Origin of the sequence: Castellaniella defragrans 65Phen, from assembly GCF_000612685.1 — a bacterium.
Taxonomy (GTDB): Bacteria; Pseudomonadota; Gammaproteobacteria; order Burkholderiales; family Burkholderiaceae_B; genus Castellaniella; species Castellaniella defragrans.
Genome location: NZ_HG916765.1, coordinates 3,565,766 through 3,622,256 on the forward strand (window position 1 = coordinate 3,565,766; position 56,491 = coordinate 3,622,256).

Sequence of the window (56,491 nt, forward strand, 5' to 3'; positions counted from 1 at the left end):
GCGCCCCAGCGCGGCCAGCGTGTAGCGCGGCCCCGCCGGCTCCCGGACGCGGCACGCGGGCAGGCCGTCGGGCAGCGGATTGGGGATCACCGCCAGGCGGCGCACGCCCGGCGCGACCCGCAGCAGGTGGACCGCGCCGCGGCGGGTCTGCACGGCGACGCGGCGCGCCCAGGGATAGGTCCAGCGCCGCAGCCGGCGCAGGACGGGTTCCAGGTTGACGCTGTGGGCCGGATCGGTGCGTTCGCCGACGACGATGGGCAGGCCCAGGCCGCGCAGGGCGAGCAGCGCCGTCACGTTGACGTTGGTCAGGAAGGACAGCACCCGGTCGGGCCGGCATTCCCGCGCCAGGCGCCGCAGGGCGGCGAGCTTGGCGACGGGCCGCAGCCAGGCCGGGCCGCGCACCCGGTCGGCCAGCCACAGCAGGCGCACGGCCGGGTCCAGGACCTGGTCGCAGCGCCCGCGTCCGGAATAGCAGCACACCAGGGTGACTTCGTCGCCGCGCCGCGCCCAGGCGTTGGCCAGGGTGGCGGCCACGCGCTCGGCGCCGCCGCCGTGCATGGAGCTGACGAGAAACAGGATGCGCCGGGGGCGCCCCGGCCCGGCGGCGCGCGCATCGGCCCCGGAACGGGACACGCATTCATGCGCATCGGGACGGGACACTAGTTCACCCTCCGGCCCTGGAACACCTGTTCCCACAAGGCCATGATGCGCGCGGTGCCGAAGCGGTCGCGCGCGTCGACGGCGCGGCCGGCCAGCCGCGCCCGCAGGCCGGCATCGGCCATCAGCGTCGCCAGGCCGGCCGCCAGGGCGTCCGGATCGTCGATCGGCCGGACCAGCAGGCCGTCCAGGCCCTCGCGGATGATTTCCCGCGGACCGGTGTCGCAATCGGTGGCCACGCACGGCAGGCCGCAGGCCATGGCCTCGATCAGGGTGTTGGACAGGCCCTCGGCCTGGGAACTGAGCACGTACAGGTCCGAGGCGCCGTACCAGGCCGCCATGTTGCCCACGCGCCCCGGCAGGCTGACGCGCCCGGCCAGGCCGAGTCCGTCGCGCAGGGCTTCGAGTTCCCCGCGCTGCTCGCCCTCGCCCAGGATGGTCAGGTCCCAGTCGGGAAACGGCCCCGCCAGCTGGGCGAAGGCCCGCAGCAGGCCGTCGAAGCCCTTGACAGGATGCAGCCGGCCCACGGCCAGCAGCCGGCGCCGGCCGGGCGCGGGCGGCGGCTCCAGCACGGGCTCGCCGTCGGCCAGCGGCCAGCGCACGGCATTGGGGATGACCTGGGCGCGCACCCCGGGCAGGTGCGCGTCGAGCCACTGCGCCGTCCCGCGGGTCAGGGCGATGACCGCGTCGGCGCGCGGGTAGGTCCAGCGGCGCAGCCGTTCCCAGAACGCCGGCAGCGGCAGGCTGGGCGGATGGGCGTGCTCGGTGGCGATCACGCGGCTGCGCCCGCGCGCGGCCAGCACGGCCAGCACCGAGCCCCGGGTCATCATGCCCAGCACCACGGCCGGACGGTGGCGGCGCACCAGCCGGCGCAGCGCCGCGACCCGCAGCAGGTTGCCCCACAGGGCGCCCAGCGGGCCCGCGCTCTCGCCGGCCAGCCCCAGGGCGTGGCGCCGCACGCCGTCGGGCAGCGGATAGGCGTCCTGGCGGTCGTCCGTCTGGGTCACGATCATCACCCGGCAGCCGCGCGCCCGCCAGGCGGCGGCCAGGTCCACGGCCACGCGCTCGGCGCCGCCGCCGCGCAGCGAATGGATGACGATCATCAGATCGATCCGGTCGGCGGCCGGCCCGGCTGCGGGCGGCGCGCCGCCGGATTCGCGCAGGGGGCGCTCCGGCGCGTTCATGGCGCCTCCCCCGATGGCCGCACGCGCCAGGCCAGGCCCAGGTAGCAGACGTAGGACAGGGCGTACATCAGGGCGGTCGCCAGCATGATGCCCGCCGCGCCCATGGAAGGCGCGAGCACGGTGTTCATCCAGGCCTTGAGGCCGAAATTCAGGACGGCGATCGCGGCCATCCAGCCGTAGCGGTTCTGGCTGGCCAGCAGTTGCACCAGGATCAGCACGCCGAAATAGAACGGCAGCTGGAGCATGCCCCAGCGCAGCACGTGCGCCACGGCGATCGTGTCCTGCGCCGTGAAGGCGCCGCGCTCGAACAGCAGCGACACCAGCCACGGCGCCAGCCACCAGCCGGCCAGCACCACGCAGGCGCCGAGCGCCAGCAGGACGAACGACCATTTCAGCGCCATGGCGCGGGCGTGCGCCGCGTCGCCGCGCGCCTGGATGTCGGCCAGCACCGGCAGGGCCGCGCGGCCGACCGAGGCCGCCCCCAGCCCGATCATCAGCGACAGCAGCCGCGCCGCGTAGCCCAGGGTGGCGTTGGCGTTGGCACCCAGCCCGGCGGCCGTGTACTGGTCGATGGGGCCGACGAAGCTCATGGCCAGCTGGCCGACCAGCATGATGCCCGCGGCGGCGGCCAGGCTGGACCATTGCGGCGCGTGCCGGCTCAGGCGCGGCCGCATCGGGACGCGGTCCGCGCGCCGCGCCAGGGCGTCCTGCCAGACGGCCTGGATGGCGTAGCCCAGCAGCGTGCCCCAGAGCAGCGGCAGGATGCCCGCGCCCGCGGGCGCGGCCAGCACGCAGACCAGGATCGCCAGGGCCGGCACGCTGTCGAGCAGGGTGTTGATGTGGCGCTCGTGCGCCCGCAGGCGCGCCGCGCCCAGCCCGGTCCAGATCGTGAAGAAGGCGGCCGGCGCGAAGCCCAGGATCAGCAGCAGGCTCATGTCGCGCACCGCGGGCGACAGGCCCTGCCCCGCCACGTCCAGGACCATCGGCCAGGCGAGCCCCAGCAGGACGGCCGCCGCGGCGCCCAGCGCCCAGGCCCAGGCCTGCAGCTCGCCCAGGAAGCGGCCGTGCAGGGCCGGTTCCCCCTGGCGGCTGCGCACCAGGGCCGGGATCAGCACCACGGAACAGGCCCCGACCAGCGTCACCGGCAGCCAGTTGGCGATCGTCAGGGTGAACTGGTAGGCGTCCACCGCGTCGCTGACGCCGTAGCGGTAGGCCACCGCCATTTCCTTGACCGCGCCCACCGCCTTGCCCATCAGCAGGAAGAAGGCGACGCGGGCCGCGCCCAGGGCGATGCGGCGGTGGTCGGCGTGCAGGCCCGCCAGCCGGCGCTTGAGCGGCGCGATCACGTCAGCCTCGCAAACGAGGATCCGGTCCGCACGTCCCCGGTCAACGCAGGAACCGGACGTACCAGGGCATGGCGACCTCCAGGCCCCGCAGGATGTCGAACTGGGGGTCGTAGCCCAGCAGGCCGCGCGCCTTGGCGATGTCGGCCTGGGAATGGCGCACGTCGCCCGCGCGGAAATCGCCGTGGCGCGGCGCGCGCGCGTAGGCCACGCCGTTGCGCCCCAGGATGTCGCGCAGCAGCTCGAAGAGCTGGTTGAGCGAGGTGCGGGCGTTGAAGGCGACGTTGTAGACCTGGTTGACGCCTTCCGGGCCGGCCAGGGACGCCAGCACGTTGGCCTGGACGACGTTGTCGATGTAGCAGAAATCGCGGCTGGTCTCGCCGTCGCCGTTGATCACGACTTCCTGGTCGCGGATCATGGCCGACACCCATTTCGGGATCACGGCCGCATAGGCGCCGTCCGGGTCCTGGCGCTGGCCGAAGACGTTGAAATAGCGCAGGCCGACGGCCTTGAAGCCGTAGGCGCGCGCGAAGACGTCGGCGTACAGCTCGTTGACGTACTTGGTGACGGCGTAGGGCGACAGCGGCTTGCCGATCTGGTCCTCGACCTTGGGCAGGCCGGGATGGTCGCCGTAGGTGGAGCTGGAGGCCGCGTAGACGAAGGATTCGACCTGGGCGTCGCGCGCCGCCACCAGCATGTTGAGCTGGCCGCCGACGTTGACCGCGTTGGTGGTGAGCGGGTCGTGCAGCGAGCGCGGCACCGAGCCCAGCGCCGCCTGGTGCAGCACGTGGCGCACGCCCTTGACCGCCTGCCGGCAGGTGTCCAGGTCGCGGATGTCGCCCTCGATGAAGCGGAAGCGCGCCCAGCGCGCGGGGCCGACGCGGGACTCGACCTCGTCCAGGTTGCGCTGGTAGCCGGTGGAGAAGTCGTCCAGGCCGACGACGGCCTGGTCCAGGCCCAGCAGCGCTTCCAGCAGGTTGGAGCCGATGAAGCCGGCGCAGCCCGTCACCAGCCAGGTGCGGGGCTGCGCCCGCAGTTCGGCGAGGACGGATTCGTAGCGGGATGTCATGCCGGAACCTCAGAGGCGCAGATCGGACTCGCCGGCGGCGAGCACGTATTTCAGGTCGTACAGCACGTGCTCGGGCTTGCCCAGCGCGCGCAGCGCGGCGGCCCCCATGGCGGCGAACTGGTGGTGCGCCACGGCCAGGATGATGCCGTCGTAGGCGCCCGCGGCCGGCTGGGCCACCGGCGTGATGCCGTATTCGTGCCGCGCCTCGGCCGGATCGACCCAGGGATCGTAGACGTCCACCTCGATGCTGTATTCGCCCAGCTCGCGCACGATGTCCACCACGCGGGTGTTGCGCAGGTCGGGGCAGTTTTCCTTGAAGGCCAGGCCCATCACCAGCACGCGCGAGCCCTGCACCTGGATGCGGCGCTTGGTCATGGCCTTGACCAGCTGCGACACCACGTAGCTGCCCATGGAATCGTTCAGGCGGCGGCCGGCCAGGATGATTTCCGGGTGATAGCCGATGGACTGCGCCTTGTGGGTCAGGTAGTAGGGATCGACGCCGATGCAGTGGCCGCCCACCAGGCCCGGACGGAAGGGCAGGAAATTCCATTTGGTGCCGGCGGCTTCGAGCACGTCCAGCGTGTCGATGCCCAGGCGGTTGAAGATCAGCGCCAGTTCGTTGATCAGGGCGATGTTCACGTCGCGCTGGGTATTTTCGATGACCTTGGCGGCCTCGGCGACCTTGATCGAGGGCGCCTTGTGCGTGCCCGCCGTGATGATCTGGCGGTACAGCGCGTCGACCAGGTCGGCGACTTCGGGCGTGGAGCCCGAGGTGACCTTGCGGATGGTGGAGACGCGGTGCTGCTTGTCGCCCGGGTTGATGCGCTCGGGACTGTAGCCGGCGTAGAAATCGACGTTGAAGCGAAGGCCGGAGATGCGCTCCAGCACCGGCACGCAGACTTCTTCCGTGGCGCCGGGGTAGACCGTGGATTCGTAGATGACGATGTCGCCGCGCTTGAGCACGCGGCCGATGGTTTCGCTGGCGCGCTCCAGGGGCGTCAGGTCCGGCTGCTTGTACTCGTCGATGGGCGTAGGGACGGTGACGATGAACACGTTGGCGGAGGCCAGCTCGGCGGGGTCCGACGAATAGCGCAGGTGCCTGGCCTGGGCGAGTTCGGGGCCGTCGACTTCCAGGGTGTGGTCGCGTCCGGCGCGCAGTTCCTCGATGCGCCGCGTGTTGATGTCGAAGCCCAGCACGTCGCGGTGCTTGCCGAATTCGACCGCCAGCGGCAGGCCCACGTATCCCAGACCGACGACGGCCAGACGGACGTCCTGAATGTTCATTTGGTTCTCCCCGGCATCATGCCGATTGGACAGGATGGAATTTTAATCGCGCCGCGCTCAGTCGCGCCGCACGCCCCGGCCCAGGGACGGCAGCAGCAGCCAGCGCGGCCGCCGCCAGGTGACCAGGCGGATGTACAGCCAGATGTAGACCGCGGCGAAGACCCCCATGCTCAGGCACAGGAGCCAGGCGTTGTCCCACCACAGCGTGGCGGGCACCAGCCCGATCAGGGCCAGCACCCACAGGTAGGGCGAGGTCATGGCGTTGCACAGCGCCGGCAGCGCGTGGCGGCGGTCCCGGCTGAAGGTGACGCGCACCAGGCGGCGGAACACGAGCTGGTGCAGGTGCAGCGCGTCGGGCTGGTCGACCGGCACGCCGCGCTTGAACTTGCGGCGCCAGATGGAAAACAGGGTCTCGAAGACCGGATAGAACAGCACGGCCAGGGCGTAGAAGGGCGACACCCCGGGATTGCGCACCACCAGCTGCACGGCCAGCTCGGCCAGCATGAAGCCGACGAAATACGCCCCGCCGTCGCCCAGGAACACCCGGCCGAAGGGGAAGTTCCAGACCAGGAAGCCCAGGGTCGCGGACGCCAGCGAGGTGGCGATGAGAAAGATGGGGATGTCCTGGACCTGCCAGGCGACCAGGGCGAGCGACACCGCCATCAGGGTGGCGATCATGCCCGCCAGGCCGTTCATGCCGTCGATGATGTTCAGGGCGTGCGTGCAGCCGCCCACCGCCACCATGGTGAACAGCAGCGAGATGATCGGCCAGGCCGACAGCAGCGCGTCGGCCCACGACAGGCCCACGCGCGAGACGCCGCCCAGCAGCCACCAGGCGATGGCGGCCGACACGAAGGCCGCCAGCAGGCGCTTGCCGGAGCCGATGTCCTTGGTGATGTCTTCGAGCAGGCCGGCGACGAACACCGGCAGCGCCGAGACGAACAGCGCCGGCCACAGCCAGGTGAGGGTCATGTTGCTGGGGCCCAGCACCAGCAGGCCCGCCAGGCTGCCCGCCACCACCGCCAGCCCGCCCACCCGGGGCGCCGCGTGGGCATGCATGGCCTGGGGCTTGTGCATGTCCGTATCGCCCGTCAGGCGGCCGTGCCAGCGCTCCGACACGACGATCAGGCCTCCTACCATGAAGGCCACGATCCCGATGAGGGGCCAGCTGAGCGTGGCGGACAGATTGGCGGCGTTCAAGTCGATCCCGTTGGGCAAAACGAGATTATCGGCCAATTTTGTAACTTGTGGCGCGGCGCTGCGGATACAGATGCAACAAAAGGGCCCGGCGGCCCGCCGGCCCCGCGCCAGCCCGCGCGGGCGCGGGCTGGCGCGGGCGGTCAGGGGGTCAGAGGCCGCCCATGCACAGGTACTTGACGACCAGATAGTCGTCCAGCCCGTAGTGCGAGCCCTCGCGGCCCAGGCCGGACTGCTTGACCCCGCCGAAGGGCACGGCCTCGTTGGAGATCAGCCCGGTGTTGATGCCCACCATGCCGTATTCCAGCGCTTCGGCCACGCGCCACACCCGGCCGATGTCGCGGCTGTAGAAATAGGCGGCCAGGCCGTATTCGGTGTCGTTGGCCATGCGGATGACGTCGGCGTCGTCGCCGAAGCGGAACAGCGGCGCCAGCGGGCCGAAGGTTTCCTCGCGGGCGAGCTTCATCGTGGGCAGGGCATCGGCCAGCACCGTGGGCTCGAAGAACGTATGCCCCAGGGCATGGGGCCGCCCTCCGGCCAGGATGCGCCCGCCGTGGGCGACGGCATCCGCGATGTGCTCCTGGACCTTGGCCACGGCGGCCTCGTCGATCAGGGGGCCCTGGGTGACGCCGTCCTCCAGGCCGTTGCCGACCCGCAGCTTGCCGACGGCTTCCACCAGCTTGCGACTGAAGGCGTCGTAGACCGAGTCCTGCACGTAGAAGCGGTTGGTGCACACGCAGGTCTGCCCGGCATTGCGGTACTTGCTGGCGATGGCCCCTTCCACGGCGGCGTCCAGGTCGGCATCGTCGAACACGATGAAGGGCGCGTTGCCGCCCAGTTCCAGGGACAGCTTCTTGATCGAGGAGGCGCACTGGCGCATCAGCAGGCGGCCGACCTCGGTGGAACCGGTGAAGGAGACCTTGCGCACGAGCGGGCTGGAGGTCATCTCGCCGCCGATGGCGGCGGCATCCCCGGTCAGGACGGAGAACACGCCCGCCGGCACCCCGGCCTCTTCCGCCAGCACCGCCAGGGCCAACGCCGAGAAGGGCGTCTGTTCGGCCGGCTTGACGACCAGCGGGCAGCCCGCCGCCAAGGCCGCGCCCGCCTTGCGGGTGATCATGGACGAGGGGAAATTCCAGGGCGTGATGGCGGCGCAGACCCCGATGGGTTCCTTGGTGACGACCACCCGGCGGTCCCGGGCGAAGGTGGGGATCACGTCGCCGTAGGCGCGCTTGCCTTCTTCGGCGAACCATTCCAGGAACGCGGCGCCGTAGGCGATTTCGCCCCGGGACTCGCTCAGCGGCTTGCCCTGCTCGGCCGTCATGATCACGGCCAGGTCCTGGGCGTGCTCGGTCATCAGATCGAACCAGCGCCGCAGGATGGCCGCGCGCTCCTTGGCGGTCATCGCGCGCCAGGCGCCCCAGGCGGCCTGGGCGCCCTCGATGGCGCGGCGCGTCTCGGCCGCGCCCATGCGGGGCACGGTGCCCAGGACTTCGCCCGTGGCCGGATTGCGGACGTCGATAGTGCCGGCGGAATCCGCGTCGCACCATTGACCGTTGACATAGGCCTGCTGGCGAAGCAGGCCCGGCTTTTTCAATGTCAGCATGCTTGTGCTCCGATTGATCGTTCAATATAATGAACGGTGTTTGTTGGAATGAACAAATTCGATCATACCGGCCCACGTCGCCCGGCGTCAATCCGCCCCGGCGGGCCGTGTCCGGCACATCCCGGCGGGGGCCACCGCCCCTCCCGCGCCGATGGCCCGATCTCCCGAGCCCCCGATTTCCCGATTTCCCGATCCCATGAGCGCCGACCCAGCATCCCCCGAACGCATCCTCGCGCCGGCCGTCGCCCGCGCCTCCGCCGTGCTGGATCTGCTGGCCCGCAGCGGCCGTCCCGCCACCCTGGCCGAACTGGCCCGGGCGCTGCAGCTGCCCAAGAGCAGCCTGCACGGCCTGTGCGCCACGCTGGAACAGCTGAACCTGATCACGCGGCTGGACGGCGGCCAGATGACGCTGGGGCCGCACGTGATGATGTGGGCCAATGCCTTCATGGCGCGGCTGGACATCACGCAGGAATTCTTCGCGTCCTGGGACGACATGCGCGTCCTGCCGGAAGAAACCATCACGCTGTCGGTGCGCGACGGCGCCGAGGTCGTGTACATCGCCTGCCGCAACGGCCAGCACCCCCTGGGGCTGCGGTTCCACGCCGGCATGCGGCTGCCGGCGGTCTACACCGCCACCGGCCTGGCCATGCTCAGCACCCTGCCGGACGCCAGCGTGCGCAAGCTGCTGGACGGCCTGCCCGGGGGCTGGCCCGTCCCCCTCACCGACCACGGCCTGCGCGACACCGCAGCGGTCATCGACGAACTGCGGCGGATCCGCCAGCGGCGGTATTCGACCGACCGCGAATGGGTGCGCGAGGGCATGTACTGCTACGGCGCCCCCGTCTTCGATTCGCACCACCCCGAAGCCGTGGCGGGCGTGGCCGTCAGCATCCGTTCGCTGGAGGCCAACCCGGCGCTCGAAGAACGCGCCGGGCAGGCCATCCGCAAGCTGGCCGACCGCCTGTCCGAGCGCCTGGGAGCCTGGCGCAGGCCGTGACCGGTGAGGCGGGCCTCGCGCGCGATGCCTGCGCGAGGCCTTGGCGGGCGCCCTCCGGCGGCCGCCTGTCGATAACCGCCTCCCATGGATGGCCGCCTCCCATGGCCACCTTCCGTCGATGGCCACCCCTGCCATCGATGGCCGGCCCGTTTCTTTTCTACAATGGGCCTCACGCCGTTCCACACGACACGCCATGATCGACGACCTGATCCAGCTGGCCACGCTGACGAGCCTGGGTCTCGCCCTGATGCTCCCCCTGGCCAATCCGCTGACCTCCATGACGCTGCTGCTGTCCCTGGGCCAGCACATCCCCTATCAGGAACGCAGGCGGCAGGTCACCCAGGCGGCGTTCTACGTGGTCGGCATCATGATGGTGACCTATTACGCCGGCGCCTGGATCATGCATACCTTCGGCATCTCGATTCCCGGGCTGCGCATCGCGGGCGGGCTGATCGTGGCCAGCATCGGCTTCAGCATGGTGCTCCCGTCGACCGGCCCCAGCCCCTCGGCGGCCGACGCCGACGCCGCCGGCGCGCAGGGCGGCCGGCAGGTGCCCAACATCGCCTTCGTGCCGCTGGCCATGCCCGGCACCGCCGGGCCGGGCACCATCGCCATGATCATCAGCGGCGCGACGTCGGTCGATGCGGCGGCGAGGCAGGGGTTCGCGCCGTGGGTGCTGGCCGCCACGCCGGTCCTCGTGTTCGCCCTGCTGGGCCTGCTGTTCTGGGTCTGCCTGCGCTCGGCCGGACGCATCGTGGCCGTGATCGGCCAGGGCGGCGTCGAGGCCATCTCGCGCGTCATGGGCTTCCTGCTGGTCTGCATGGCGGTCCAGTTCGTCATCAACGGCGTCCTGGAGATCATCCAGCAATACGGCGTGGCCTAGGCGCCCCAGGCGCCGGCGGGATCGGACATCCGGGTAAAAAAAAAGCCCAAGATCCGAAGATCCTGGGCTAAATCCACCAAAGGAGGAGGGTGGAGGAGACAACCGGGGCATGTCGGGCTGCGAGGAACCTGGGTTCCGAGCCGCCGTGATTAGGGGTTTTCCCGCTGCAATCACGTTTCGACATCCGATAAGCAAATTATATAGAAAAAACTTGCTGCGATGCAAGATCAATTTGTTGTCAATAGACAATACCCAGTGTTTTGTCGTTTTCTGATCACAAACAAGGGTAAGTCCCTAGCCGGATCCGCCGGTTTCCTGGCTAGATCCGGTAGGCCGTGGTGGTCATGACCTTGGACATCAGCCGCATGGCGCCCCGCACCGGCGCGGGCAGGGGCGCCGCGCCGTGGTCTTCGGCGGTGTTGCGGTGGCCGATCTCGTCGTCGCGCATCTGCGTGACGATCCGCCGCGAACGCCGGTCCCGGTCCGGCAGGGCGCTCAGGTGACCGTCCAGGTGCTCCTCGACCTGGCGCTCGGTCTCGGCCATGAAGCCGAGGTTGTAGGGAATCCCGGCGCGGCTGGCCAGCAGCCCGAGGCCGAAGGCCCCGGCATACCACAGGGGATTGAGCAGGCTGGGGCGGCTGTGGAGTTCGTCCAGCCGCTGCCGGCACCAGGCCAGGTGATCGACTTCCTCTTCGGCCGCCCGCAGCAGCACCCGGCGGATGCCTTCGTCGCGGCACAGCAGCGCCTGGCCGCGGTAGAGGGCCTGGGCGCAGATCTCGCCCACGTGGTTGACCCGCATCAGGCCGGCGGTGTGGCGCGATTCGGCGTCCGACAGCACGGGATCGTCGGCCGCGGACGGCCCCGCGGGATTGGCCCGCTCGTGGGAGACGGAGCCGTCCAGCACCCGCAGCGCGCGGCCGGCTTCGGCCAGGACCGCGTCCAGCCGGCCCATCCGGCGGCGCCAGCCCGGCGCCGCGCCACGGCCGCCGTCCGCGCCGGCGGCGGGCTCCATGCCCCCTGCTCCGTATGTCGCCTGTTCCATGAGAAATCCTTTTTCAACGGTTGAGGAAGCGCCAGACCGGCTTGAGCTCGGCCAGCAGCCAGCACGACGGCAGGACGATGGCCAGGGCGATCAGCCCCCGGCCCGACCAGTCCTGGTCGTCCTGGAGATAGGCGTTGCACAGGCGGATGGGCTGGTCCAGGTAGATCATGCCCACGATCGCGCTCATCCAGCAGAAATTGCCCAGGAAAAAGAGCTTGATGACCACGTTGGCGCGCCGCAGCGAGGCCCGCAGCACCCAGCCGCAGAGCGGCAGGCCCAGGTACTTGAACGCCGCCACGCGCCAGTCCGTCAGGGCGTCGTCCAGCGCCTTGGGGATCATCCAGCCCGCCCCGACCAGGCTGACCAGCAGCAGGCCGGGCATGCCGTATTCATTATAGGACCAGGCCGGACGCGCGCCCGCGCCGCCGGCCGGCGGCGGACGGCCGGCGCGCCACGCCTGCTCGGCGAACAGGCCCGCCAGCGCCAGCAGCGGGATCTGGACCAGCATGTGCAGGCTCATCAGCGCCGTCAGCGGCGCGCGCAACCCCATGGCCAGGCCCAGGCAGGCCAGGGCGGCGATCCCCCAGGCCAGCGGCCCGGGCGGACGCCGGCCGCCCCCGGAAGGCAGGGCGGCGTCCGGCGGGCCGGCCGGGCCGATGGGCGTCGGGGAAGGCGTATTCATGATGCGTCCTCGCTACACGCCGCCCGCGTCGCGGCCCGCGGGCCGCTCCGGTTCGCCGGGCGCAGGCCGGGCCGCGGGGACTGGCCCGCGTCCGGCCTCATCCTCTGCCGCGCTCAGGGCCAGGCCGGGGTCGTCCAGGTCGAAGACGCGCGCCAGGCGGCCGTCGGGCGTCACGACGTGGAAGGCGGCATTGTGCTCGAACTCGCCCAGGGGCGCCGGCACGACCGTGATGCCGAACAGCGCCAGCACGGCATCGCGCTGCGCGGGGCGGGCGAAGGACAGGAATTGCCAGACGGCCGGATCGGCGCCCATGCGCGCCGCGTAGCGCGCCAGGTCCGGCGCCCGGTCGCGCGGATCGAAGCTGATGCTGATCAGCCGGATGCGGTCCTGCAGTCCGCGCGCCTCGATGGCCTGCTGCAGGCGCTCGGTCAGGGAACCCTGCGCCAGGCACAGGGCCAGGCAGCGGGTGTAGAAGAAATTGACGAGGGCGACGCGCCCGTCGCGGCGCAGCTCCCGGTCCAGGTCCAGGACCCGGCCGTCCCCGGCCAGGACCTCGGCGGCCGGAATCGCCCGGGGATGCCGGGCCACGTCCTGGCGGCGCGCGGCCTCGGCCGTCAGGACGGTGAAGCCGCCGGTCAGGCCGTACAGCGCCCCCAGGCCGGCCGCCAGGGCCAGCGCCAGCGCGAGGATCCAGCGCACGCCGGCTCTCCGCCCGGGCTACTTGCCCAGCAGGGGCCGCAGGTCCTCGTCGCCCTTCCAGGGGCCTTGCTGACCCTTGGTTTCCTCGCGCACCTGGGCGACCGTCTTGGCGTCGGCGGCCGAGGCGGCGTTGCCGAAGCTGGAGCGCACGTGGGTCACGAGGGCGGCGATCTCCTCGTCGGAGAACTTGGCGAAGTTCGGCATTTCCCCGTTGTACTGGGCGCCCTCGACCGTCAGCGGGCCGTGGATGCCGTGCAGCAGGATGCGGATCATGATGCCCGGATCGCCCGCGTCCACCCATTCGGACTTGGACAGCGGCGGGAACACGCCCGGCACGCCGGCGCCGCTGGCCTGGTGACAGGCCACGCAGTTGGCCGTGTAGAGCTGGCCGCCGTCGGCCGTCGCCGGCACGGCGAAGTCGGCCGCGACGCGATCGTCGCCCACGGACGCGGGCATCGGATTGAAGCTGGTATACAGGTGAACCACCGCCCACAGCAGCAGCAGGCCGATGACCGTCAGGACGATCTTGGGAACCGGACGGCTGCCCTCGTGCGGCTCGGGCTGCTCGCGGCGCTGCTGGTTGAATCGGGACTCGCTCATTGCTTCGCTCCTTCACCGCCGGCCTGCTTGGGCAGTTCCGGCAACTGCGAGCCGGGGTTGACCGGATAGGTGTGATCCAGGCCGATCAGGTAATCCACCAGATCCAGGGCCTCGGGCGTGGCCACCACGACCTTGCCGACCGGCGCGAAGCTGGGCGGCAGGTTGACGACCTTGTCGCCCGGCTCGGCCTTGTCCTTGAGCTTGAACAGGAAGGGGAAGGACGGCATGTTGCTGCCCGGCGTGTAGGCGCGCGGCTCGTACAGGTGGCCCAGGTTCCAGTCCACGCTGGGCTGGCGCGCGCCGATGTTGAACAGGTCCGGCCCGGTGCGCATGGTGCCCAGCAGGTGCGGACGGTCGTAGTAGTAATCGCCCGCGACCGGCGCGCGGCCCCAGCCGCGCTGGAAGTCCGGCGCCTGGGACTGGCTGCGCGGCTGCTGCGAGTGGCAGTAGACGCAGCCCATCTCGATGTAGACCTGGCGCCCGCGCAACTGCTGCTCCGTATAGGGCTTCAGGCCTTCGGAGGGCGGCACGTCGGACAGCTGCATGTAGGGCAGCACGACCAGGGTGGCGGTGGCCAGCGCGAGGGTCACCATCGCGCCGCTGAGGAGTTTGTATTCGCTTTCCATGATCAGGCACCTGCGAATGCCTGAGGCTCAGGCGAGGATTTGCGGTTGTGCAACAGGGCGGGACCCACGCGGCGCGTGCCGTAGCGCAGGGCCATCTGCACGAAGTGGACGGCGAACACCAGATGGCCCAGGGTCATCATGGCGCCGCCCACCGTGCGGCCTTCGAGGTAGGGCATCGTGACCCGCACGGAGTCCATGAAGGGCTTGGTCGCGTCCAGCATCGCCAGGCCCTGCAGCCAGCCGCCGATGGACAGGCTGACGAAATAGATGCCGATGCCCAGGGCCACCAGCCAGAAGTGCACGATGATGAGCTTGGGATGCGGCCATTCCCAGGACATGACGCGCGGCATCACGAAGTAGATGGCGCCGAACATCACGATGGAGAAGAAGGCGTACAGGCCCAGGTGCGCGTGCGCCACGGTGAAGTGGGTGAAGTGCGCCACCGTGCTGACGCTGCGCAGCGCCTCGAAGGAGCCCTCGAAGGAGCTGAGGGTGTACATCATGGCGCCCAGCACGATGAAGCGCAGCGTGGGCGAGTAGTACATGGTCTTGAAGTGGCCGCGCATCGTCAGGTGCTGGTTCACCGAGAAGGCCAGCACCGGGATGATCATCATCATGGACTGCACGATCGACAGCGTGATCAGCCAGTGCGGCACCGGGCCGCCGACCAGGTGGTGGCCGCCGACCTGGCCGTAGAAGAAGGCCAGCGCCCAGAAGCCGATCAGCGACAGGTTGTAGGACTGGATCGGACGGCCGATGATCTTCGGCAGGAAGTAGTACACCGAGGCCAGGGCGATCGGCGTGTAGTACAGGCCCAGCACGTTGTGGCCGAACCACCAGTTCATGGTGGCCTGCTCCACGCCGAAGTGCACGCCGGGCACCTTGCCCACCAGGTACAGCACCGGGAACCAGAACAGCGCCGCGCCCATGTACCAGATCGACACGTACAGGTGCTCGACCTTGCGGTTGCGCAGGGTGAACACCAGCGGCAGCGCGATCAGGGCGCCGCCCAGCACCAGCAGGATGCTGATCTGCCAGGGGATTTCCAGCCACTCCAGGCCGTCGTTGATGCCCACGGCGATGCTGCCCAGGCCGGCGATCAGGCCGGCGTTCCAGAGCATGCAGCCCAGCAGCGCGAAGCGTCCGCCGTACAGGCGCGTCTTCAGCAGGCGCGGCAGCATCCAGATCGCCACGCCGAAGGCCGCCATCGGACACCAGCCGTAGGCCACCATGTTCAGGTGCAGCGTGCGCGTGCGGCCGAAGGTGAGCCAGGCGTATTGCGTCAGGAATTCGGGATTGTGCAGCTTGATCGAGCTGATCAGGCCGAAGGTCGAGGCCAGCACCAGCCAGACGATGGCACAGCACAGGAAGGTGAAGGTGACGTAGGCGGTCGACTGGTCGGCCTCCAGGCGGTCGACGAGTTCTTTCTTCAGCTTGTCGGCCAGGGACGGATCGACGACGGCCTTGCCGCCGTCGGTGACGACCTTCTGCAGGCCGGCCCGCTGCTCCGGCGTGGCGGAGGGATCCTCGACGTGGCCGATCTCGCCGGTGGAAAAGATCACCCCGGCGGCCTCGGGATTGTTGTCGAACATGTTCCGCCTGAGGGACCAGATGAAGACACCCAGGCCGGTGACGGATAATATGAAGGTCAGGAGTAAAACGGTGACGGTATCCACGGCGCTTCCGATGAAGGACAAAAAGACGCGCAAGGGCCGAAAACCGGCCCCGGCAACCCGCTATTGTAGGCATAGATTTGATCTATGATAAATCTACGCGAGAATATCAAGCCTGAATTACCCTAATCGTGGTACGGACATCACGCCCGGCCGTGGCGCCGGCGCGCCGTCCCGCGGTGCCGGTCCGCCAGGCCATCCACAGGAAAAAGACTCATCATGGAATGCACCATCGACTGGCAGGGCCCCGAGGGCATGCTGTTCATCTCCCGCACCGGCAGCGGCCACGTCCTGGCCATGGACGGCGCCCCTGACGGCGGCGGCCGCAACCTGGCCCCCCGGCCGATGGAAACCGTGCTCTCCGGCGCCGGCGGCTGCGCCGCCTACGACGTGGTGCTGATCCTGAAGCGCGGCCGCCATGCCGTGACGGGCTGCCAGGTCGCCCTGACGGCCGAGCGCGCCGACACCGAGCCCAAGGTCTTCACCAAGATCCACTACGCGTTCCGGGTCACGGGCCACGACCTGCCCGCCGCCGCCGTGGAGCGCGCGGTGGAACTGTCGCACACGAAGTACTGCTCGGCCATCGCCATGCTGGAAAAGACGGCCGAGATCACGCACTCGATCGAGATCGTCGCCGCCTGAGACGGCGCGGGTCTCCTTCGTCAGGACGGCGGATACCCCCCGGCGGGACTGTTCGCAGCCTGTTCCGGCGGGGGGCGTCCGTCGGACGGGATCGCCGCAGGCAAGCCCCTCCTACACCGCCATCGGCGCCGTCAGCGGGGGGTGGTGGCGGTAGTCTTCGAGCGCGAAATCCCCCGGCTCCAGGCGCTCCAGCCATTCGGGCTCGTAGCGGCCGGTGTCGGCGTACGCCGGGATGCGGTCCGACAGGCGCAGCCGCGGCGCCGGCAGCGGGTCGCGGCGCAGCTGCTCGCGCAGCATCTCCACGTGGGTCTCGTAGATGTGCGCGTCGCCGATGAAATACGTGAACCAGCGCGGCTCGTAGCCCGTCAGGCGCGCCACCAGGTGCGTCAGGGCCGCGCCCTCGGCCAGGTTGAACGGCGTGCCCAGGCCCACGTCGTTGCTGCGGATGTACAGGCACAGCGACAGTTCGCGCGTGGCCGGATTGGCCAGGAACTGGTACAGCAGGTGGCAGGGCGGCAGGGCCATTTCATCGAGCTGGGCCCAGTTCCAGCCATGGAACAGGATGCGCCGGCTGCCCGGGTCGCGGATCAGCGCGTCCAGGCAGGCGCGCAGCTGGTCCACGGCCTTGTAGAGCAGCACGTGCGGCCGGCCCTGGTCCTGCACCGGGCCGATCAGGCGGTAGCCCTGCGCCCGCGCGGCCTCGATGCGCGCGGCGGCGTCGGCCGGCAGCAGCTTGTAGGCCGGCCACTGGCGCCACTGCACGCCGTAGACCGGCCCCAGGTCGTCGGGGCCGTCGCGCCAGGGGCTGTCCAGCCAGGCGCGGTTCTCGTTGGCGTTCTGGTCCCAGACGCGGCAGCCCAGCGCGCGGAAGTCCGCCGCGCTGTCGGCCGCGCGCAGGAAACCCACCAGCTCGCCCATGGCCGACTTGAAGGCCAGGCGCTTGGTGGTGACGGCGGGAAAGCCCTGGCGCAGGTCGAAGCGCAGGCAGGCGCCCGGCAGGCTCAGGGTGCGCACGCCGGTGCGGTTCTCCTGCCAGGCGCCCTGCTCGAAGATCGAGCGGACCAGGTCCAGGTAGGCCTTCATGCGGAGCGTTCCAGGATGCGCCGGGCGCGTTCGATCAGCGGCAGGTCCACCATGCGGCCGTCCAGGCGGAAGGCGTATTCGCCGGTCGAGTCGGCATGGTCCACCACCCGGCGCGCCCAATCGATCTCCTCGGGCAGCGGCCGATAGATGCGATGCGCCACGGGCACCTGCGCCGGATGGATGCACAGCATCCCGCCGAAGCCCATGTCGCGCGCGAACACGGCCGACCGCTCCAGGGCGTCCAGGTCGGTGAAGTCGGGGTGCACGCAGTCCAGCGGCGCCCCCAGCCCGTGCATGCGGCTGGCCGCGAGGATCCGGAAACGGATCTGGTCCAGCACGAAGCGGGCCGCGTCGGTGCCCGGCCGGGTGCCGAATTCCACCATCAGGTCCAGGATGCCGAAGGACAGCCGCGCCACGCCGTGGGCCTCGGCGATGCGGTCCAGCGCCTGCAGCCCGGCGGCGGATTCGATCACCGGGATCAGCGGCTTGCCCGCGCCGGACACGCTGTAGACGTGCTCGGGCGCCTCGGCCTTGGGCAGGACGATGCCGGCGACCGAGGGCAGCGAGCGGCACAGGGCCAGGTCGTCCTCGAACCAGGGCGTGGTGCCGTCGTTGATGCGCACCCACAGGCGGTCGCCGGGATGCGCCTGGGCGTGGCGCGCCAGCGCGTCGCGCGCGCCGGCCTTGGCCTCGGGCGCGACGGAGTCCTCCAGGTCGACGATCACGGCGTCCGCGCCGCTGGCGACCGCCTTGGGTATGCGCTCCGGCCGGCTGGCCGGCACGAACAGCGCCGAACGCATCGATGTGTCATGCATGGAAAACCCCCTTCGTGCAACTTCGTCGTTCATCGTTTCATCATATCGGCAAACGGCCCCGGCCGCCCCGGCCCTCAGCGTCCCTTCCAGGCCGGCGGGCGCTTCTCGGCGAAGGCGGTCGCGCCCTCGCGGGCATCCTCGGAGGTGAAGATGTGGGCGATCAGCGGGCGCTGGCGCTCGAACATTTCGTCGGGGCGCCAGTTGCGCGACTGCGCGATGATGGACTTGGCCGTGCGCACCGCCAGCGGACCGTTGGCGGCGATGGCGCGCGCCATGGCCAGGGCTTCGTCCAGCGCCGCGCCGGGCTCGGCCAGGCGGTTGACCAGGCCCAGCTGGTGCAGGCGCTCGGCGCCGAAGGGCTCGCCCGTGAGCACGGCCTCCATGGCGACGTGGTAGGGAATGCGCGAGGGCAGGCGCAGCATGCCGCCCGAGCCCGGCACCAGACCGCGCCGGACCTCGGGCAGGCCGAAGCGCGCGTCGCGCGCCGCCACGACCAGGTCGCAGGCGAGCACCAGCTCGCAGCCGCCGGCCAGCGCATAGCCTTCGACGGCGGCGATCAGCGGCTTGGCGGGCGGCTGTTCGCACAGGCCGGCGAAGCCGCGCTTGCCCACGTAGGGGCGCTGGCCGGTCGCGGCGAAGGCCTTCAGGTCCATGCCGGAGCAGAAGTTTCCCCCGGAGCCGGTCAGCACGCCCAGGCGCAGGTCCGGATCGCTGTCCAGGGTGTCCAGGGCCGCCGCCAGGGCCTGGGCGGTCTCCAGGTTGATCGCGTTGCGCGCCTGGGGCCGGTTGAGCTGCATGATCAGCACGCCGTCCAGGCGCTGCACGTCGAGGCAATCGCTCATGTTTTCTCCGAAAAAAGAGAAGTGGATAAAATGGCCGTTCCGGACGCGGCCCAGGCCGCGTTCATCGGACGACACAACCATCGCGGGCCTGGCCCGCCACGCCATGCTCACATTCCAACAACTGATTTTATCGCTCCAGCAATATTGGGATCGCCAGGGGTGCGCCCTGCTGCAGCCCTACGACATGGAAGTCGGGGCCGGCACCTCGCACACCGCCACGTTCCTGCGCGCCATCGGCCCGGAACCCTGGCGCGCGGCCTACGTGCAGCCCTCGCGCCGCCCCAAGGACGGGCGCTACGGCGAAAACCCCAACCGGCTGCAGCATTATTACCAGTTCCAGGTCGTGCTCAAGCCCGCGCCGCTCGACATCCTGGACCTGTACATCGGCTCCCTGCGCGCGCTGGGCATCGATCCGCAGCAGCACGACATCCGCTTCGTCGAGGACGACTGGGAAAATCCCACGCTGGGCGCCTGGGGCCTGGGCTGGGAAGTCTGGCTCAACGGCATGGAAGTCACCCAGTTCACCTACTTCCAGCAGGTCGGCGGGCTGGACTGCAACCCCACCATGGGCGAAATCACCTACGGCCTGGAGCGCCTGGCCATGTACCTGCAGGGCGTGGAATCGGTCTACGACCTGGTCTGGACCCAGGGCCCGGACGGCACGCCCGTGTACTACCGCGACGTGTTCCACCAGAACGAGGTCGAGCAGTCCACCTACAACTTCGAGATCGCCTCCACCGCCATGCTGTTCGCCCACTTCAACGACTACGAGGCCGAGGCCAGGCGCCTGATCGAAGTCCCGCTCGCCCTGCCCGCCTACGAGGCCACCCTCAAGGCCGCCCACACCTTCAACCTGCTCGACGCGCGCGGCGCCATCAGCGTCACCGAGCGCGCCACCTACATCGGCCGCATCCGCGCCCTGTCCCGCTCGGTGGCGCAGGCCTACTACGACGCGCGCGAACGCCTGGGCTTCCCCATGCTGCGGGAGGTCGCGTGATCATGAGCACGAATCCGAACGCGCGCGCGCTGGTCGTCGAACTGGTCACGGAAGAACTCCCGCCCAAGGCGCTGGACGCCCTGGGCCGGGCCTTCGCCGAAGGCATCCGCAAGACGCTCGACGCGCTCGGCCTGCTGGCCGAGCCCCGCGCCTGCGCCGCCTACGCCACGCCCCGGCGCCTGGCCGTGCGGCTGGACGCCGTCCTGGGCCAGGCGCCCGACCAGGCCTACGCCGAAAAACTCATGCCCGCCGCCATCGGCCTGGACGCCGCCGGCGCGCCCACGCCGGCGCTGCTGAAAAAGCTCCAGGCCAAGGGCCTGGGGCACCTGGGCGCGGACGGCCTCGTCCGCAGGCACGACGGCAAGCAGGACGTGCTCTACGCCGAAGGCACCGCCCCCGGCGCGCGGCTGGCCGACGGCCTGCAGCAGGCCCTGGATCACGCCGTGACCCACCTGCCCATCCCCAAGGTCATGCAATACCAGCTGGCCGACGGCCGCACCAGCGTGAAATTCGTACGCCCGGCCCAGCGCCTGCTGGCCCTGTGGGGCGCGGACGTCGTGCCCGTGCGCACGCTGGGCCTGGAAGCCGGCCGGACCACCCTGGGCCACCGCTTCCTGGAAAACGGCCCGCTGACCATCGAATCGGCCGAGGCCTGGGCCGATCGCCTGGCGGCCGACGGCCGCGTCGTGCCGTCCTTCGCCGAGCGGCGCGCGCTCATCGCCCGCCAGCTGGCCGAGTCCTCCGCCGCGGTGGGCGCGACCATCGGCCAGGGCGCCGAGGTCGAAGCCCTGCTCGACGAAGTCACCGCCCTGGTCGAATACCCGACGGTCTACGTCGGCGCCTTCGAGGAAGCCTTCCTGGCCGTGCCGCCGGAATGCCTGATCCTGACGATGCGGCTGAACCAGAAATACTTCCCCCTGTTCGATCCGGCCACGGGCACGCTGACCCACCGCTTCCTCATCGTCAGCAACATGCGGCCCGCCGATCCGGTCCACATCATCCAGGGCAACCAGCGCGTGGTGCGCCCGCGCCTGGCCGACGCGCAGTTCTTCTACCAGACCGACCTGAAGACCCCGCTGGCCGAGCGCATGGCCGGCCTGGCCGACAGCGTCTACCACAACAAGCTCGGCAGCCAGCTGCAGCGCACCGGGCGCGTGCGGGCCCTGGCCCGCTGGCTGGCGCCGCTGCTGGGCGGGCGGGCGGAATCGGCCGACCGCGCGGCCCTGCTGGCCCACGCCGACCTCGGCACCCAGATGGTGGGCGAATTCCCCGAGCTGCAAGGCATCATGGGGGCCTACTACGCGGCGCACGACGGCGAGTCCGCCGACGTGGTGCGCGCCCTGCGCGACCAGTACCGCATCCGCCTGGACGAGCCCGTCACCGACGACACGCTCACCGCCGCCGTCCTGTTCATGGCCGAACGCGCCGAGACCCTGGTCGGCATCTGGGGCATCGGCCTGGCGCCCACCGGCGAGCGCGACCCCTACGGCCTGCGCCGCGCGGCCCTGGGCCTGATCAGCGCCTACGAGCAGCTCACCGCCGGCGGCCGCCTGCAGGCCAGCCAGGACTCCCCGGCGCGCCTGGCGGCCCTGCTGGAGCGGGCGGCGGCCGGCTTCGCCCCCGGGCAGCTCGCCGAGGGCACGGCCGAAGCCGTGCTGGACTTCGTCTACGAGCGCTACCGCAACCAGCTGGCGGCCGCCTGCGACCGCTCGGCCATCGACGCGGTGCTGGCCCTGCGCCCGCCGCTGCACCAGGTCGCGGCGCGCGTCCAGGCCTGCGAACGGTTCGCCACGCTGCCCGAGGCCGAATCCCTGGCCGCCGCCAACAAGCGCGTCAGCAATCTCCTGAAGAAGGCCGACGACACGCAGCCGGGCTTCGACCCGGCGCTGCTGGCCGAACCGGCCGAGCGCCAGCTGGCCGACACGATCGCCCGCCTGGAGCCCCAGGCCACGGCCCAGCTGCGGGCCGGCGACTTCGCCGCCAGCCTGGCCACCCTGGCCCAGGCGCGCGCCGCCGTGGACGCGTTCTTCACCGACGTCATGGTCATGGCCGAGGACCCGCGCGTGCGGGCCAACCGCCTGGCCCTGCTGCGCTCGCTGCACGGGCTGATGAACCAGGTGGCCGACCTGTCGAGGCTCGCCCGGTGAAGCTCATCATCCTGGACCGCGACGGGGTCATCAACCACGACAGCGACGCGTTCATCAAGTCGCCGGAAGAATGGCTGCCGATCCCCGGCAGCCCGGAAGCCATCGGCCGCTTCAGCCAGGCCGGCTGGCGCGTGGTGGTGGCCACCAACCAGTCCGGCGTCGCCCGCGGCCTGTTCACCATGGAGACCCTGGGCGCGATCCACGCCCGCATGCGCCAGGTGGTGGCCGAAGCGGGCGGACGCATCGACGCCATCTTCTGCTGTACGCACGGCCCGGAAGACGGCTGCGCCTGCCGCAAGCCCCTGCCCGGCATGCTGCACGACATCGCCCAGCGCCTGGACGTGCGCCTGGACGGCGTCCCGCTGGTGGGCGACAGCCTGCGCGACCTGCGCGCCGCGGCCGCCGCGCGCTGCGCCCCCTGGCTGGTCCTGACCGGCAAGGGCCGCAAGACCTGGGAGACCTCCGGCACCAGCGGCGAACTCCCCGCCGGCACCCAGGTCCGCGACGATCTGGCCGCCGTGGCCGACACCCTGCTGAAGGCCGCGCCATGACCTACCTGCGCTCCGCGCTCTACATGGCCTTCCTGGTCGTGACGGTGATCCCCTACGCCCTGTGCTGCGTGCTGTGGGCGCCCCTGCCGCTGTCCTGGCGCTACCGCCTGACCCTGGGCTGGCCGCGCATGGCGCTGTGGGGCGCGCGCTGGATCCTCGGCATGCGCTACCAGGCGCAGGGCTGGGAACACCTGCCCGCCAAGGGTCCGGCCATCATCCTGTCCAAGCACCAGTCCGCCTGGGAGACCCTGTATTTCGCGGTCAAGCTGCCGCGCGACGTGGTCTTCGTCTACAAGAAGGAACTGCACCACGTGCCCTTCTTCGGCTGGAGCCTGGCGCTGCTCAGCATGATTCCCATCGATCGCACCAAGGGCAAGGAATCCTTCGACCAGGTGGTGAAGATCGGCACCCGGCGCCTCCAGGAAGGCCGCTGGCCGGTGCTGTTCCCCGAAGGCACCCGCGTGGCGCCCGGCCAGACCGGCCGCTACAAGCAGGGCGGCGCGCTGCTGGCCTGCCGCACCGGGGTGCCGGTGATCCCGGTCGCCCACAACGCCGGGGAATGCTGGCCGCGCAACGCCTTCCTGAAGACCCCGGGGCTGGTGACCGTGTCCTTCGGCCCGGCCATCGATCCGGCCGGACATTCGCCGGCTTCCCTGAACAACGCCGTGCGCGAATGGATCGAGGCCGAGATGCGGCGTCTCAATCCCGAGCGCTATGCGGGCCGCTGACAGCCGCCAGCTCGACCTGTTCGGCGCCGGCGACGGGCCGGCGGGCGCCCCCGCGGCCGCGCCCGCCGGCCGGACGCCCCATCCCGCCATCCCGCCGTCCGCCATCCCCATCCTCCCCGGCCCGCGCCCGCCCGCCGCATCGGAGCCGCCGCCCGCCCTGCCCCCGGGCGCCCGCTGGCTGACCCTGCAGCTGGACGGCTGGACGCTGGGCTACGCGCTGCGCCGGGCGCGCCGCAAGACCATCGGCCTGCACGTGCGCGACGCCGGCCTGGCGATCCAGGCCCCCGCCTGGGCCACGCGCGCGCAGATCGAGGATGCCATCCGCCACAAGGCGGCCTGGATCCGCGACAAGCTCGAAGACCGCGACCGGCGGCTGGAGCAGCTCGCCCTGCAGGCCGGCCAATGGCGGCCGGGCGGCCGCATCCCCTACCTGGGCGTCGCCATCGAGCTGCGGCTGGACGGCGCCCGGCCGGCCCGCTACGAAGGCGACCCGGACGCCCCGGCCGAGGGCGACCGCCTGTATCTGCCCCTGCCCGACGCGGCCGACGCCGGCCGCATCCAGGAACGCGCCCAGGCCTGGCTGCAGGCGCGTGCGCGGATCGATTTCGACGGGCGCCTGCGGCGCTGCCTGGACCGCGCGGGGCAATCCATCGCCGGCTGGGGGCTTTCGTCCGCCCAGGGCCGCTGGGGCTCGTGCACCAGCCAGAGGCGCATCCGCCTGAACTGGCGCCTGATCCATTTCGCCCCGGCCCTGATCGAGTACGTGGTGGCCCACGAAATCGCCCACCTGAAGGAAATGAACCACGGGCCGGCCTTCTGGCGCGAGGTCGAGCGCCTGTGCCCGGATTTCCGGGCGGCGCGCGACACGCTGCGCCGCCAGCCTCCCGACACCCTGCCGCTGATCTGATCCCGGCACGCGTGGACGATCCCGACACGTGCTGACGATCCTGGCACGCGCGGACGATCCCCGCGATGAAAAATGCGTATGATGGAGTGAATCGCACCACCGGAGAATCTCATCATGCGCCTGCTGCACACCATGCTGCGCGTCGGCAACCTGGACCGTTCCCTGATGTTCTACACGGAGACCCTGGGCATGCGGCTGCTGCGCCGCAAGGACTATCCGGAAGGCCGCTTCACCCTGGCCTTCGTCGGCTACCAGGACGAGGCCGACGGCGCCGTCATCGAGCTCACCCACAACTGGGACACCGACCACTACGAGCTCGGCACCGGCTACGGCCACATCGCCATCGAGGTCGAGGACGCCTACGACACCTGTGCCACCATCAAGTCGCGCGGCGGCCTGGTCGTGCGCGAGGCCGGCCCGATGAAGCACGGCACCACCGTGATCGCCTTCGTCGAGGACCCCGACGGCTACCGGATCGAGCTGATCCAGCGGGCGGGCCGCGAAGACTAAGACTAAGTAAGGGCCCCCCACGCTGCGCAGCATGCGGCTGCGTGCTGCCCCTTGGGGCGGCCCGGCGGCAAAAAGGGACCTTCAGGCGGTGGGCGTCACGCCGGCGGCGGCCAGGGCGTCGGCCATGTCCATGAACTGCGCCACGGTCAGTTCCTGGGGCCGCGCGGTTGGCGCCACCCCCAGGGCGTCCCAGTCCAGCCATTCGGCCCAGGCGCCCAGGCTGCCCCGGATCATCTTGCGGCGCTGCTCGAACACCCGCGCCACCAGCCGCTCGAACACCCGCGCGTCGCGCGGCTGGCGCAGCGCCTCGGGCGCCAGCGGGCGCATGCGCACCACGGCCGACATCACCCGGGGCGGCGGATCGAAGGCCTCGGGCGGCACGTCGAACAGGTGCGTCATCCGGTAGCGCGCCTGGAGCATGACGGACAGGCGTCCGTACTGGCTGTCGCCGGCACGGGCCACCATGCGGTCGATGACTTCGCGCTGCAGCATGAAATGCTGGTCGCGGATCTGGTCCGCCCAGCGCAGCAGGTGAAAGAGCAGCGGACTGGAGATGTTGTAGGGCAGGTTGCCCACCACGCGCAGCCGGGCGGCATCCGCCGCGGCCGGGCCCGGTCCCGGCGCGGGCGCGCGCGCCAGCTCGCCGAAATCCACGGTCAGGGCGTCGGCCTCGACCACCCGCAGGCGGTCCTCGCCCCAGCGGCCGCGCAGCCGCCGAGCCAGGTCGCGGTCCAGTTCGACCACGGTCAGCCGCTCCAGCCGGTCCAGCAGCGGCGCCGTCAATGCCGACAGGCCCGGGCCGATCTCGACCATGGCGTCGCCGGGCTGCGGATCGATGGCGCGCACGATGGCGTCCACCACCGCTTCGTCGGCCAGGAAGTGCTGGCCGAAGCGTTTGCGGGCCGAATGCGCGCCCCCTGGACGGGGCTGCACCCCGCCATCCCCCCGGGGGGCATCAGAAAACCTGGGGCGGCCCGGCGTTTTCCGGTGTGCCATCTCAGCGGCCGCCGGCCGCGGCCTTTTCCAGGCGGTTGTCGATGTAGGCCTGGCTGCGCAGCTGGTCGAGCCAATCCTCGTAGGCCGGCCCGACGCGGCGTTCCATCAGCTCGCGGCGCGCCTGCATGCGGCGGAATTCCTGTTCCATGTTCTTGGTCTGGCGGCCCTCGACCTGGATCAGGTGCCAGCCGAACGGCGACTTGACCGGCTCGCTGACCTGGCCGTCCTGCAGCGCGTTCATGGCCTGCTCGAAAGCGGGCACGGTCTCGCCGGGATTGAGCCAACCCAGGTCGCCGCCCTGCGGCGCGGAGGCGTCCTCGGAATAGCGCCGGGCCAGTTCGGCGAAGGATTCGCCGTGCGCGATGCGGTTGCGCAGGCTTTCGAGGGTGGCGCGGGCCTTGGCGTCGTCCACCACCTTGGAAGTCTTGATCAGGATGTGGCGGGCATGGGTCTGCGTCACCATCATGGGGCCCGAGGGCGCCGGCGAGCGGGACGCGGCGGCCTGCGCCTGGGCGCGGGCCTGGGCCTGGGCTGCTTGGGCCTGGGCCTGGGCGGCGGCAGCGGACCTGGCGGCCTTGGGCGCCGGGCGCTGGGCATAGCCGCGGCGCAGGACCTTCAGGATGTGGAAGCCTCGGCCGCTCTGCACGATCCCGCTCAGGCCGCCGGGCGGCGTGTTCGCAATGGCCCGGGCGAACAGGTCGGGCCAGTCGTGCAGGGGCCGGATGCCCATGTTGCCGCCTTCCAGGGCCTGCGGGCCGTTCGACGAGGCGGCGGCGACGCCGGCGAAGTCGGCGCCGCTGCGCAGCTTGCGCAGGAGGTCCTCGGCCTGCTTGCGCTTTTCCTGGACGATGCTCTCGCTGGCGTAATCGGGCACTTCGATCAGGATCTGCGCCAGTTCGACCAGTTCCGGGCCGGTCGGGACCGGCGCCGGTTCGGGCTCCGCGGGCGCGGGCGCGGGCTCCGCCGCGGGCGGGGCGGCCAGCGGCTTGCCGGCGTTCATGGACAGGAAGGCGTCGATGTCGCTGTCGCTGATGGCAATGCGGTCCTCGACGAAGCGCTGGCGCAGGATGTCGTCCTGGATCTGGGAGCGCAGATCGGTGCGGTAGTCGTCCCAGCTCATGCCGCTGGCGGCGATCTCGCGCCGCAACTGGTCGACCGTGATGCGGTTGCGCTGGGCGATGGTCTGCACCGCCTGATCGACCTGGGCGTCGGACACCCGGATGCCGACGCGCCTGGCCTCGTGATCCTGGAGGGTCGCGTTGATCATCTGCTGCAGCACCTGGCGCCGCAGCACGGGCGCCTCGGGCACCGGGATGCGCTGCTGCTCCATCTGGCGGCGCACCTGGACCGCCTTGGCGTCCACCTGGGCCAGGGTGATGACTTCCTTGTCGACGACGGCGGCGATGCCGTCCACGAACTGCTCGGACGCGGCCGGCGCGGCCGGACGGGGCGCCGGCTTGCCGGCCGCCAGGGCGGGGGCCGATGCCCCGGCGCCCAGCACGATGGCCAGCGACAGGGCGCAGGCGGGATGACGCAAGCCAGACATCATTCGTACCTCTCGAAAACGGTTTTTTCAGGCGTGGGGGGAGTGACGGGCTGATAGCCGATGACCCGATCGGTCAGCAGGGACATGGGATCGGTGCCCAGCGAGCCCAGCCCGGTGAGCTCGAGCTGCAGGAACAGCGCCGTGTTGGTCTTCTGGGCCGACACCGCGTAGCGCTGCATCACCACGCGCGCGGCCCAGCCGCCGTCGCCGCGGTATTCCAGGCCGACGATGGACTGCGTGTTGCGCTTTTCGGCCAGGGAATAATCATAGCGGCCCACCCCGTACCAGCGCACGGACAGCGGCCACTGGGAACTCAGGCTGACCTGCTCGCGGGTGGCCGGGACGGCATCCAGGGGCAGCACGCCGTAGGGGTCGGCATAGCTGTTGACGTCGCGCTCGTAGCGGTAGGACAGGGACACCGTCGCCAGACGCTTGGGCGTCCAGCGCACGCCGCCGCTGAGCCGGTTGCGCTTCTGCGTCTCGTGGTCGAACTGGCCGTCGAAATACACCGAGAACTTGTCGGTCAGCGCCGCCTTGGCCCCGACCAGGTAGTCCGATTCGGTGTCGATGCGGGGCGCCTCGCTGGACAGCGTCACCCGCTGGTTGTCGAAATAGAAGCGCTGGGCGAGCGACAGGGACAGGCGCTCGAAGCCGGTGTCGGCGTCCAGCCAGCGGCTGGTCAGGCCGAAGGTGAGCTGGTTGGCGTTGGCGATGCGGTCCCAGCCGCCGCTGAAGATGTTCTCGTCGAAGGCCTGCTGGTAGTTGAAGGTGGCCAGCGCCGTGTCGAATACCGGCAGGTCGGACTGGTCGCGGTACGGCACGTACAGGTAGTACAGGCGCGGCTCCAGGGTCTGGATGGCCGCGTTGCCGAACAGCGAGGCGTCACGCTCCAGCGTCAGGCCGGTGTCCACCGAGGCGATCGGCAGCACCCGCGACTGGCTGGCGGGGCGGCCGGCGAACCGCTCCATGCCCGGCGTGCCGGAGAACCATTCGGTCTCGTACTGGCTCATGTGCAGGCCGACCTTCGGCGTCAGGTAGGCGCCGGGCAGCACGAAGGGCCGCGAGATCGAGGTGTAGGACGTCAGGCGCGTGCCGTTGGGCATCAGGCGCCGGCCGGCCTGCTCCGGGAAGGCGTCGCCGCGGTAGATCGGCGCGACGAAACGCGAAGCCGTGTTGGTGGAGACCACGTCCAGGCCGTGCCAGCCGTAGCGCTGCGCGGTGAAATTGAGCTGGGGCAGGATGTCGTAGGGCGGCGCCAGGAAGGAACCCGTGCTGTCCTGCAGGGTCTGGTAGCGGTAGAACTGCAGGGAGCCCGACAGGTAGCGGTGGTCCGTCCAGGACAGCAGCGCCTGGCTGGGCATGTAGGTGATGGCCGCGTCCGTCAGCCCGAAGGACGAGAAATCGCGGAAATAATTGTCGTCGGAGACCTTGCGCGCATCCAGGTAGGCGCTGAAGCCATTGCCCAGCGCCTGCGTGTGTTGCACCGAATACATCCAGCGCTTGTCGCCCGTCTCGCGGTCGCGCATGATGTAGGTGCCGAACAGTTCGGAATGGGAACTGGCGCTCAGGTGGCGGAATTCCGTGCCCAGCAGCAGGCCGCGCTTGCTGAGATAGCGGGGGTACAGCGTGGCGTCGTAGTCGGGCGCCAGGTTCAGGTAGTACGGGACGGTGATCTCGATCCCGCCGTTGCTGGACGTGCCGTAGGTGGGCAGCAGGAAGCCGGACTTGCGGTCCTTGCCCAGCGGGAACGTCAGGTAGGGCGAATACAGGATCGGCGCGCCCTTGAAGTACAGCACGCCGTTGCGCGCCGCGCCCTCGTTTTCGTCCAGATACAGATCGACGCGGCTGGAATCGATGGTCCAGGCCGGATCCGGCCCCGTCCAGCCGCTGTAGCGCACGTTCTTCAGGCGCATGTGCTGGCGGCTGAGGATTTCCGCCTCGTCGGCCGTGCCGGCGCCGGCCGTGCCGCCCAGCCAGAAGCGCGGCTGCTCGATCAGGCCCTTTTCGGTATCGACGTTGTAGCGCAGGTGCGGCCCGCGCACGACGTTGCCGTCGCGCATCATCAGGCCGTTGCCGCGGACGTCGGCCTCGCCGGAGGACTGCAGGTATTCGATGCGGTCGCCCTTGATCACGGAATCCAGCCGGCGGACCTGGGCGTTGCCGCGCAGGACCACCCGCCCTTCGGCGTCGCGGCTGATGTCGTCGCCGATCAGGAACGACGGCAGGGCGTCGTCCTTCAGGCCCGGATGCAGCCGCAGGCTGCCGACCATCCGCATACCGTCCGCATCCGGCGAGGGCTGCGCCGCGAGGACCGGCGCCGGCAGGCACAGGCCCAGGAAGATGATGCGACCGATCCAATGCGCCAAGACCCGGTTCCCCGAAATGGTTGAAAGACGACGGCCGATCGGCCCACCCGCGACGACCAGCGACCCAGTATTATAGAGAAGCCGGACCGCATCGTGTCCCGGCCTCCCGGCCGGCCGATCCGCGCCCATCCCTTTTTCCGAATTTTCCCCGAATCCCGCGCATGATCCCTACCCCCACTCAGGACCCCCGCCTGGACGCCCTGCGCCGCTGGCTGGGCCGGCACGCCGACCGCCTGGCGCTGGTCCTGGACAGCCTCGCCCCCGTCTCGGGCGACGCCAGCTTCCGCCGCTATTTCCGCCTGCGGGCCGCGGGCGGCACCCTGATCGCCATGGACGCCCCGCCGCCCCACGAGGACTGCGCGCCCTTCGTGCGCATCGCCGGCCTGCTGGCCGCCGGCGGGCTGCGCGTCCCCGAGGTCCTGGCGCAGGATCTCGAGCAGGGCTTCCTGCTGCTCTCCGACCTGGGAGACCGCACCTTCTACGATGCCCTGCGCGACGGCCTGGACCAGGACGAGGCCGCCCTGCAGCGGCACTACCGCGGCGCCCTGCGCGCCCTGGTCGCGCTGCAGCGCTGCCCGGCCGGCGGCCTGCCGCCCTACGACGAGGCCCGCCTGCTCGAAGAGCTGGCCGTCTTTCCGCAGTGGTACCTGCGCACCCATCTGGGCCACGTGCCCGACGCCGCCGCCCAGGCCGCGCTGGCGGACATCTTCGGCCTGCTGGCGCAGCGGGCGGCGGCGCAGCCGCGCGTCCTCGTGCACCGCGACTACCATTCGCCCAACCTGATGCTCGGCCCGGACGGGCCGGACGCCGCGCCCGGCATCATCGACTTCCAGGACGCCCTGGACGGCCCGATCAGCTACGACATCGCCTCGCTGGCCATGGACGCCCGCACCACCTGGGACGAGGCCCGCCAGCTCGACTGGGCCATCCGCTACTGGGAATACGCCCGGGCGGAGGGCCTGCCCGTGCCGGACGACTTCGCCCGCTTCCACGTCGACTACGAATGGATGGGGCTGCAGCGCAACCTGCGCATCCTGGGGGTCTTCGCCCGCCTGTCGCACCGCGACGGCAAGCACCACTACCTGGACCACATGCCCCGGGTGCGGGCCTACGTGCGCCAGGTCGCGGGGCGCTACGGCGTCTTCCGCCCCCTGCTGCGCCTGCTGGACCAGGCCGAGCGCGTGCCGCAGGCCGACGGGTATTCCTTCTGATGCGCGCCATGATCCTGGCCGCGGGGCGCGGCGAGCGCATGCGTCCGCTGACGGACGCCTGCCCCAAGCCCCTGCTGCCCGTGGGCGGCCGCCCCCTGATCGCCTGGCACCTGGAACGCCTCGCGCGGGCCGGCATCGCCGACATCCTGGTGAACCACGCCTGGCTGGGCGAGCGCATCGAGGCCGCGCTGGGCGACGGCCGGGCGTACGGCGTGCGGCTGCGCTATTCGGCCGAGTCCCCCGCCCTGGAAACGGCGGGCGGCATCGCGCGCGCGCTGCCGTTCTTCCAGGGCCGCCCCTTCCTGGTCCTGAACGGCGACGTCTGGTGCGACTGGGACCCCGCGCGGGCGGCGCGGCTCGCGGCCGCGTGGCCGGCCGACCGCCTGGCCCACCTGGTGCTGGTGGACAATCCCGCCCACCACCCCGAAGGCGATTTCGTGCTGCAGGCCGACGGCCTCGTCGCGCCGCGCCCGGACGCCGGTCCCGGCACCGGCCTCGACCTCCGTCCCGACACGGGCCGGAATCATCCGGACGGCCCCGGCCGCACGCCGGCGGCGGCCGCCCCGCTTCCCCCGACGCCGGCCGCCGCGGCGCCCGTCCTGACCTTCGCCGGCATCGGCCTGTACCGCCCGGCCCTGTTCGCCGGCACCGACCCGGACCGGCCCGCGCCGCTCGCGCCGCTGCTGCGCCAGGCCATGGCGGCGCGCGCCGTGGACGGCGAACGGCACGCGGGGCGATGGGTGGACGTCGGCACACCCGCGCGCCTGGCGGCGCTGGACGCCGCGCTGGGCGGGCACGCCGCCGGCCCCGGCGCCCGCCCGCGGGCGGAAAATCGCAACCGGATGTAGGCGCATTCCCAGCGGAACCGCGAAACCGTTTATCCTAATTGGTTTCGCACCCGCGCCGCCACGCGGCGCGACGCATTACGCAAGCCTCAAGCAATCCAGGAATTTCGTCATGTCGCTCGGCCCCAAACGCCCCACCTTCAAGCCCACCCCCTACGGCTACACCCGGCGCAGCCGCGGGATCCCGCGCTGGCTGCTGCTGCTGATCACCGGCGTGATCCTGGGTGCCGGGGGCGTGCTGTTCCTGCAGCGCAGCTACGGCCCGCAGCGCCTCACGGTCGAGCAATCGGAACAACTGCGCACGGACCTGAACACCGCCAACCTCGAAAGCCAGCGCCTGTCCGCCGAAGCCGAGAAGATCCGCGCGCAGATCAAGCAGGCGCGCCAGGACCAGCAGGAGCAGGCCGCGCGCGCCGAGCAGCTGCGCAAGCAGGCGGCCGACATGGAAGCCGGCGTCGCCAGCCTGATCCAGGCCATCCCCCCCGATCCGCGCGGCACCTCGCCGGGCATCCGCGGCGCCGACATGGTCGCGCGCGACGGCGGGGTGGACTACCGCATCCTGCTGATCCAGGACCTGCCCGAGGGCCAGACCGAGGCTCCCACCCTGCGCGGCCAGATCAGGCTGATCGCGCAGGGGTCCTACCCCAACGGCAACGCCGCCCACGTCGAGCTCGCCACGCAGCCCCTGGACATGGGCCGCTACATCGTCGTCGAAGGCCGCGCCGAACTGCCGAACAAGGCCTTCCGCCCGCGCCAGGTCACCATCCAGGTCATGGCGGAAGGATCCGACAAGATCATCGCCACGCGCACCTTCCACGTCACCGCGGCGCGCTGACCGGCCGCCGCGGGGAAGCGCCCGCCCCGCCGGGCACCGCCGCGGGCCGGAGGCGGGCCCCGCCCGCCGCCCCGCGGTCAGGCCACGTGCTGCAGGAAGTCCTTCAGGCGCTGGCTGGGCGGCTGGCTGAGCAGGGTCGCGGGATCGCCGTCCTCGGCGATCTTGCCCGCGTCCATGAAGATCAGCCGGCTGCCGACCTTGCGGGCGAATTCCATTTCGTGGGTGACCACGATCATGGTCATGCCTTCCTCGGCCACGTCCTGCATCACCTTCAGGACCTCGTGGCGCAATTCCGGGTCCAGCGCCGAGGTCGGCTCGTCGAACAGCATCAGCAGCGGCTTGATGGCCAGCGCGCGGGCGATCGCCACGCGCTGCTGCTGGCCGCCGGACAGCTGCCCCGGGTAGTGGCCGGCGCGCTCGGCCAGCCCGACCTTGGTCAGCAGCTCCAGCGCCTGCGCGCGGGCCTGGTCGCGCGGCGTGCCGCGGGCGTGGAGGGGGCCGAACATGACGTTCTCCAGCGCCGTCAGCTGGGGGAACAGGTTGAACTGCTGGAACACCATGCCGGCCTCGCGGCGCAGTTCGCGCACCTGCGCCGGCGGGCCCAGGACGCTGTGGCCGTTGACGATGATGTCGCCGCCCTGGATGGTTTCCAGCACGTTGATGCAGCGCAGGAACGTGGACTTGCCCGAGCCCGAGGGTCCGACCACGACCACGACCTCGCCCGCGTCGATGCTCAGGTCGATGCCGTCCAGGACGACGTTGTCGCCGAAGCGCTTGGTGACGTTCTTGAATTCGACGATGCTCATACGATGCGCGTCCTGTGTTCGATGTATTTCAGCGCCAGCGCGATGCAGCCCGTCATGATCAGGTAGATCACCGCCACCGCGCCCCAGATCTCCACGGCGCGGAAGTTGCCGGCGATGATCTCCTGGCCCTGGCGGGTCAGTTCGGCCACCCCGATCACGATGAACAGGGACGAGTCCTTGAGGCTGATGATGCACTGGTTGCCCATGGTCGGGATCATGCGCCGCAGCGCCACCGGGCCGATGATGCGGGCGAGGATCTTGTGGAACGGCAGGCCCATGGCCTGGCCGGCCTCGTACAGACCCTTGGGCACCGACTGCAGGCCGGCGCGCACGATCTCGGCGATGTAGGCGCCCGAATTGATCATCAGCGTCACGGTCGCGGCGGTGAAGCCGTCGATGCGCAGGTTCACCAGCAGCGGCAGCGCGAAATAGATGAACATCACCTGCACCACGATCGGCGTGCCCCGGATCACCAGGATGTAGACCTGGGAGAGGAAGGACAGCACCAGCGGGATCCAGGACAGGAAGCGCCAGGCCAGCAGGGCCAGCACCGCCAGCCGCAGGGCCCACCAGGCCGCGTCGGGCACGCCGGCCAGGGGGCCGGCATCCAGCCAGGCCGCCAGCCGCAGCAGGGCCACGGCGGCCGCCAGCACCACGACGCTCCAGGCCAGGGTGCGGCGCGTCACGGGCACCGGCACGTAGGTCACCACCACCCCGGACAGGGCGCCGATGATCGTGCCGCCGACCAGGCCCAGCAGGGTGATCTGGATCGTCATCCACGAACCGGCCATCAGGTCGGGCCAGGCGGCCCAGATGGCCGACCATTCAAAAGTCATGGTCTATCCCCATGAAGATCGGCGTCCGCAGGGCGGACGCATGGAAAGACGGGCCACCGGCGCCGCGCCCGGCGGACCGGCGGCCCGGCGGGAGAGGCTTTTCGGCCGGGGCGGCCCGGCGATGAAAAAGCGGCGGACGGACGCATGCATCCGGCCGCCGCCGTCGGATCGATCGGCCGCGTTCAGTTCACGGCGCTGGCCTTCTGGCCGAACCAGGTTTCGTACAGCTTGTCGTAGGTGCCGTTGGATTTCAGCTCGGACAGGGCCTTGTTGACCACGGGCACCAGCTCGCTGCCCTTGGGGAAGGCGATGCCGTAGAAGTCGCCGCTCTTGAGCGAGCCCACGACCTTGACCTTGCCGTTGCCGGCGGTCTTGGCGTAGTACTGGACGTTGGGCGTGTCGTGCACCACGGCGTCCACGCGGCCCGTGGCCAGCTCCAGGAAGGCGTTGTCGATGTTCGGGAAGAGCTTGAGCTTGGCCGAGGGCACGTTGGCCTTCATGTAGTCCACCGTGGCGGTGCCGATCTTCACGGCCACCGTCTTGCCTTCGAGGTCCTTGGCGGTCTGGATGGGGCTGTCGCTGGAGACCAGGATGGCCAGGCCCGACTCGTAGTAGGGCTCGGAGAAGTCGATGACCTTGGCGCGGTCCTCGCGGATGGTGATCCCGGCCAGGGCCACGTCCACGTTGCGCGTCTGCAGGCCCGGGATGATGCCGTTGAAATCCATCGGCTGCAGGCGGTATTTCAGGCCGGCCTGCTTGGCGATGGCTTCCCAGAGCTGGATGTCGAAGCCGGTGTACTTGCCGTTCTGCTTGAACTCGAAGGGCACGAAGGCGGTGTCGGTGGCGACGATCAGGTCCTTGGCGCTGGCCTGGGTCATCGGCAGCGCCAGGGTCAGGGCCAGTCCGGCCAGGGCGGCCTTGAGGGTCTTGGACAACATCATGGAGTCTCCTTGTGGGATTCGTCTGCTGCGGCCGATTCGCCGCGTCCCCGCCAATGTTAACTGAAATGCCCGCGATTCCTGCGCCCCGGAGGGCCGGAATCGCGGGCACGGGCCGCGATTTTGGGGAAATCCCCTAAATCAGAACGCGGGGACGATGGCGCCCTTGTAGTGTTCCAGGATGTAGTCGCGCACCTTGGCGGTGTGCAGGGCGTCGACCAGCTTGCGGATCGCGGGATCGTCCTTGCGGTCGGCGCGGGTCACCACCAGGTTGGCGTAGGGGGAATCCTTGTCCTCGATGAACAGGGCGTCCTTGACCGGGTTCAGGCCGGCTTCCAGCGCGTAGTTGGTGTTGATCAGGGCCACGTCCACGTCGGGCAGCACGCGCGGCAGCGTGGCGGCTTCCAGTTCGCGGAACTTCAGGTGCTTGGGGTTTTCCGACACGTCGCGGGCGGTCGCCAGGATGTTGCTCGGGTCCTTCAGCTTGATCAGGCCCTGCTTCTGCAGCAGCAGCAGCGCGCGCGCGCCGTTCGAGGGGTCGTTCGGGATGGCGATCTGGGCGCCGTCCTTCAGGTCCTTGATGTCCTTGATCTTCTGCGAGTAGGCGCCGAAGGGCTCGACGTGGACCAGGCCCACCGGCACCAGCTTGGTGTCGTGTTCCTTGTTGAAGGAATCCAGGTAGGGCTGGTGCTGGAAGAAGTTGGCGTCGATCTGCTTGTCGGAGACCTGCAGGTTCGGCTGGACGTAATCGGTGAACACCTTGATGTCCAGGTCCACGCCTTCCTTGGCCAGGTCGGGCTTGACGAATTCCAGCAGTTCGGCGTGCGGTACGGGGGTGGCCGCCACGGACAGCTTGGCCGCCTGCGCCGGGACGGCGAAGGCCAGGGGCAATGCCAGCGCCAGGACCGGCGCGAATTTCTTGAACATGAGAATCTCCTGAAACGAGGATTTACCGTCTGTTGAGTCTGGCCACCCAGCGGTCGCCAAACACCTGAAAAACCTGCACCATGATCACCAGGATCACGACCGTGACCGCCATGACGTCGCCCTGGTAGCGCTGGTAGCCGTAGCGCACCGCCAGGTCGCCCAGGCCGCCGCCGCCGATCACGCCCGACATGGCCGAATAGCCCACCAGGGTGATGGCCGTGACCACGATGGCCGCGAGGATGCCGGTGGTCGCCTCGGGCAGCAGCGCCCACAGCACCGTCTGGCGGGATGTCGCCCCCATGGCGCGGCAGGCTTCGCTCACGCCGGGATCCAGTTCGCGCAGCACGTTTTCCACCAGCCGGGCGAAGAAAGGCGCCGCGCTGGCCACCAGCGGCGGGATCGAGCCCTGCACCCCCAGCGCCGTCCCCACCACCAGGCGGGAAAACGGGATCATCACGATCAGCAGGATCAGGAACGGCACAGAGCGCAGCACGTTCACGACGAAGGCGACCGTCTGGTAGACGGCGCGGTTGTCCATGGCCTGCCCCGGGCTGGACAGAAACAGCAGCACGCCCACCGGCAGCCCGATCAGCACGGTGAACAGCAGGGAAAAGCCGGTCATCAGCAGGGTGTCGATCGTGGCTTCGCCGATCATCCACCAGTCCACGTTCGCCATCATGGCCGCAATACCTCGTAATCGACGCCCGCCGCGTCCAGCGCGGGGACGAGCGCGTCCAGGCCGGCCGCGGTCCCCTGGGCCGCCACGACCAGCTGGCCGTAGGGCGTGTCCTTGATCCGCCCCACGGAGCCCTGCAGGATGCTCAGGTCCAGGCCCAGGTCGCGGCTCAGGCGGCTCAGCAGCGGGCTGGCCGTGCTGTCGCCGCGGAAGCTCAGGCGCAGCAGGCGGCCCGGCACGCCCTGCGCCAGCGCGCGCCAGCCTTCGCCGCCGTCCAGGCCGCTTTCGGACAGCAGCGCGCGCGTGGCGTCGTGGCGCGGATGCAGGAAGACTTCCAGCACCTGGCCGGCCTCGACGATGCGGCCGCCCTCGATCACCGCCACCCGGTCGCAGACCGCGCGGATCACGTCCATGCCGTGCGTGATCAGCACGATGGTCAGCCCCAGGCGCTGGTTGATGTCGCCCAGCAGGCGCAGGATGGACTGGGTGGTCTCCGGGTCCAGCGCCGAGGTCGCCTCGTCGCACAGCAGCAGGCGCGGCTTGCTGGCGAGCGCGCGGGCGATGCCCACGCGCTGCTGCTGGCCGCCGGAGAGCTGCCCCGGGTATTTGTGCGCCTGGTCGGCCAGGCCGACGAGGTTCAGGACCTCGCGGGCGCGCGCCTCGCGGTCGGCGCGCGGCAGGCCCGACAGGCGCAGCGGGAAGCACACGTTGTCCATCACCGTGCGCGAGCGCAGCAGGTTGAAGTGCTGGAACACCATGCCCACCGAGCGCCGGTATTCGCGCAGCTGGGCGTCGGAGAACGCCGTGATGTCGCGCCCGTCCACCCGCACACTGCCCTCGGTGGGGCGCTCCAGCAGGTTGAGCATGCGGATCAGGGTGCTCTTGCCCGCGCCCGAACGCCCGATGATGCCGAAGACCTCGCCCTCGCGGATGTTCAGGTTGACGTCGACGAGCGCGTTCACCGCCCGGCCGGCGGATTCGTACGTCTTGCGGATGTTCTCGAGATCGATCAAGATGCGGAGCCACTGGAAGCCATCCCGCGCCGCCCGCCTTGGGAGCGGCCCGGTGATGAAAAAAAACGCTCCCGGATCAACGGGATGCGAAACAGGAATTTACCATGCCGATTTGGCTGATTATGCCGATAACATATTACTTGGAATCATAAAAACGATCCCCGGACGCGGGTGGGCTAGAATCTCCGGCATCCCCACCGCATTCCGTTCCAGAGGGGCCGCATGCCGCGAGACGAGCCGTCCGAAGTCCTGGCCTTTCTGGCCGAACGCCTGCGCGCCCCCGGCGCGGAGGCCCCCGAGACCGTCCAGACGCACATTTCCATCCTGCTGCTGGGCCGCGACCGGGTCTACAAGCTCAAGCGCGCCATCCGCCTGCCCTACCTGGACTTTTCCACGCCCGGCCTGCGTCTGGACGCCTGCCGCGAAGAAGTGGCGCTCAACCGGCGCACGGCTCCGGCGCTGTACCTGGGCGTGCGGCGCATCACCCGCGAAGCCGGCGGCGCGCTGGCCTTCGACGGCCAGGGCGAGCTGGTGGACGCCGTGGTCGAGATGAAGCGCTTCGCCGAGGACACCCTGTTCACCCGGCTGGCGCAGGCGGGCCGCCTGGACCGCCCGCTGCTGACCGCCCTGGCCCGCACCATCGCCGGCTTCCATGCCCAGGCGCCACGCGCGCCCGGCGGGGACGGCGCGCAGCGCATCCTCGACGTGCTCGAACTCAACGAGCAGTGCCCGGACATGGCGCCCGCGTTCGGCGCCGCGGCCGTGGACGCGCTGCGCGCCGCCCTGCGCAAGGCCTGGGCGCGGCACGCGCCGCTGCTCGACGCACGGGCGCGCGCCGGCAAGGTCCGCCGCTGCCACGGCGACCTGCACCTGCGCAACCTCTGCCTGCTCGACGGCCAGCCCACCCTGTTCGACTGCATCGAGTTCAACGAAGCGATCGCCACGATCGACGTCCTCTACGACCTGGCCTTCCTGCTCATGGACCTGTGGCAGACGGGCCTGCGCGCCGAGGCGAACTGGGTGATGAACCGCTACATGGACGAGAGCGGCGACGCCGGCGGCCTGCCGCTGCTGCCCTTCTTCATGGCGCTGCGCGCGTCGATCCGCGCGCAGGTGCTGTCCACCCAGGCGGCGCTGCCGGGCGCGGCGCGCCAGGACATCCTCCCGCAGGCCCGCGCCTACCTGGACCTGGCCATGGCGCTGCTGCGGCCGGCCCCGGCGCGGCTGCTGGCCATCGGCGGCCTGAGCGGCACGGGCAAGTCCACGGTGGCCGCGGCCATCGCGCACCGCATCGGCGCCGCGCCGGGCGCGCGCATCCTGGCCAGCGACCGCATCCGCAAGCGCCTCGCGGGCGTGCCGGCCGAAACGCCCCTGCCGCCCGACAGCTACACCCGGGAATCGTCCGACCGCGTCTACGCCGCGCTGGCGGCGGAGGCGGCCCGCACGCTCGCCCTGGGCCACGCCTGCATCGCCGACGCCGTGTTCTCCCGCCAGGAGGAGCGCCAGCGCATCGAGCGCTGCGCCGCCGAGGCCGGCGCGCCCTTCCAGGGCATCTGGCTGGAAGCCGACCCCGACACGCTGGTCGCGCGCGTGCGCGCACGCAGGAACGATCCGTCCGACGCCACCGCGGACGTGGTGCGCGCCCAGCTCCGGCGGCACACCCGTCCCCAGGGCTGGCTCGCGGTCCAGGCCGGCCAGGATGCCGCCGCGACACAAGCCGCGGTGCTGGCTGCGCCGGGCATCGCCCCGGACGGCGCAGGCTGACGGGGCGGGCGTCCGGGCCGGCGGAGGCTGATCGGACGAGGGCTGACGGGACGGCGGAGGCTGATCGGACGAGGGCTGACGGGACGGAGAGCCCAGGCCGGCGGGACGGAGAGCCCAGGCGGGCGGGCTGGCCGGACGGGCGGTCCGATCGGGCGGTCCGATCGGGCCGGGAGACGCTCCCGCGGGACGGGCGCGAGGCACGTTCGGGGCACATGCGCGGAAATACGGATTCACGGACCCGCGGCCTGGATCGCACAATGACACCATCGCACCGGGTGTTGTCGCCCGCTGCCCGCCCGGACCGCACCCCGAAAAGCGCGGCGCCTCCCCGAAGGGAGGCGCCGGACGCTGGATTCGCAAGGAGGATTCTGGTGGGTCGTGCGCGGCTCGAACGCGCGACCAACGGATTAAAAGTCCGGTGCTCTACCGACTGAGCTAACGACCCACGAAGCCTTTTATTTTGACATTGCATCAATACAGCGTCAAGCGCCCGGAGTCCACGAGAGACCGTTCCATGCCCCACCCCACCGCCAGACCGCCCCTGCGGCTGCACATCCTGTCCGACCTGCACCTCAGCCTGCAGGGCCTGGAACCGCCCGACGTCCAGGCGGACCTCACCATCCTCGCCGGCGACATCGCCCGCCCCCGGGCGGCGATGGAATGGGCCGGCCGGATTCCCCGCCCCGTGCTGTACGTGCCGGGCAACCACGAATTCTACGGCGGCACCATCCCCGCCGTGCGCGCGGAACTGGCCGAGCAGGCGCAGGCCCGCGGCATCGAACTGCTGGACCAGCGGGCCGTGGTGATCGGCGGCGTGCGCTTCCTGGGCGCCACCCTGTGGGCGGATTTCGAGCTGTTCGGCGCCGAGCTGCGCGACCTGGCCATGGAACGCTCGGCGGAATACCTGCGCGACTTCCAGGTCATCGGCAACGGCGACGGCACGCGCTTCACGCCGCGGGACGCCGCCGCGCTGTTCCGCGAGCAGTACGACTGGCTGGACGCCCAGCTGGACGCGCCCCACCCGGGGCCGACGGTGGTCATCACCCACCACGCGCCCAACATGCGCAGCGTGCATCCGCGCTTCGCCGAATCGCTGGTCAGCGCGAGCTTCGTGTCCGAATGCGCCGGCCTGCTGGGTCGGGCCGATCTCTGGATCCACGGCCACACGCACGACAGCTTCGACTACTCGGTGTATGGCGCCCGCGTCGTCTGCAACCCGCGCGGCTATTACTTCAACGGCACGAACGAGAACCCCGATTTCGATCCCGGCCTGTGCATCGACGTGCCCTGCCGCGCCGAGGCGCTGCAGGCGTAGAGTCCACTTTTCGCCGCCGGGATGAGCCTGGACATGGGGCGGTCCCAATGGACTGCCCCATGCCTGGCGAATCCGGGCGGCCCGCAAGCCGCGAGGCGGGAAAATACGCCAACCGGAAGAGTCGCGGGCTTCTTGCCCACGACCCTACCTCGCGCGGGAAATCCGCACCTCGGCCCCGCGGCGCTTGACCTCCAGACCTTCGGACGGCAGGATGCGCAGGCCTTCCAGGCCCTTGATGTAGCTGGAGCCCTGCATCTGCATGACGCGGATCTTGTTGCGCATCACCACCGGATTGTGCTCCGGCATGCCGAACATCCAGACTTCTTCCAGGATCCGGGCCGAATTGATCTCGCCGGTGTGCTGGGCCGCCGGCCCCAGGCACAGCATGTGGCCCTCGCGGCCGAAGACCGGCAGCGTGTCCAGGCCGGGGCGCACCGTCCAGCGGGTGCCGCCTTCGTAGCGCCAGCCCGTGTTCAGGTCCCACCAGGCGTCGCCGCGGGGCAGATAGACCTCGGTCGCGCCGCCGGGGCGCATCACCGGCGCCACCAGCAGCGCCGGCCCCAGCAGGTACTGCGTGTCCCAGGCATGCGCGTCGGCGTCGGCGGGATAGGCCTGGGCCATGGAACGCTGCACCGGCAGGCCGGTGCGCACGGCGTCGTCGATGATGCCGGCCACGTAGGGCAGCAGCCGGTAGCGCCACTGCAGCCAGTGCGCCACCAGGGCGCGCGTGTCGGCGTCGAAGGCGTCCGGCATCAGCGCCGGCAGCCCCTGGAAGCTGAAATTGGCGGAAAACACGCCCATCGCCAGCCAGCGCAGATAGAGCTCGGGCGTCATGGTGTCGGCCGGGCGCTGGGCGTTGCCCAGACGATGGGTCTGCACCGCCACGCCGCTGTTGCCCACCGCCAGCGCGGCCCGCAGCGTGGCCGCGTAGCCGTCCCAGTCGTTGTCCACGTCCGGCCCCTGCTGCCAGGCGAAGCGCTGCACCCCGGGGAACAGGTCGCGGCTGAGCATCACGCCTTCCTGGGGCGTGCGCGGGCCGGCGACGGCATCGAACAGGGCGCGGCGCGCCAGGTGGGGATAGGCCGTGCGCAGCACCGCGCCGGTTTCGCCGCCGCGGGCCTCGATCCCGTCGGGCAGGTCGAACTGCGCCTGGCAGGCCGGCGCGTCCAGGCCTTCTTCCACGGCTTGCAGATGGCGTTCGGTCCACAGGCGGGCCGCGTCCCGGTGCGTCAGGTCCAGCAGTCCGAACGGCCGCCCGCCGGAGGCCGGCGTGCCGGGGCAGACCCAGGGCTCGCCTTCGTCGTCGCACAGCAGCCAGCCCCGGTCTGCCCATTCGTCGAACAGCGGCGTGCCCTGCAGGACGCCGGGAATGCAGGCGCCCGCCAGGTGGACGTCGAGCGCGGACGCCGCCGCCGCGCAAGCACGCCAGTCGGGAATGCGGTCGGCAGCCCACTCGAATACCGGCTTGTCGACCTGGAAGCCCAGGATGGCCGGATCGGCCAGCAGCAGCGCATCGAGCGCCATGCCCTGGCCGCGCAGGCTGCGGACCTGCTGCAGGCTGGCCTCGACGGACTGGCCCGGCGCCTGGTCCAGCCAGACCCCCATGGGCCAGAGATTGGGCTGGCCGGCGCGCCCCGTGAGCGCCGTGTACTGGTTGAGGATTTCGGACGGCTCGCCGACGAACAGGAACAGGTCCAGGCCGGCGCCCCGCGCCTGGACGGCGTAGGCGCCCTCGGCGCGCAGGTCGTGTTCCACGCGGTCCAGCGTATTGACGTGCATGCCCCAGCCGCGCGGGCTCCAGGCCAGCGGCAGGGCGCGGTCGGCCGGCGCGTCCGACACCAGGCGGACGCCGCGCCGATCCAGGCTGGCGAGGGATTCGCCCAGGCCGTACACGCCCTCGTCGGGCTCAAGCGTCCAGGCAAGCGTCCAGAGGCCCGCATCGCCCCCGCCGGCCGGCCGCACCGGCAGGCGGACGCGGGCCACGCACTGGTCGCCGCGGGACAGCCGCAGGCCGGCATCGGGACCGCCGACCTCCAGACCGGCGTCGCCCTGCGTCAGGCGCCAGCCGCCGGATTCCAGCGGCCGGCATTCCATTTCGCCGACGGGCTCCTGGCGCACCAGCAGCATGTCGGCCTGGCGCTGCGCGCGCGGCGTCGGCTTGGCCGGCTCCAGCCAGGTGCGCGGCCCGCAGCGCAGCCGGAAGACGCCGGGCGCGTGCGCCTCGATCCGGAAGCGCCACTCATCGGCGTGCAGCGCCCATTCGACGCACGAGGGCGTCATGACGACCGGGCCGGTCTCGAAAACTTGGTCCGCCAATTCGATGGTGGGCGACACAGCGTGATCCTCTGGGCACTCTACCCGCATGAGTCTTATATAAAAGACGTTATTCTGACGGATTTGCGCCATAAAATAAAATGCCGGCGCATGCCCGGCGATCCATCCGCGGCCGGCGCGGGACCCGCGCGGGATCAGCGCGGGGCGATGCGCCGGACCAGTTCGCGCTCGGCGGGCACGGGCTCGCCGTCCATCCATGCGCCGATCAGGTCGCCCGCCAGGGCGGACCAGCTCAGGCCGCGCGATCCGTAGGCGCAGGCAAGCCACAGGCCCGGCCGATCCGGCACCGGGCCGATCACGGGCAGATGGTCGCGCGTGGCGGCCCGCCAGCCGGCCCATCCCACGGCCGCGCCGCGTCCCAGCCAGGGGATGTCGCGCGCATCGACCCAGTCCCGCACGCGCGCCAGGATGTCCTGGTGGCCGGCTTCGTCCGCGACCGCCTCGGACGCATCGGGCCGGTAGGTGCTGCCGACCACGCCCCAGCCGTCCCGGGGCGGCAGGCAGTAGCCGCGCCCCGACAGGACGCAGCGCGGCACCGCGGCCTCCCCCGCCGGATACAGGCTCACCTGGCCGGCGAGGGGCGCGAGCCGCGACAGCACGGCCAGGGGTTCGACCGGGACCACGCCGGCCAGCAGCGCCGGCGCATGCAGGGCGTTGGCCAGCACGAGATGGTCCGCGCGCCCCAGTTCCCGCCCCTCGGCGTCCCGCAAAGACCAGCCGCCGCCGGGTGCCGCGGCCAGCGCGCCGACGGCGCAGGCCCGGCGCGTCACACCCGGCAGGCTCAGCAGCGCGGCGATCAGCTCGCCCGGGCATGCGCGCAAGGCCTCGGCGAACCAGAGGCCGCCCCAGGGCACGCCGACCCCGGCCCGCAGCCCCGCCTGCGCCGGATCGAGCCAGCGCACCCAGTCCGCCGGGAAGCCCAGCCGCGCCAGCGCCCGGCGCTGCAGATCCGCCTGCGCCTCCGACTGCGCGCAGACCAGCGCGCCGCAGGCCTGCGGCCGGGCCGGGCCGTCCAGGTCCAGCCAGCGGGCGCGCGCCCGCGCCAGGCCGGCGCGGCTCAGGCGCGAGCGCGTGTCGTCGTCCGGACTGAGGGCGGGCACCAGGGCGGCGGCGCCCCGGCGGCGCAGGGCCGGATCGACGTCCAGGGCGCACAGGGGATCCCAGACCTCGACCTCGTGGCCGCGCGCGGCCAGGGCCTGCGCCACTCCGGCGCCCGCCAGGCCGCCGCCCACCACCGCCACGCGGCGGCGGTCCGGCTCGGGCGGCGCGGCGCCCAGGCCGGGGCGCAGGACGGCCACCGTCATCTCGCGCTTGCCGGCGAGGCCGGGTGCCTTCTCGACCAGGAAGCCGGCGTCGCGCAGGTCGCGCCGCACCTGGCCGGCCGCGCACCAGGTGGCGGCCGTGGCCCCGGCCACCGCCAGGCGCCGCAGCTGGCCGAAGACGGCGGGCGACCACATGTCGGGATTGACCCGCGGCGCGAAGCCATCCAGGAAGAAGGCGTCGACGCGCGCCTGCGCCTGGCGCGCCAGGCGGCGGATGTCGCCGAACATCAGGGTCAGGACGACCCGCCCGCCCTGCAGTTCCAGCCGGTGGACGCCCGGCAGCAGGGCGGGCCAGCGCCCGGCCAGCTCATGGGCCAGCGGCCGGCATTCGTCGGGCAGCCGGCGCCAAGCCCGCAGCAGGTCTTCCGCGGCGAAGGGGTGCGCCTCGAACGCCAGGTAATGCAGCCGGCCGCTGCGCGCGGGATCGTCCAGCCAGGCCCGCCAGGCGGCCAGGAAATTGTGCCCCAGGCCGAAGCCGGTCTCGGCGATCGTGAACGCCGCCCGCCCGCGCCAGCGTCCGGGCAGGCCGTTGCCCGCCAGGAAGACGTGGCGCGCCTGCGGCAGCGCCCCGGCGGCGCCGTGGTAGACGTCGCCGTATTCCAGGCTGCGCGGCACGCCCTGCTCGTCCTCCCGCCATGAGGCAGGCTTCAAAATTTCATGCTTGTCCGACATGCGGGGACACTCGTCCGGTGGTCACGTACAATGGGATGAACACGCCACGCGGGCCGGCTGGCGGCCTGCGGACGCATCACGGGAATCAGCGCTTCATGTCCAGTTCGCACTTCCTGTCGGCAGACTGCCTGGATGCCGCCGTCACGGCGGCGCATGCCGCAGCCGCCATTCTACAAACCCACGCCCTGCACCGCGCGGATCTCGTGGTCGACCACAAGATGCGCAACGACCTGGTGTCCCAGGCCGACCGCGAAGCCGAACGGGCCATCATCGACATCCTGCGCGCCCGCACCCCCGGCATCGGCATCGTCGCCGAGGAATCCGGCGGCGAGCCGGGCGCACAGGCCACCTGGTGCATCGACCCGCTGGACGGCACCACCAACTTCATCAGCGGCATTCCCCATTACGCCGTCTCCATCGGCCTGATCGGCCACGCCGGCTGCCGCCTGGACGGCCGCACCCCGCTGCCCCAGGACACGCCGCTGATCGGCGTGGTCTACGACCCGAACCGGGAAGAACTGTTCTCCGCGCTGCACGGCCTGGGCGCCTGGCTCAACGGCCGCCGCATCCAGTGCTCCCCCACGCCGACGCTGGACCAGTCGGTGCTGGCCACGGGCTTCCCCTTCCGCGACTTCTCCTTTGAATCCCTCTACATGCCGACGCTGCGCGACGCGATGCACGCCACGCGGGGCATCCGCCGCCAGGGCTCGGCGGCCCTGGACCTGGCCTGGACGGCCTGCGGGCGCTACGATGGCTACTGGGAAATGGGCCTGGCGCCCTGGGACGTGGCCGCCGGCACGGCGCTGGTGCGCGCGGCGGGCGGCGTCTGCGAGGACATCCGCCACCAGGAGCCCTGGCCCGAGAGCGGCTACGTCTACGCCGCCAACCCGCACATCGCCGCCGCGCTGGATGGCCTGATCAATCGGCGCGCAAAGGGGGCGCCATGAGCGCGGGGGACCGCGCCGCGCCCAAAGGGGCGCCATGACAAAGGGGGCATCATGAAAGAGATCCTCGACACGCTGGGCGGCTGGCTGCCCGACCTGACCGACATCCGCCGCGCCATCCACGCCTGGCCCGAACTCGCCTTCCAGGAAGTACGCACGGCCGACACGGTGGCGCGCCTGCTGGAATCCTGGGGCATCGAGGTCCATCGCGGCCTGGGCGAGACCGGCGTGGTCGGCCGCATCGCCGGGCGCGGGCCGGGCCGCTCCATTGGCCTGCGGGCCGACATGGACGCCCTGCCCATGCCCGAGGCCAACACCTTTCCGCATGCCAGCCGCAACCCGGGGACGATGCACGCCTGCGGCCACGACGGCCACACCACCATGCTGCTGGCCGCCGCCCGCTACCTGGCCGGGCAGCGCGACTTCGACGGCACGGTGCACGTGATCTTCCAGCCCGCCGAGGAAGGCGGGGGCGGCGCGCGCCGCATGATCGAGGACGGCCTGTTCGATCAATTCCCCATGGACGCGGTGTTCGGCATGCACAACTGGCCCGGCCTGCCCGCCGGCTCGTTCGGCCTGACCGACGGCCCCATCATGGCCTCCAGCAGCACCTTCGAGATCACGCTGCGCGGCCGCGGCGCCCACGGCGCCATGCCCCATCTGGGCGTGGACCCGGTGGTCGCGGCCGCCCAGCTCACCCTGGCCTTCCAGACCATCCTGACCCGCGACCTGGACCCGCTGGAATCGGGCGTCATCAGCGTGACCCAGATCCACGCCGGCTCGGCCGACAACGTCATCCCCGACCAGGCCGTGATGCGCGGCACGGTGCGCACGCTGACGCACGGCGCGCTGGACCTGATCGAAACCCGCATGCGCGAGCTGACCGGGCCGCTCGCCCAGGCGCTGCGCTGCGAGGCGGACTTCCGCTTCCAGCGCGAATACCCGGCCACCGTCAACCACCCCGAACAGGCCGCCCTCTGCGCCCAGGTGCTGGCCGACCTGGTCGGCGCCGACCAGGTCGATCCCCAGGTGCGGCCCTCGATGGGGGCGGAGGACTTCGCCTTCATGCTGCAGGCCCGCCCCGGATGCTACGTCTGGATCGGCAACGGCATGGGCGACCACCGCACGCCGGGCCACGGCCTGGGGCCCTGCACCCTGCACAACGGCAGCTACGATTTCAACGACGCCATCATCCCGCTGGGCGCCGCCTACTGGGTGCTGCTGGCGCACCGGTTCCTGGCCGGCTGAGCGCGCGGCCCCGGCCCGCGGCCGTCAGGAAACCGACCCGGACAAACAGTTAAAATACGCGCTTTGCCGACACGCGCGCCCTCCGATCCGGACGCGGCGCCCGGCATCCATCCCGAGGCCGCCATGACCACTGCCCTGCCCTCCTCCGATCGCCCGGTCACCCTGCGCGTCATGCCCCAGCCGGCCGACGCCAACATCCATGGCGACGTGTTCGGGGGCTGGATCATGTCCCAGGTGGACATCGCCGGCTCGATCCCCGCCACGCGGCGCGCGGGCGGGCGGGTCGCCACCGTGGCCGTCAACGCCTTCACCTTCAAGCAGCCCGTCTTCGTGGGCGACCTGCTCAGCTTCTACGCGGAAATCATCCGCACCGGCCGGACCTCCATCACGGTCTCGGTCGAAGTCTACGCCGAGCGCCAGCGCCTGGAGGCCGAAGTCGTCAAGGTCACCGAAGCCACCCTGACCTACGTCGCCACCGACGAGGAACGCCACAGCCGGCCCCTGCCCCCGATCTGAGGAGCGCGCATCGATGGCCGATCAGCCCGTTGCCGACGAGACCGCCATCCCGGTCGTCATTCCGCGCCGCCTGGACCCGGAAGACGCCCAGCTGGCGCTGCAGGAACTGCAGGCCATCCTGAAGCGCCAGGAGGTCGTGGACGCGCTCGCCCAGCGCCAGCACGAAGACGAGGACGAGGACGGCTCGAACCTGCTCGAAGGCATGCTGCAGCGCCAGCACGAGGACGAGATCCGCCAGATCGTCAATGCGCTGCATCCGGCCGACATCGCCTTCATCCTGGAATCCCTGCCGGTGCAGCAGCGCCAGGCGGTCTGGCAGCTGGTCAGCCAGGAACACGACGCCGACGTGCTCCTGGAAGTCGAGGACTGGGTCCGCGAATCGCTGATCGAGTCCATGGACCACGAGGACCTGATCGCGGCCACGGGCGCCATGGACGCCGACGAGATCGCCGATCTCGCCCCCGACCTGCCGCCCGACGTCATCGCCGAGGTCCAGAAAGGCCTGACCGATGCCGAGCGCGCGCAGCTGATCGCCGCCATGGGCTACCCGGAGGACACCGTCGGCGCCATCATGGACTTCGACATGGTGCGGGTGCGCGAGGACGTGACCCTGGAAGTCGTGCTGCGCTACCTGCGCCGGCTGCACGAACTGCCCGACCACACCGACCAGATCTTCGTGGTGGACCGCGCCGACCAGCTGCGCGGCACCCTCTCGCTGTCGCGCCTGCTGCTGAGCGAACCCGACACCCTGGTCAGCGCGGTGATGGAGCCCGACGTCCTCAGCCTGAACCCGATGGACCCCGACATCGACGCCGCCAATGCCTTCGAGCGCTACGACCTGGTGTCGGCCCCGGTGGTGGACGAGCAGGGCCGCCTGATCGGCCGCGTCACCATCGACGAGGTGGTGGACGTGCTGCAGGAAGACTCCCACGAGCAGGAGCTGTCGCGCGCCGGCCTGCAGGAAGAGGACATCTTCGCGCCCGTCCTGGCCGCCCTGCGCAACCGCGCGCCCTGGCTGCTGGTGAACCTGTGCACGGCCTCGATCGCGTCCTTCGTGGCCTCCCGCTTCGAGGACACGGTCAGCCACATCGTGATCCTGGCCTTCCTGATGTCCATCGTGGCCGGGATCGGCGGCAATTCCGGCAACCAGACCATGACCATGATCATCCGCGCCATGGCCACGGGCCGCGTCACCGGCGCCAACATCACCCAGCTGGTCAAGCGCGAGCTGCAGGTGACCTTCCTGGTCGGCGCCTGCGGCAGCCTGGTGGCGGCGACCTTCGCCTGGATGATCTCGGGTTCCTACGCGGTGGCCGGCGTGATGATGGCGGCCATGGTCGGCAACATGCTGATCGGCGCGGCGCTGGGGGTGCTGATCCCGCTGCTGCGCGACCGCTTCGGCAAGGACCCCGCCGTGGGCTCGTCGGTGCTGCTGACCTTCGCCACGGATTCGCTGGGCTTCTTCCTGTTCCTGGGGCTGGCGACGCTGTTTTTGCTGTAGTTTCCGGTGGGTTCTTGTGCGGCACCTCGACCGCACGGCCCCCTTCCGGCCGCGCAGCTCACCCGGAAGGGGGCCGTGCGGCCCGGCGAAATCAGGGGAGCTGCAGCAATGCCTTGATCCGGGCCTTGATGTCTGCAAGCTCGGCGGCCATCTCATGAACTCTGCAACTGACATCAACCGGCCTTTGTGCAAACCAAATATCCGTTCTCATAGACACGGAATCCTGCCAACCTCAGCGTTCATTATTCCTGAAACACCTCTTTCTGATGATAGGCCATGTAGTGCTGCTGATGAAGGGTCAGAGGTTCAGCGCTTTGCGCTCGAATGATGCAAACCCGTGTTTGTCCGGAAACCGCCTGTCCTGCTTCTTGTCCAGTGCCCTGCTGACAAACCACTCGATCTAGGCCAGGGTATCCCATCACTGCGCCTTCCCCTTCGTCAGGCGACGTCCTGTGGCCGCACCGGGCGCTGTTGGAGTCCGCCGGCCAGAAGCCAGCCAGCGGGGAGGCAAGTGAGCCACTGTTCGAGCGGGACGCTTGTGGTCAGTCCGGGGGACTGACCACCCCGCGAGTTTGGCGAACGCCCCGATGGCTGGCTGGCGGCCGGGCAGTTCCGGCACAGCCGGAACCGGACGACCTGCGTCCGGGGCGGCCACAGGACGACGCCGAAGCCTCACAAAAGAACACCGGCGGCCGACACCCCAGACCGAAACGCGGCCAGAGACCCCGCCCCCCACCGCAGCAATGAAAAAAGCCGGGACACGCCCGGCCTTTTTCATCATCAACAGAAAGACTTACTTCAGCTGCCCGTGGCAGTGCTTGTACTTCTTCCCGCTGCCGCACGGGCAGGGATCGTTGCGCCCCACGCGCGGGACCGCGCCGGCCGGCGTCGCCGCCTTCTGGCCGGTGGCCCCGGCCGGCGTCTCGTCCAGGCCCAGATCCTCGCCGCGCAGCGCCGCGTCGTAGTCGGCGTGGTGGTAGCGCACGTTTTCCAGCGCCGGCGAGGCGGGCTCTTCGACCGCGACCTGCTCGCGCGACTGGATGCGCACCGTCATCAGCACGCGGATCGTCTCGTTGCGGACGCGGTCCAGCATGTCCGAGAACAGCGTGAACGCCTCGCGCTTGTAGGCCTGTTTCGGGTCCACCTGCGCATAGCCGCGCAGATGGATGCCCTGGCGCAGGTGGTCCAGCGACGCCAGGTGGGCGCGCCAGTTCGTGTCCAGCGACTGCAGCAGCACCGAGCGCTCGAACGGCCGCCAGCCGGCCTCGCCGACCAGCGCGACCTTCTCGTCGTACAGCCGCCGGGCCTCGGCCAGCACCCGCTCCAGCAGATCGTCGTCCGTCAGGTTGGGTTCCTTTTCCAGCATCTCCGTGAGCGGCAGCGCGATCGACCAGTCGGACTCCAGGCACGACTGCAGGCCCGGGACGTCCCACTGCTCTTCCATCGTCTCTTCCGGCACGTAGCGGCGGAACACCGCCGTGATCTCCGCGTCGCGCAGGTTGGCGATCGTGTCGGCCACCGATTCCGCTTCCAGGACCTCGTTGCGCTGGGCGTAGAGCACCTTGCGCTGGTCGTTGGCCACGTCGTCGTATTCCAGCAGCTGCTTGCGGATGTCGAAGTTGCGGCCCTCGACCTTGCGCTGCGCCGACTCGATCGAGCGCGACACCATGCGCGCCTCGATCGGCTCGCCTTCGGGCAGGCGCAGGCGCTCCATGATGGCGCGCACGCGGTCCCCGGCGAAGATCCGCATCAGCGAATCGTCCAGCGACAGGTAGAAGCGCGAGGAGCCCGGATCGCCCTGGCGGCCGGCGCGGCCGCGCAGCTGGTTGTCGATGCGCCGCGACTCGTGGCGCTCGGTGCCGATGATGCGCAGGCCGCCGGCCTTCTTCACGGCCTCGTTGGCCGGCGCCCATTCGGCGCGGATGGCCGCGATGCGAGCCTCTTTTTCTTCCGGGGACAGGTCCGGATCGGCGCGCACCAGGTCGATCTGCTTGTCCACGCTGCCGCCCAGCACGATGTCCGTGCCCCGGCCGGCCATGTTGGTGGCGATGGTGATGTGGCCCGGCTTGCCGGCCTCGGCCACGATCTCGGCCTCGCGCGCGTGCTGCTTGGCGTTCAGCACCTCGTGCGGCAGGCCTTCCTTTTTCAGCGCGTTGGACAGCAGCTCGGAATTCTCGATGCTGGTGGTGCCCACCAGCACCGGCTGGCCGCGCTTGTGGCAATCGACGATGTCGGCCAGGATCGCGCGGTACTTTTCCGCGTCGGTCTTGAAGACCTGGTCGTTCTGGTCCTGGCGCGCCATCGGCCGGTTGGTCGGGATGATGACCGTCTCCAGGCCGTAGATTTCCTGGAATTCGTAGGCCTCGGTGTCGGCCGTCCCCGTCATGCCCGCCAGCTTGTCGTACATGCGGAAATAATTCTGGAACGTGATCGAGGCCAGCGTCTGGTTCTCGTTCTGGATGCGCACGCCTTCCTTGGCCTCGACCGCCTGGTGCAGGCCGTCGGACCAGCGCCGGCCCGCCATCAGGCGGCCGGTGAATTCATCGACGATGACGACCTCGCCGTCCTGGACCACGTACTGCTGATCGCGGTGGAACAGGTTGTGTGCGCGCAGGGCCACCAGCAGATGGTGCATCAGCGAGATGTGGCGCGGGTCGTACAGGGACTCGCCCTCGGGCAGAATGCCCTGGCGCGCCATGATCTGCTCGGCCTTGATCTGGCCGGCTTCCGACAGGTGCACCTGCTGGGCCTTTTCGTCGACCCAGAAGTCGCCCTCGGGCTCGGGCTCGTGGGGCTTGGGCTCTTCCGTCATGCGCGTCAGCAGGGGCGGCACCGCGTTCATGCGGATGTAGAGCTCGGTGTTGTCCTCGGCCTGGCCGGAGATGATCAGCGGCGTGCGCGCCTCGTCGATCAGGATCGAATCCACCTCGTCGACGATGGCGTAGGCCAGGCTGCGCTGGCGACGGTCTTCCGGGCGGAATTCCATGTTGTCGCGCAGGTAGTCGAAGCCGTATTCGTTGTTCGTGCCGTAGGTGATGTCGGCGCGGTAGGCGGCGCGCTTTTCCTCGTTGTCCTGCTGCGGCACCACCACGCCAACCGTCATGCCCAGGAAGCCGTAGAGCCGGCCCATCCATTCGGCGTCCCGGCGGGCGAGGTAGTCGTTGACCGTCACCACGTGGACCCCGCGGCCGTTCAGGGCGTTCAGGTAGACCGCCAGCGTCGCCATCAGGGTCTTGCCTTCGCCGGTGCGCATTTCGGCGATCTTGCCGTTGTGCAGGGCGATGGCGCCCAGCATCTGGACGTCGAAGTGGCGCATGCCGAACACGCGCCGGCTGGCCTCGCGCACCACGGCGAAGGCTTCGGGCAACAGGGAATTGAGGGACTTGCCTTCCGCGATCCGCTGGCGGAATTCGCCGGTCTTGGCCTTCAGCGCGTCGTCGGACAGGGCCTGCATGGAAGGTTCGAGCGCATTGATCTGCGCGACCTGCTTGCGGTACTGCTTCAACAGCCGGTCGTTGCGGCTGCCGATGATCTTTTTGAGCAGAGAAACCATATCGTGTCGTCGCTGCGGGCCCGAAGGGGGATCGGACGCCGGAAGATTGTGAGGCGCGGCCGCCGAATGGTGACCGCAGGTAAACGCTGCAGTTTAACGCAGGGCGGAAGCCCCCGCATCGGCGGCGGACGCCGCGGCGGGCTCGGCCTGCGCCACCCGATCCGCAGCCAGCGCCAGGCGCGTACGGGCATCGTCCTGGATGAACAGGGTCGGGTCCAGGGGGTAGTCCGCCATCCGCACCTCGAAGTGCAGGTGCGAGCCGGTGGACCGGCCGGTGCTGCCCACCCGCGCGATCAGCTGGCCCTGGCGGACGATGTCGCCCGCCTTCACCAGCACGCTGGAGGCATGGGCGTAGCGGGTGCGCAGGCCGTTGCCGTGGTCGATCTCCACCATCCGGCCGTAGCCGTGCCAGGTGCCCGCCCGCGTCACCAGCCCGCCGGACGCCGCCCGGATCGGCGCGCCGCGCGGGGCGACGAAATCCAGGCCCTCGTGCATGGTGTGGCGGCCGCTGACCGGATTGCGGCGCCAGCCGAAGGACGAGCTGAGCGCCGGATAATCGACCGGCGAGAGCGTGGGCAGGCTGGCCTGGAAGCCCGCCTGGCGCGACAGGGCCGCGTCCACCAGGGCGTAGGCGTCCTCCTGGGTCTCCAGGCGCCGGCCCAGCGCGTCGATGTGCCGGCCCAGCAGTTCCGCGGCGCCGACGCCGGTGGCCGGCAGCGACTGGCCGGGAATGTCATCCATCACCGGGGCGTCGCCGCCCTCGTCCTGCGCCAGGCCGGCCAGCCGGCCGGCGGGGGCGACGCCGGCGGAGGCAGCGGCACCGACATCGGCACGGACGGAGGCGCCGACACCGCCGCCGACAGACGCAGAGACAGGGGCCGGGGCCGGGGCGCCGCCGGAAGCGGAGGCCTCCCGGACGGCGCCCACACCCGGGTCGAGTTCCGGCGCCGTGTAGCTCAGGCCGGCCGCCTGGGCCACGCGGGCGCGCACGGACTCCATGGCCAGCACGCGGCCCTGCAGCTCGCCCAGCTTGCCCGCCAGGCCGGCGATGCTGCCCTGCAGCGCCGCCGAATCCTGGCGCAGGCGCAAGTCGATCGCCTCGCGCTGGCCGGGATCCATGGCGGGCGTGCGCCAGGCCTGCCACTGGGCCCCGCCCCAGGCGGCCAGCGCCAGGGCGCAGACTCCGCCCAGACTGCGCAGGAGGCGCGCGTTAGAATGCAGCCAGAGCGCTGCACGAGCGCTGTGTTTCGATCTCGTCACTCTCGTCACTCGAAATTCCTCATGTCCATGGCGACGCCGCCGCGGCGGCAGCGATCCTCCGGCACTCCGGCCCTGGAATGGCTGGACCGCCACCCCCAGGGCGCGCAGCTGATGCGCACGGCGCGCGAGCTGCTGGCCATCCAGGCCGTGCTGGCCGGCACGCTGCCGGCCGCCCTGGCGCGCCGGATCCGGGTGGCCCGCATCGATGGACCGCAAATCACCGTGATGGTTCCCGGACCCGCGCATGCCGCCCGGCTGCGCCAGTCGACCGAGGCCGCCGCCGCCCGCCTGCGGGACGCCGGCTGGCCCGTGGAACGGATTGTCGTCCGGATCGACGCCGCCATGGGCCGCACCTGGACGGAAAAGCCCCACCGGGAAGCCGAGCCCCTGGGGGAAGGCGCCCTGCGATCCTTCGAGGACCTGGGGCGCCGGGTAGCGCCGGGCCCGCTGGCCGACGCCATCGGCCGGCTGCTGCGCCATCATCGTTCGTGAGGATGGGTCCGGACACAGGGCAGTCCCCGCGGACCGCCCCGTGCCTGACGAATCGGAGCGGCTTGCAAGCCGCGACGTGGACGAGCCACGGAGCGGACCGACCGAGATCAGGCGAGCTGCCAGTCGCGGGTGAAGGCGGCCGGCGCGGTGTCGCGCGATTCGTAGCTGACCAGTTCCCAGCAATCCTGGCGCGCCAGCAGCGCGCGCACCAGCTGGTTGTTCAGGCCATGGCCGGACTTGCAGGCGACGTAGCGCGCCACCAGGGGCTTGCCGGCCAGGTACAGGTCGCCGATGGCGTCGAGGATCTTGTGCTTGACGAATTCGTCGTCGTAGCGCAGCCCGTCGGCGTTCAGGACGCGGTATTCGTCCATGACGATGGCGTTGTCCAGGCTGCCGCCGCGCGCCAGGCCCATGGAGCGCAGGGCCTCGACCTCGCTGGCGAAGCCGAAGGTGCGCGCGCGGGCGATGGTCTTGACGTAGGAATCCCGGGCGAAGTCGATTTCGGCCGTGTTGGCCGTGGAGTCGATGGCGGGATGCCGGAAATCGATGGAAAAGGACAGGGCGAAGCCGTCGTAGGGCTCCAGCCGCGCCCATTTGGCGGCCGGGCCTTCGCCCTCGCGGACCTCGACGGGTTTCAGCACCCGCAGGAAGCGCTTGGGCGCGGCCTGCTCCAGCAGGCCGGCGCTGCGCAGCAGATAGACGAACGTGCCCGCGCTGCCGTCCATGATGGGGACTTCCTCGGCGTCGAGATCGACGTGCAGATTGTCCACGCCCAGGCCGGCCAGGGCCGACATCAGGTGCTCGACGGTGGACACGCGCACGGAACCCTGCTGCAGGACCGAAGCCATGCGGGTGTCGCCCACCGCGTCGGCGCGCGCGGGCAGGTCCACGATCTCGGGCAGGTCCACGCGATGGAACACGATGCCGGTATTGGGCTCGGCCGGACGCAGGGTGATTTCCACGCGACGGCCGGAATGCAGGCCCACCCCGGTGGTGGAGACGGCTTGCTTGATGGTGCGCTGCAGGAGCATGGGAGTCTTCATCTACGGAAAATGGCCATGCGAGGCGCGCCCGCATCGGCCGATCGGGCAATTGTAATCAATATCCGGGTTTTCCACGATATCCGAATGCAACAGAGCCGAACGCAACAGAGGCGAAACGCGGAACCCGGCGGAAAAAAGCAAAGCGAAGGCGCGCCCTCCCCCAGGGGCAGGGGAAGACGCGCCAGGCGCCGCGAACTGCTGTACGACAGCCGCGATGTGAGGTGATGCGCCGCAGCGGGCCGGGTCAGTCGGCCTGCTTGCGCAGGAAAGCCGGAATGTCGAAGTGATCCATGCCGGCCGTCTCCAGGGCCCGGACCTGGGCCGAGGCGTGGCTGCGCGGATTGCGGATCACCGAGGGCACGTCCGTACCGGAAAAGTCGTGGCTGACGTTCACCGGCATGTTGTCCGTGCCGGTGCGCTGGGCCTCGACGTTGTTGGACACCAGCTGCGGGCGGGCCGCGGCCGAGCCCAGGCCGGTGGCGACCACCGTGACGCGCAGGTCCTCGCCCATGGACTCGTCGTAGGCCGTGCCGAAGATCACCGTGGCGTCGGCCGAGGCGTAGCTGCCGATGGTGTCCATGATCTCGCGGGTCTCGCGCATCTTGAGCGAACGGCTGGCGGTGATGTTCACCAGGACGCCGCGCGCGCCGTGCAGGTCCACGCCTTCCAGCAGCGGGCAGGCGATCGCCTGCTCGGCCGCGATGCGGGCCCGGTCGGGGCCGGAAGCCACGGCCGTGCCCATCATGGCCTGGCCCTGTTCGCCCATGA

The 56,491-nt window shown here is 70.7% G+C and carries 50 protein-coding genes and 1 tRNA gene (2 of these 51 cut by a window edge); 19 read left to right on the forward strand and 32 right to left on the reverse strand.

Features of this window, described 5'->3' with window-relative positions:
* The 7 genes from BN940_RS15885 to gabD form a co-directional block, all read right to left on the reverse strand.
* Positions 1-558, reverse strand: partial view of a glycosyltransferase gene (locus BN940_RS15885; RefSeq protein ID WP_043687772.1) — the 5' end (the start) only. 561 nt of this gene lie to the left of the window's left edge; the window shows 558 of its 1,119 coding nt (coding positions 1-558); the start codon lies at positions 556-558; the stop codon falls past the left edge of the window.
* Between the two features lie 101 nt (positions 559-659).
* Positions 660-1,760, reverse strand: a complete 1,101-nt coding sequence (locus BN940_RS15890) for a glycosyltransferase family 4 protein (RefSeq protein WP_043687775.1) — start codon at positions 1,758-1,760, stop codon at positions 660-662.
* A gap of 77 nt (positions 1,761-1,837) precedes the next feature.
* Positions 1,838-3,184, reverse strand: a complete 1,347-nt coding sequence (gene murJ / locus BN940_RS15895) for a murein biosynthesis integral membrane protein MurJ (protein WP_148305067.1) — start codon at positions 3,182-3,184, stop codon at positions 1,838-1,840.
* A gap of 43 nt (positions 3,185-3,227) precedes the next feature.
* Complete coding sequence (locus BN940_RS15900; protein WP_043684583.1) at positions 3,228-4,253, reverse strand: SDR family oxidoreductase; 1,026 nt, start codon at positions 4,251-4,253, stop codon at positions 3,228-3,230.
* Between the two features lie 9 nt (positions 4,254-4,262).
* A complete protein-coding gene (gene tviB, locus BN940_RS15905) occupies positions 4,263-5,537 on the reverse strand; it encodes a Vi polysaccharide biosynthesis UDP-N-acetylglucosamine C-6 dehydrogenase TviB (RefSeq protein ID WP_043684586.1) in 1,275 nt (424 codons plus the stop codon).
* Between the two features lie 57 nt (positions 5,538-5,594).
* The gene (locus BN940_RS15910; RefSeq protein WP_043687778.1) at positions 5,595-6,677 is read right to left on the reverse strand and encodes an MraY family glycosyltransferase; all 1,083 of its coding nucleotides are present in this window, start codon (positions 6,675-6,677) and stop codon (positions 5,595-5,597) included.
* A gap of 208 nt (positions 6,678-6,885) precedes the next feature.
* Positions 6,886-8,340: an NADP-dependent succinate-semialdehyde dehydrogenase gene (gene gabD, locus BN940_RS15915; RefSeq protein ID WP_043684589.1), complete on the reverse strand. Its 1,455-nt coding sequence runs from the start codon at positions 8,338-8,340 to the stop codon at positions 6,886-6,888.
* A 196-nt stretch (positions 8,341-8,536) separates the two neighbouring features.
* On the opposite strand from gabD, the gene BN940_RS15920 reads away from it, so the two are divergent.
* Positions 8,537-9,337: an IclR family transcriptional regulator gene (locus tag BN940_RS15920; RefSeq protein ID WP_043684591.1), complete on the forward strand. Its 801-nt coding sequence runs from the start codon at positions 8,537-8,539 to the stop codon at positions 9,335-9,337.
* 193 nt (positions 9,338-9,530) lie between these two features.
* Positions 9,531-10,220: a MarC family NAAT transporter gene (locus tag BN940_RS15925; RefSeq protein ID WP_043684594.1), complete on the forward strand. Its 690-nt coding sequence runs from the start codon at positions 9,531-9,533 to the stop codon at positions 10,218-10,220.
* 319 nt (positions 10,221-10,539) lie between these two features.
* Here the strand turns inward: BN940_RS15925 and coq7 are convergent, their stop codons facing one another.
* From coq7 to BN940_RS15955, 6 genes are read right to left on the reverse strand one after another with little or no spacing between them, the layout of a single operon-like run.
* A complete protein-coding gene (gene coq7 / locus BN940_RS15930) occupies positions 10,540-11,232 on the reverse strand; it encodes a 2-polyprenyl-3-methyl-6-methoxy-1,4-benzoquinone monooxygenase (RefSeq protein WP_084330739.1) in 693 nt (230 codons plus the stop codon).
* Between the two features lie 43 nt (positions 11,233-11,275).
* The gene (locus tag BN940_RS15935) at positions 11,276-11,944 is read right to left on the reverse strand and encodes a hypothetical protein (RefSeq protein ID WP_242404215.1); all 669 of its coding nucleotides are present in this window, start codon (positions 11,942-11,944) and stop codon (positions 11,276-11,278) included.
* Between the two features lie 12 nt (positions 11,945-11,956).
* Positions 11,957-12,643, reverse strand: a complete 687-nt coding sequence (locus BN940_RS15940; protein ID WP_148304995.1) for an SCO family protein — start codon at positions 12,641-12,643, stop codon at positions 11,957-11,959.
* Positions 12,644-12,661: 18 nt separating this feature from the next.
* A complete protein-coding gene (locus BN940_RS15945) occupies positions 12,662-13,243 on the reverse strand; it encodes a c-type cytochrome (RefSeq protein ID WP_043684597.1) in 582 nt (193 codons plus the stop codon).
* On the reverse strand, positions 13,240-13,869 hold the full coding sequence (locus BN940_RS15950) for a cbb3-type cytochrome c oxidase subunit II (protein ID WP_043684599.1): 630 nt from the start codon (positions 13,867-13,869) through the stop codon (positions 13,240-13,242). The genes BN940_RS15945 and BN940_RS15950 overlap by 4 nt, the downstream gene beginning before the upstream one ends.
* A 2-nt stretch (positions 13,870-13,871) precedes the next feature.
* Positions 13,872-15,545, reverse strand: a complete 1,674-nt coding sequence (locus BN940_RS15955; protein WP_043684602.1) for a cbb3-type cytochrome c oxidase subunit I — start codon at positions 15,543-15,545, stop codon at positions 13,872-13,874.
* A gap of 216 nt (positions 15,546-15,761) precedes the next feature.
* Between BN940_RS15955 and BN940_RS15960 the strand changes: the two genes are divergently transcribed.
* The gene (locus tag BN940_RS15960) at positions 15,762-16,184 is read left to right on the forward strand and encodes an OsmC family protein (protein WP_043684604.1); all 423 of its coding nucleotides are present in this window, start codon (positions 15,762-15,764) and stop codon (positions 16,182-16,184) included.
* 111 nt (positions 16,185-16,295) lie between these two features.
* Here BN940_RS15960 and BN940_RS15965 read toward each other — a convergent pair whose 3' ends face one another.
* The 3 genes from BN940_RS15965 to BN940_RS15975 all read right to left on the reverse strand — a co-directional run bounded on the left by BN940_RS15965 (position 16,296) and on the right by BN940_RS15975 (position 18,924).
* Positions 16,296-17,267 carry a thymidylate synthase gene (locus BN940_RS15965; RefSeq protein WP_043684607.1) on the reverse strand — a complete coding sequence of 324 codons (972 nt, stop codon included), beginning with the start codon at positions 17,265-17,267 and terminating at the stop codon, positions 16,296-16,298.
* Positions 17,264-18,082, reverse strand: coding sequence for an HpcH/HpaI aldolase/citrate lyase family protein (locus BN940_RS15970; protein WP_043684610.1), 819 nt, complete (start codon positions 18,080-18,082; stop codon positions 17,264-17,266). Before BN940_RS15970 ends, BN940_RS15965 begins: the two co-directional genes overlap by 4 nt.
* Before the next feature lie 74 nt (positions 18,083-18,156).
* Complete coding sequence (locus tag BN940_RS15975; protein WP_043687787.1) at positions 18,157-18,924, reverse strand: crotonase/enoyl-CoA hydratase family protein; 768 nt, start codon at positions 18,922-18,924, stop codon at positions 18,157-18,159.
* Between the two features lie 103 nt (positions 18,925-19,027).
* Here BN940_RS15975 and glyQ point away from each other — a divergent pair, with 103 nt between their 5' ends.
* The 6 genes from glyQ to gloA all read left to right on the forward strand — a co-directional run bounded on the left by glyQ (position 19,028) and on the right by gloA (position 24,764).
* The gene (gene glyQ, locus BN940_RS15980; RefSeq protein ID WP_043684612.1) at positions 19,028-19,921 is read left to right on the forward strand and encodes a glycine--tRNA ligase subunit alpha; all 894 of its coding nucleotides are present in this window, start codon (positions 19,028-19,030) and stop codon (positions 19,919-19,921) included.
* Between the two features lie 2 nt (positions 19,922-19,923).
* Complete coding sequence (gene glyS, locus BN940_RS15985) at positions 19,924-22,068, forward strand: glycine--tRNA ligase subunit beta (RefSeq protein ID WP_043684614.1); 2,145 nt, start codon at positions 19,924-19,926, stop codon at positions 22,066-22,068.
* Positions 22,065-22,619: a D-glycero-beta-D-manno-heptose 1,7-bisphosphate 7-phosphatase gene (gene gmhB / locus BN940_RS15990; protein WP_043684615.1), complete on the forward strand. Its 555-nt coding sequence runs from the start codon at positions 22,065-22,067 to the stop codon at positions 22,617-22,619. The genes glyS and gmhB overlap by 4 nt, the downstream gene beginning before the upstream one ends.
* On the forward strand, positions 22,616-23,347 hold the full coding sequence (locus BN940_RS15995; protein WP_043684617.1) for a lysophospholipid acyltransferase family protein: 732 nt from the start codon (positions 22,616-22,618) through the stop codon (positions 23,345-23,347). Before gmhB ends, BN940_RS15995 begins: the two co-directional genes overlap by 4 nt.
* Positions 23,334-24,254, forward strand: coding sequence for a M48 family metallopeptidase (locus BN940_RS16000; RefSeq protein WP_043684619.1), 921 nt, complete (start codon positions 23,334-23,336; stop codon positions 24,252-24,254). Before BN940_RS15995 ends, BN940_RS16000 begins: the two co-directional genes overlap by 14 nt.
* Positions 24,255-24,368: 114 nt before the next feature.
* Complete coding sequence (gene gloA / locus BN940_RS16005) at positions 24,369-24,764, forward strand: lactoylglutathione lyase (protein ID WP_043684621.1); 396 nt, start codon at positions 24,369-24,371, stop codon at positions 24,762-24,764.
* Between the two features lie 81 nt (positions 24,765-24,845).
* Here the strand turns inward: gloA and rsmA are convergent, their stop codons facing one another.
* From rsmA to BN940_RS16020, 3 genes are all read right to left on the reverse strand, one after another.
* A complete protein-coding gene (gene rsmA, locus BN940_RS16010) occupies positions 24,846-25,697 on the reverse strand; it encodes a 16S rRNA (adenine(1518)-N(6)/adenine(1519)-N(6))-dimethyltransferase RsmA (RefSeq protein WP_043684623.1) in 852 nt (283 codons plus the stop codon).
* Between the two features lie 64 nt (positions 25,698-25,761).
* Entirely contained in the window at positions 25,762-27,309 is a 1,548-nt protein-coding gene (locus BN940_RS16015; RefSeq protein WP_043684625.1) for a peptidylprolyl isomerase, read from the reverse strand.
* Positions 27,306-29,672, reverse strand: coding sequence for an LPS-assembly protein LptD (locus tag BN940_RS16020; protein WP_242404216.1), 2,367 nt, complete (start codon positions 29,670-29,672; stop codon positions 27,306-27,308). The genes BN940_RS16015 and BN940_RS16020 overlap by 4 nt, the downstream gene beginning before the upstream one ends.
* Before the next feature lie 161 nt (positions 29,673-29,833).
* Here BN940_RS16020 and BN940_RS16025 point away from each other — a divergent pair, with 161 nt between their 5' ends.
* The 3 genes from BN940_RS16025 (at position 29,834) to BN940_RS16035 (ending at position 32,563) form a co-directional block, all read left to right on the forward strand.
* Positions 29,834-30,883 (forward strand): aminoglycoside phosphotransferase family protein, encoded by a 1,050-nt coding sequence (locus tag BN940_RS16025; RefSeq protein WP_043684628.1) that lies wholly within the window; start codon positions 29,834-29,836, stop codon positions 30,881-30,883.
* Positions 30,883-31,731, forward strand: coding sequence for a nucleotidyltransferase family protein (locus tag BN940_RS16030; RefSeq protein WP_043684631.1), 849 nt, complete (start codon positions 30,883-30,885; stop codon positions 31,729-31,731). The genes BN940_RS16025 and BN940_RS16030 overlap by 1 nt, the downstream gene beginning before the upstream one ends.
* A gap of 109 nt (positions 31,732-31,840) precedes the next feature.
* A complete protein-coding gene (locus BN940_RS16035; protein WP_043684635.1) occupies positions 31,841-32,563 on the forward strand; it encodes a hypothetical protein in 723 nt (240 codons plus the stop codon).
* A 77-nt stretch (positions 32,564-32,640) separates the two neighbouring features.
* Here BN940_RS16035 and glnQ read toward each other — a convergent pair whose 3' ends face one another.
* The 6 genes from glnQ to BN940_RS16065 form a co-directional block, all read right to left on the reverse strand.
* Positions 32,641-33,369: a glutamine ABC transporter ATP-binding protein GlnQ gene (glnQ, locus tag BN940_RS16040; RefSeq protein WP_043684639.1), complete on the reverse strand. Its 729-nt coding sequence runs from the start codon at positions 33,367-33,369 to the stop codon at positions 32,641-32,643.
* Complete coding sequence (locus tag BN940_RS16045; protein ID WP_043684642.1) at positions 33,366-34,205, reverse strand: ABC transporter permease subunit; 840 nt, start codon at positions 34,203-34,205, stop codon at positions 33,366-33,368. Before BN940_RS16045 ends, glnQ begins: the two co-directional genes overlap by 4 nt.
* A 182-nt stretch (positions 34,206-34,387) precedes the next feature.
* Positions 34,388-35,143, reverse strand: coding sequence for a glutamine ABC transporter substrate-binding protein GlnH (gene glnH, locus BN940_RS16050; RefSeq protein WP_043687796.1), 756 nt, complete (start codon positions 35,141-35,143; stop codon positions 34,388-34,390).
* A gap of 141 nt (positions 35,144-35,284) precedes the next feature.
* On the reverse strand, positions 35,285-36,070 hold the full coding sequence (locus tag BN940_RS16055) for a MetQ/NlpA family ABC transporter substrate-binding protein (RefSeq protein ID WP_052355958.1): 786 nt from the start codon (positions 36,068-36,070) through the stop codon (positions 35,285-35,287).
* A gap of 22 nt (positions 36,071-36,092) precedes the next feature.
* Positions 36,093-36,749, reverse strand: a complete 657-nt coding sequence (locus tag BN940_RS16060; protein WP_043684645.1) for a methionine ABC transporter permease — start codon at positions 36,747-36,749, stop codon at positions 36,093-36,095.
* Positions 36,746-37,759 carry a methionine ABC transporter ATP-binding protein gene (locus BN940_RS16065; protein ID WP_043684648.1) on the reverse strand — a complete coding sequence of 338 codons (1,014 nt, stop codon included), beginning with the start codon at positions 37,757-37,759 and terminating at the stop codon, positions 36,746-36,748. Before BN940_RS16065 ends, BN940_RS16060 begins: the two co-directional genes overlap by 4 nt.
* 222 nt (positions 37,760-37,981) lie before the next feature.
* Here BN940_RS16065 and BN940_RS16070 point away from each other — a divergent pair, with 222 nt between their 5' ends.
* The gene (locus tag BN940_RS16070; protein ID WP_052355959.1) at positions 37,982-39,523 is read left to right on the forward strand and encodes a bifunctional aminoglycoside phosphotransferase/ATP-binding protein; all 1,542 of its coding nucleotides are present in this window, start codon (positions 37,982-37,984) and stop codon (positions 39,521-39,523) included.
* Positions 39,524-39,892: 369 nt separating this feature from the next.
* Here the strand turns inward: BN940_RS16070 and BN940_RS16075 are convergent.
* A tRNA-Lys gene (locus BN940_RS16075) sits at positions 39,893-39,968 on the reverse strand.
* Positions 39,969-40,037: 69 nt separating this feature from the next.
* Here BN940_RS16075 and BN940_RS16080 point away from each other — a divergent pair.
* Entirely contained in the window at positions 40,038-40,838 is an 801-nt protein-coding gene (locus BN940_RS16080) for a metallophosphoesterase (protein WP_242404217.1), read from the forward strand.
* 144 nt (positions 40,839-40,982) lie between these two features.
* On the opposite strand, the gene BN940_RS16085 is transcribed toward BN940_RS16080, so the two are convergent.
* Entirely contained in the window at positions 40,983-43,118 is a 2,136-nt protein-coding gene (locus BN940_RS16085; RefSeq protein WP_043687807.1) for a glycoside hydrolase family 31 protein, read from the reverse strand.
* A gap of 188 nt (positions 43,119-43,306) precedes the next feature.
* Positions 43,307-45,145: a bifunctional tRNA (5-methylaminomethyl-2-thiouridine)(34)-methyltransferase MnmC2/FAD-dependent 5-carboxymethylaminomethyl-2-thiouridine(34) oxidoreductase MnmC1 gene (gene mnmC, locus BN940_RS18095; protein ID WP_338075597.1), complete on the reverse strand. Its 1,839-nt coding sequence runs from the start codon at positions 45,143-45,145 to the stop codon at positions 43,307-43,309.
* A gap of 116 nt (positions 45,146-45,261) precedes the next feature.
* Between mnmC and BN940_RS16095 the strand changes: the two genes are divergently transcribed.
* The 4 genes from BN940_RS16095 (at position 45,262) to mgtE (ending at position 49,375) form a co-directional block, all read left to right on the forward strand.
* Positions 45,262-46,113: an inositol monophosphatase family protein gene (locus BN940_RS16095; RefSeq protein WP_043684651.1), complete on the forward strand. Its 852-nt coding sequence runs from the start codon at positions 45,262-45,264 to the stop codon at positions 46,111-46,113.
* 51 nt (positions 46,114-46,164) lie between these two features.
* On the forward strand, positions 46,165-47,358 hold the full coding sequence (locus BN940_RS16100; protein WP_043684654.1) for a M20 aminoacylase family protein: 1,194 nt from the start codon (positions 46,165-46,167) through the stop codon (positions 47,356-47,358).
* A gap of 123 nt (positions 47,359-47,481) precedes the next feature.
* On the forward strand, positions 47,482-47,874 hold the full coding sequence (locus BN940_RS16105; protein ID WP_043687809.1) for an acyl-CoA thioesterase: 393 nt from the start codon (positions 47,482-47,484) through the stop codon (positions 47,872-47,874).
* 13 nt (positions 47,875-47,887) lie between these two features.
* On the forward strand, positions 47,888-49,375 hold the full coding sequence (gene mgtE / locus BN940_RS16110; protein WP_052355961.1) for a magnesium transporter: 1,488 nt from the start codon (positions 47,888-47,890) through the stop codon (positions 49,373-49,375).
* Between the two features lie 793 nt (positions 49,376-50,168).
* On the opposite strand, the gene secA is transcribed toward mgtE, so the two are convergent.
* Both secA and BN940_RS18100 read right to left on the reverse strand, forming a co-directional pair.
* Positions 50,169-52,928: a preprotein translocase subunit SecA gene (gene secA, locus BN940_RS16115; RefSeq protein ID WP_043684657.1), complete on the reverse strand. Its 2,760-nt coding sequence runs from the start codon at positions 52,926-52,928 to the stop codon at positions 50,169-50,171.
* A 93-nt stretch (positions 52,929-53,021) separates the two neighbouring features.
* Positions 53,022-54,188, reverse strand: a complete 1,167-nt coding sequence (locus BN940_RS18100) for a M23 family metallopeptidase (protein WP_242404218.1) — start codon at positions 54,186-54,188, stop codon at positions 53,022-53,024.
* A gap of 21 nt (positions 54,189-54,209) precedes the next feature.
* Between BN940_RS18100 and BN940_RS16125 the strand changes: the two genes are divergently transcribed.
* Entirely contained in the window at positions 54,210-54,680 is a 471-nt protein-coding gene (locus BN940_RS16125) for a DciA family protein (RefSeq protein ID WP_043684659.1), read from the forward strand.
* A gap of 107 nt (positions 54,681-54,787) precedes the next feature.
* Here the strand turns inward: BN940_RS16125 and lpxC are convergent, their stop codons facing one another.
* Together lpxC and ftsZ are read right to left on the reverse strand one after the other, a co-directional pair.
* Entirely contained in the window at positions 54,788-55,711 is a 924-nt protein-coding gene (lpxC, locus tag BN940_RS16130; RefSeq protein WP_043684662.1) for a UDP-3-O-acyl-N-acetylglucosamine deacetylase, read from the reverse strand.
* A 256-nt stretch (positions 55,712-55,967) separates the two neighbouring features.
* Positions 55,968-56,491: the final stretch of a cell division protein FtsZ gene (ftsZ, locus tag BN940_RS16135; RefSeq protein WP_043684665.1), read on the reverse strand. It continues 646 nt past the right edge of the window; only the last 524 of its 1,170 coding nucleotides appear in the window; its start codon lies beyond the right edge, outside the window — the gene reads right to left on this strand; its stop codon occupies positions 55,968-55,970.

Bases quoted from the DNA above. Each gene is read 5' to 3' on its own strand.
- BN940_RS15890 (WP_043687775.1), bottom strand. From the start codon at position 1,760: ATGATCGTCATCCATTCGCTGCGCGGCGGCGGCGCCGAGCGCGTGGCC.
- BN940_RS15900 (WP_043684583.1), bottom strand. From the start codon at position 4,253: ATGACATCCCGCTACGAATCCGTCCTCGCCGAACTGCGGGCGCAGCCC.
- tviB (WP_043684586.1), bottom strand. From the start codon at position 5,537: ATGAACATTCAGGACGTCCGTCTGGCCGTCGTCGGTCTGGGATACGTG.
- BN940_RS15910 (WP_043687778.1), bottom strand. From the start codon at position 6,677: ATGGTAGGAGGCCTGATCGTCGTGTCGGAGCGCTGGCACGGCCGCCTG.
- gabD (WP_043684589.1), bottom strand. From the start codon at position 8,340: ATGCTGACATTGAAAAAGCCGGGCCTGCTTCGCCAGCAGGCCTATGTC.
- BN940_RS15920 (WP_043684591.1), top strand. From the start codon at position 8,537: ATGAGCGCCGACCCAGCATCCCCCGAACGCATCCTCGCGCCGGCCGTC.
- BN940_RS15925 (WP_043684594.1), top strand. From the start codon at position 9,531: ATGATCGACGACCTGATCCAGCTGGCCACGCTGACGAGCCTGGGTCTC.
- coq7 (WP_084330739.1), bottom strand. From the start codon at position 11,232: ATGGAGCCCGCCGCCGGCGCGGACGGCGGCCGTGGCGCGGCGCCGGGC.
- BN940_RS15935 (WP_242404215.1), bottom strand. From the start codon at position 11,944: ATGAATACGCCTTCCCCGACGCCCATCGGCCCGGCCGGCCCGCCGGAC.
- BN940_RS15945 (WP_043684597.1), bottom strand. From the start codon at position 13,243: ATGAGCGAGTCCCGATTCAACCAGCAGCGCCGCGAGCAGCCCGAGCCG.
- BN940_RS15950 (WP_043684599.1), bottom strand. From the start codon at position 13,869: ATGGAAAGCGAATACAAACTCCTCAGCGGCGCGATGGTGACCCTCGCG.
- BN940_RS15960 (WP_043684604.1), top strand. From the start codon at position 15,762: ATGGAATGCACCATCGACTGGCAGGGCCCCGAGGGCATGCTGTTCATC.
- BN940_RS15965 (WP_043684607.1), bottom strand. From the start codon at position 17,267: ATGAAGGCCTACCTGGACCTGGTCCGCTCGATCTTCGAGCAGGGCGCC.
- BN940_RS15970 (WP_043684610.1), bottom strand. From the start codon at position 18,082: ATGCATGACACATCGATGCGTTCGGCGCTGTTCGTGCCGGCCAGCCGG.
- BN940_RS15975 (WP_043687787.1), bottom strand. From the start codon at position 18,924: ATGAGCGATTGCCTCGACGTGCAGCGCCTGGACGGCGTGCTGATCATG.
- glyQ (WP_043684612.1), top strand. From the start codon at position 19,028: ATGCTCACATTCCAACAACTGATTTTATCGCTCCAGCAATATTGGGAT.
- glyS (WP_043684614.1), top strand. From the start codon at position 19,924: ATGAGCACGAATCCGAACGCGCGCGCGCTGGTCGTCGAACTGGTCACG.
- BN940_RS15995 (WP_043684617.1), top strand. From the start codon at position 22,616: ATGACCTACCTGCGCTCCGCGCTCTACATGGCCTTCCTGGTCGTGACG.
- BN940_RS16000 (WP_043684619.1), top strand. From the start codon at position 23,334: ATGCGGGCCGCTGACAGCCGCCAGCTCGACCTGTTCGGCGCCGGCGAC.
- gloA (WP_043684621.1), top strand. From the start codon at position 24,369: ATGCGCCTGCTGCACACCATGCTGCGCGTCGGCAACCTGGACCGTTCC.
- BN940_RS16015 (WP_043684625.1), bottom strand. From the start codon at position 27,309: ATGATGTCTGGCTTGCGTCATCCCGCCTGCGCCCTGTCGCTGGCCATC.
- BN940_RS16025 (WP_043684628.1), top strand. From the start codon at position 29,834: ATGATCCCTACCCCCACTCAGGACCCCCGCCTGGACGCCCTGCGCCGC.
- BN940_RS16030 (WP_043684631.1), top strand. From the start codon at position 30,883: ATGCGCGCCATGATCCTGGCCGCGGGGCGCGGCGAGCGCATGCGTCCG.
- BN940_RS16035 (WP_043684635.1), top strand. From the start codon at position 31,841: ATGTCGCTCGGCCCCAAACGCCCCACCTTCAAGCCCACCCCCTACGGC.
- glnQ (WP_043684639.1), bottom strand. From the start codon at position 33,369: ATGAGCATCGTCGAATTCAAGAACGTCACCAAGCGCTTCGGCGACAAC.
- BN940_RS16045 (WP_043684642.1), bottom strand. From the start codon at position 34,205: ATGACTTTTGAATGGTCGGCCATCTGGGCCGCCTGGCCCGACCTGATG.
- glnH (WP_043687796.1), bottom strand. From the start codon at position 35,143: ATGTTGTCCAAGACCCTCAAGGCCGCCCTGGCCGGACTGGCCCTGACC.
- BN940_RS16055 (WP_052355958.1), bottom strand. From the start codon at position 36,070: ATGTTCAAGAAATTCGCGCCGGTCCTGGCGCTGGCATTGCCCCTGGCC.
- BN940_RS16060 (WP_043684645.1), bottom strand. From the start codon at position 36,749: ATGATGGCGAACGTGGACTGGTGGATGATCGGCGAAGCCACGATCGAC.
- BN940_RS16070 (WP_052355959.1), top strand. From the start codon at position 37,982: ATGCCGCGAGACGAGCCGTCCGAAGTCCTGGCCTTTCTGGCCGAACGC.
- BN940_RS16080 (WP_242404217.1), top strand. From the start codon at position 40,038: ATGCCCCACCCCACCGCCAGACCGCCCCTGCGGCTGCACATCCTGTCC.
- BN940_RS16085 (WP_043687807.1), bottom strand. From the start codon at position 43,118: ATGACGCCCTCGTGCGTCGAATGGGCGCTGCACGCCGATGAGTGGCGC.
- BN940_RS16095 (WP_043684651.1), top strand. From the start codon at position 45,262: ATGTCCAGTTCGCACTTCCTGTCGGCAGACTGCCTGGATGCCGCCGTC.
- BN940_RS16100 (WP_043684654.1), top strand. From the start codon at position 46,165: ATGAAAGAGATCCTCGACACGCTGGGCGGCTGGCTGCCCGACCTGACC.
- BN940_RS16105 (WP_043687809.1), top strand. From the start codon at position 47,482: ATGACCACTGCCCTGCCCTCCTCCGATCGCCCGGTCACCCTGCGCGTC.
- mgtE (WP_052355961.1), top strand. From the start codon at position 47,888: ATGGCCGATCAGCCCGTTGCCGACGAGACCGCCATCCCGGTCGTCATT.
- secA (WP_043684657.1), bottom strand. From the start codon at position 52,928: ATGGTTTCTCTGCTCAAAAAGATCATCGGCAGCCGCAACGACCGGCTG.
- BN940_RS16125 (WP_043684659.1), top strand. From the start codon at position 54,210: ATGTCCATGGCGACGCCGCCGCGGCGGCAGCGATCCTCCGGCACTCCG.
- lpxC (WP_043684662.1), bottom strand. From the start codon at position 55,711: ATGCTCCTGCAGCGCACCATCAAGCAAGCCGTCTCCACCACCGGGGTG.